General features: G+C 71.8%; 45 protein-coding genes (2 of these 45 only partly in view). 32 read left to right on the top strand and 13 right to left on the bottom strand.

Features of this window, described 5'->3' with window-relative positions; translation table 11 throughout:
• The 3 genes from ACIGXJ_RS28260 to ACIGXJ_RS28250 all read right to left on the bottom strand — a co-directional run.
• Nucleotides 1-649 carry the 5' portion of an amino acid ABC transporter permease gene (locus ACIGXJ_RS28260; RefSeq protein WP_399650920.1) on the bottom strand. The gene continues 29 nt to the left of window position 1, outside the view, so only the first 649 of its 678 coding nucleotides appear in the window; it begins with the start codon at nt 647-649; the stop codon falls past the left edge of the window.
• 72 nt (nt 650-721) lie between these two features.
• Nucleotides 722-1,564: a glutamate ABC transporter substrate-binding protein gene (locus ACIGXJ_RS28255; protein ID WP_399650918.1), complete on the bottom strand. Its 843-nt coding sequence runs from the start codon at nt 1,562-1,564 to the stop codon at nt 722-724.
• A gap of 73 nt (nt 1,565-1,637) precedes the next feature.
• Entirely contained in the window at nt 1,638-2,414 is a 777-nt protein-coding gene (locus ACIGXJ_RS28250) for an amino acid ABC transporter ATP-binding protein (RefSeq protein WP_399650915.1), read from the bottom strand.
• Between the two features lie 302 nt (nt 2,415-2,716).
• On the opposite strand from ACIGXJ_RS28250, the gene ACIGXJ_RS28245 reads away from it, so the two are divergent.
• Together ACIGXJ_RS28245 and ACIGXJ_RS28240 are read left to right on the top strand one after the other, a co-directional pair.
• Nucleotides 2,717-3,403 (top strand): response regulator transcription factor, encoded by a 687-nt coding sequence (locus ACIGXJ_RS28245; RefSeq protein ID WP_399650912.1) that lies wholly within the window; start codon nt 2,717-2,719, stop codon nt 3,401-3,403.
• A gap of 9 nt (nt 3,404-3,412) precedes the next feature.
• Nucleotides 3,413-4,813, top strand: coding sequence for an ATP-binding protein (locus ACIGXJ_RS28240; RefSeq protein WP_399650909.1), 1,401 nt, complete (start codon nt 3,413-3,415; stop codon nt 4,811-4,813).
• A 25-nt stretch (nt 4,814-4,838) separates the two neighbouring features.
• Here the strand turns inward: ACIGXJ_RS28240 and ACIGXJ_RS28235 are convergent, their stop codons facing one another.
• Nucleotides 4,839-5,837 (bottom strand): TAXI family TRAP transporter solute-binding subunit, encoded by a 999-nt coding sequence (locus ACIGXJ_RS28235; protein ID WP_399650906.1) that lies wholly within the window; start codon nt 5,835-5,837, stop codon nt 4,839-4,841.
• An 88-nt stretch (nt 5,838-5,925) separates the two neighbouring features.
• Here ACIGXJ_RS28235 and ACIGXJ_RS28230 point away from each other — a divergent pair, with 88 nt between their 5' ends.
• From ACIGXJ_RS28230 to ACIGXJ_RS28220, 3 genes are all read left to right on the top strand, one after another.
• Entirely contained in the window at nt 5,926-6,333 is a 408-nt protein-coding gene (locus tag ACIGXJ_RS28230; RefSeq protein ID WP_399650903.1) for a MazG nucleotide pyrophosphohydrolase domain-containing protein, read from the top strand.
• 58 nt (nt 6,334-6,391) lie between these two features.
• Nucleotides 6,392-7,921, top strand: coding sequence for a tRNA (N6-isopentenyl adenosine(37)-C2)-methylthiotransferase MiaB (miaB, locus tag ACIGXJ_RS28225; RefSeq protein WP_399650901.1), 1,530 nt, complete (start codon nt 6,392-6,394; stop codon nt 7,919-7,921).
• A 100-nt stretch (nt 7,922-8,021) separates the two neighbouring features.
• The gene (locus ACIGXJ_RS28220) at nt 8,022-8,738 is read left to right on the top strand and encodes a class III extradiol dioxygenase subunit B-like domain-containing protein (RefSeq protein ID WP_399650898.1); all 717 of its coding nucleotides are present in this window, start codon (nt 8,022-8,024) and stop codon (nt 8,736-8,738) included.
• Nucleotides 8,739-8,892: 154 nt separating this feature from the next.
• Here ACIGXJ_RS28220 and ACIGXJ_RS28215 read toward each other — a convergent pair whose 3' ends face one another.
• Together ACIGXJ_RS28215 and ACIGXJ_RS28210 are read right to left on the bottom strand one after the other, a co-directional pair.
• The gene (locus ACIGXJ_RS28215) at nt 8,893-9,171 is read right to left on the bottom strand and encodes an antitoxin (RefSeq protein ID WP_399650895.1); all 279 of its coding nucleotides are present in this window, start codon (nt 9,169-9,171) and stop codon (nt 8,893-8,895) included.
• A gap of 25 nt (nt 9,172-9,196) precedes the next feature.
• Entirely contained in the window at nt 9,197-9,517 is a 321-nt protein-coding gene (locus tag ACIGXJ_RS28210) for a hypothetical protein (RefSeq protein ID WP_399650892.1), read from the bottom strand.
• 184 nt (nt 9,518-9,701) lie between these two features.
• On the opposite strand from ACIGXJ_RS28210, the gene miaA reads away from it, so the two are divergent.
• From miaA to hflX, 6 genes are all read left to right on the top strand, one after another.
• Nucleotides 9,702-10,640, top strand: a complete 939-nt coding sequence (gene miaA, locus ACIGXJ_RS28205) for a tRNA (adenosine(37)-N6)-dimethylallyltransferase MiaA (RefSeq protein ID WP_399650889.1) — start codon at nt 9,702-9,704, stop codon at nt 10,638-10,640.
• A 108-nt stretch (nt 10,641-10,748) separates the two neighbouring features.
• Nucleotides 10,749-11,252: a hypothetical protein gene (locus ACIGXJ_RS28200; protein WP_399651015.1), complete on the top strand. Its 504-nt coding sequence runs from the start codon at nt 10,749-10,751 to the stop codon at nt 11,250-11,252.
• Between the two features lie 115 nt (nt 11,253-11,367).
• Nucleotides 11,368-12,237, top strand: coding sequence for a diaminopimelate epimerase (dapF, locus tag ACIGXJ_RS28195; RefSeq protein ID WP_399650886.1), 870 nt, complete (start codon nt 11,368-11,370; stop codon nt 12,235-12,237).
• 308 nt (nt 12,238-12,545) lie between these two features.
• Nucleotides 12,546-14,819 (top strand): RelA/SpoT family protein, encoded by a 2,274-nt coding sequence (locus tag ACIGXJ_RS28190; RefSeq protein WP_399650883.1) that lies wholly within the window; start codon nt 12,546-12,548, stop codon nt 14,817-14,819.
• A 102-nt stretch (nt 14,820-14,921) separates the two neighbouring features.
• On the top strand, nt 14,922-16,427 hold the full coding sequence (locus ACIGXJ_RS28185; RefSeq protein WP_399650880.1) for a M1 family metallopeptidase: 1,506 nt from the start codon (nt 14,922-14,924) through the stop codon (nt 16,425-16,427).
• Between the two features lie 267 nt (nt 16,428-16,694).
• The gene (hflX, locus tag ACIGXJ_RS28180; protein WP_399650877.1) at nt 16,695-18,188 is read left to right on the top strand and encodes a GTPase HflX; all 1,494 of its coding nucleotides are present in this window, start codon (nt 16,695-16,697) and stop codon (nt 18,186-18,188) included.
• A 76-nt stretch (nt 18,189-18,264) separates the two neighbouring features.
• Here hflX and ACIGXJ_RS28175 read toward each other — a convergent pair whose 3' ends face one another.
• Nucleotides 18,265-19,488 carry a trypsin-like serine peptidase gene (locus ACIGXJ_RS28175; RefSeq protein ID WP_399650874.1) on the bottom strand — a complete coding sequence of 408 codons (1,224 nt, stop codon included), beginning with the start codon at nt 19,486-19,488 and terminating at the stop codon, nt 18,265-18,267.
• 917 nt (nt 19,489-20,405) lie between these two features.
• On the opposite strand from ACIGXJ_RS28175, the gene ACIGXJ_RS28170 reads away from it, so the two are divergent.
• The 4 genes from ACIGXJ_RS28170 to ACIGXJ_RS28155 all read left to right on the top strand — a co-directional run bounded on the left by ACIGXJ_RS28170 (nt 20,406) and on the right by ACIGXJ_RS28155 (nt 26,992).
• Nucleotides 20,406-21,677 carry an aminotransferase class III-fold pyridoxal phosphate-dependent enzyme gene (locus ACIGXJ_RS28170; RefSeq protein ID WP_399650870.1) on the top strand — a complete coding sequence of 424 codons (1,272 nt, stop codon included), beginning with the start codon at nt 20,406-20,408 and terminating at the stop codon, nt 21,675-21,677.
• 71 nt (nt 21,678-21,748) lie between these two features.
• Nucleotides 21,749-23,950 (top strand): IucA/IucC family protein, encoded by a 2,202-nt coding sequence (locus ACIGXJ_RS28165; RefSeq protein ID WP_399650868.1) that lies wholly within the window; start codon nt 21,749-21,751, stop codon nt 23,948-23,950.
• 61 nt (nt 23,951-24,011) lie between these two features.
• The gene (locus ACIGXJ_RS28160) at nt 24,012-24,797 is read left to right on the top strand and encodes a GNAT family N-acetyltransferase (protein WP_399650866.1); all 786 of its coding nucleotides are present in this window, start codon (nt 24,012-24,014) and stop codon (nt 24,795-24,797) included.
• 218 nt (nt 24,798-25,015) lie between these two features.
• Nucleotides 25,016-26,992, top strand: coding sequence for an ATP-dependent DNA helicase (locus ACIGXJ_RS28155; RefSeq protein WP_399650863.1), 1,977 nt, complete (start codon nt 25,016-25,018; stop codon nt 26,990-26,992).
• Nucleotides 26,993-27,172: 180 nt separating this feature from the next.
• Here the strand turns inward: ACIGXJ_RS28155 and lexA are convergent, their stop codons facing one another.
• A complete protein-coding gene (gene lexA / locus ACIGXJ_RS28150) occupies nt 27,173-27,952 on the bottom strand; it encodes a transcriptional repressor LexA (RefSeq protein WP_399650860.1) in 780 nt (259 codons plus the stop codon).
• Between the two features lie 729 nt (nt 27,953-28,681).
• On the opposite strand from lexA, the gene nrdR reads away from it, so the two are divergent.
• The 3 genes from nrdR (at nt 28,682) to ACIGXJ_RS28135 (ending at nt 33,660) form a co-directional block, all read left to right on the top strand.
• Nucleotides 28,682-29,251: a transcriptional regulator NrdR gene (gene nrdR / locus ACIGXJ_RS28145; protein WP_399650857.1), complete on the top strand. Its 570-nt coding sequence runs from the start codon at nt 28,682-28,684 to the stop codon at nt 29,249-29,251.
• A 166-nt stretch (nt 29,252-29,417) separates the two neighbouring features.
• A complete protein-coding gene (locus ACIGXJ_RS28140) occupies nt 29,418-32,303 on the top strand; it encodes a vitamin B12-dependent ribonucleotide reductase (protein ID WP_399650854.1) in 2,886 nt (961 codons plus the stop codon).
• A gap of 568 nt (nt 32,304-32,871) precedes the next feature.
• Entirely contained in the window at nt 32,872-33,660 is a 789-nt protein-coding gene (locus tag ACIGXJ_RS28135) for a DUF2785 domain-containing protein (RefSeq protein ID WP_399650852.1), read from the top strand.
• A 3-nt stretch (nt 33,661-33,663) separates the two neighbouring features.
• Here the strand turns inward: ACIGXJ_RS28135 and ACIGXJ_RS28130 are convergent, their stop codons facing one another.
• Entirely contained in the window at nt 33,664-34,197 is a 534-nt protein-coding gene (locus ACIGXJ_RS28130) for a TerD family protein (protein ID WP_399650850.1), read from the bottom strand.
• Nucleotides 34,198-34,344: 147 nt separating this feature from the next.
• Here ACIGXJ_RS28130 and ACIGXJ_RS28125 point away from each other — a divergent pair, with 147 nt between their 5' ends.
• The 3 genes from ACIGXJ_RS28125 (at nt 34,345) to ACIGXJ_RS28115 (ending at nt 36,646) form a co-directional block, all read left to right on the top strand.
• Nucleotides 34,345-34,950, top strand: a complete 606-nt coding sequence (locus tag ACIGXJ_RS28125) for a YdbC family protein (RefSeq protein ID WP_399650847.1) — start codon at nt 34,345-34,347, stop codon at nt 34,948-34,950.
• Between the two features lie 117 nt (nt 34,951-35,067).
• Nucleotides 35,068-35,751, top strand: a complete 684-nt coding sequence (locus tag ACIGXJ_RS28120; RefSeq protein WP_399650844.1) for a histidine phosphatase family protein — start codon at nt 35,068-35,070, stop codon at nt 35,749-35,751.
• Nucleotides 35,741-36,646 (top strand): ADP-ribosylglycohydrolase family protein, encoded by a 906-nt coding sequence (locus tag ACIGXJ_RS28115; RefSeq protein WP_399650842.1) that lies wholly within the window; start codon nt 35,741-35,743, stop codon nt 36,644-36,646. The genes ACIGXJ_RS28120 and ACIGXJ_RS28115 overlap by 11 nt, the downstream gene beginning before the upstream one ends.
• Nucleotides 36,647-37,168: 522 nt before the next feature.
• On the opposite strand, the gene ACIGXJ_RS28110 is transcribed toward ACIGXJ_RS28115, so the two are convergent.
• On the bottom strand, nt 37,169-38,719 hold the full coding sequence (locus ACIGXJ_RS28110) for an MFS transporter (protein ID WP_399650839.1): 1,551 nt from the start codon (nt 38,717-38,719) through the stop codon (nt 37,169-37,171).
• Nucleotides 38,720-38,912: 193 nt separating this feature from the next.
• Between ACIGXJ_RS28110 and ACIGXJ_RS28105 the strand changes: the two genes are divergently transcribed.
• From ACIGXJ_RS28105 to ACIGXJ_RS28095, 3 genes are all read left to right on the top strand, one after another.
• Nucleotides 38,913-39,536, top strand: coding sequence for a TetR/AcrR family transcriptional regulator (locus tag ACIGXJ_RS28105; protein ID WP_399650836.1), 624 nt, complete (start codon nt 38,913-38,915; stop codon nt 39,534-39,536).
• A gap of 83 nt (nt 39,537-39,619) precedes the next feature.
• Nucleotides 39,620-40,321 carry a ribonuclease HII gene (locus ACIGXJ_RS28100; protein ID WP_399650833.1) on the top strand — a complete coding sequence of 234 codons (702 nt, stop codon included), beginning with the start codon at nt 39,620-39,622 and terminating at the stop codon, nt 40,319-40,321.
• A gap of 68 nt (nt 40,322-40,389) precedes the next feature.
• On the top strand, nt 40,390-41,031 hold the full coding sequence (locus ACIGXJ_RS28095) for a hypothetical protein (protein WP_399650831.1): 642 nt from the start codon (nt 40,390-40,392) through the stop codon (nt 41,029-41,031).
• Nucleotides 41,032-41,470: 439 nt separating this feature from the next.
• Here ACIGXJ_RS28095 and ACIGXJ_RS28090 read toward each other — a convergent pair whose 3' ends face one another.
• Together ACIGXJ_RS28090 and ACIGXJ_RS28085 are read right to left on the bottom strand one after the other, a co-directional pair.
• Nucleotides 41,471-42,097 carry a hypothetical protein gene (locus ACIGXJ_RS28090; protein ID WP_399650830.1) on the bottom strand — a complete coding sequence of 209 codons (627 nt, stop codon included), beginning with the start codon at nt 42,095-42,097 and terminating at the stop codon, nt 41,471-41,473.
• 284 nt (nt 42,098-42,381) lie between these two features.
• The gene (locus ACIGXJ_RS28085; protein ID WP_399650828.1) at nt 42,382-44,547 is read right to left on the bottom strand and encodes a RecQ family ATP-dependent DNA helicase; all 2,166 of its coding nucleotides are present in this window, start codon (nt 44,545-44,547) and stop codon (nt 42,382-42,384) included.
• Nucleotides 44,548-44,793: 246 nt separating this feature from the next.
• Here ACIGXJ_RS28085 and ACIGXJ_RS28080 point away from each other — a divergent pair, with 246 nt between their 5' ends.
• The 7 genes from ACIGXJ_RS28080 to ACIGXJ_RS28050 all read left to right on the top strand — a co-directional run bounded on the left by ACIGXJ_RS28080 (nt 44,794) and on the right by ACIGXJ_RS28050 (nt 56,745).
• Complete coding sequence (locus ACIGXJ_RS28080) at nt 44,794-46,776, top strand: DUF4192 family protein (protein WP_399650826.1); 1,983 nt, start codon at nt 44,794-44,796, stop codon at nt 46,774-46,776.
• A 962-nt stretch (nt 46,777-47,738) separates the two neighbouring features.
• Nucleotides 47,739-49,658 (top strand): glycogen debranching N-terminal domain-containing protein, encoded by a 1,920-nt coding sequence (locus tag ACIGXJ_RS28075; protein ID WP_399650823.1) that lies wholly within the window; start codon nt 47,739-47,741, stop codon nt 49,656-49,658.
• A 221-nt stretch (nt 49,659-49,879) separates the two neighbouring features.
• Nucleotides 49,880-50,638 carry an NUDIX domain-containing protein gene (locus ACIGXJ_RS28070; protein ID WP_399650819.1) on the top strand — a complete coding sequence of 253 codons (759 nt, stop codon included), beginning with the start codon at nt 49,880-49,882 and terminating at the stop codon, nt 50,636-50,638.
• Between the two features lie 121 nt (nt 50,639-50,759).
• Nucleotides 50,760-52,715, top strand: coding sequence for an ATP-binding cassette domain-containing protein (locus ACIGXJ_RS28065; protein WP_399650817.1), 1,956 nt, complete (start codon nt 50,760-50,762; stop codon nt 52,713-52,715).
• A 162-nt stretch (nt 52,716-52,877) separates the two neighbouring features.
• Complete coding sequence (locus ACIGXJ_RS28060) at nt 52,878-53,765, top strand: FadR/GntR family transcriptional regulator (RefSeq protein ID WP_399650815.1); 888 nt, start codon at nt 52,878-52,880, stop codon at nt 53,763-53,765.
• 428 nt (nt 53,766-54,193) lie between these two features.
• Nucleotides 54,194-55,738: an RNA polymerase sigma factor gene (locus ACIGXJ_RS28055; RefSeq protein WP_399650812.1), complete on the top strand. Its 1,545-nt coding sequence runs from the start codon at nt 54,194-54,196 to the stop codon at nt 55,736-55,738.
• Between the two features lie 131 nt (nt 55,739-55,869).
• Nucleotides 55,870-56,745, top strand: a complete 876-nt coding sequence (locus tag ACIGXJ_RS28050; RefSeq protein WP_399650809.1) for a S1 family peptidase — start codon at nt 55,870-55,872, stop codon at nt 56,743-56,745.
• Nucleotides 56,746-56,857: 112 nt separating this feature from the next.
• Here ACIGXJ_RS28050 and ACIGXJ_RS28045 read toward each other — a convergent pair whose 3' ends face one another.
• Nucleotides 56,858-57,088: a hypothetical protein gene (locus ACIGXJ_RS28045; protein ID WP_399650806.1), complete on the bottom strand. Its 231-nt coding sequence runs from the start codon at nt 57,086-57,088 to the stop codon at nt 56,858-56,860.
• Nucleotides 57,089-57,537: 449 nt separating this feature from the next.
• On the opposite strand from ACIGXJ_RS28045, the gene ACIGXJ_RS28040 reads away from it, so the two are divergent.
• A protein-coding gene (locus ACIGXJ_RS28040; protein WP_399650803.1) for a type IIA DNA topoisomerase subunit B crosses the window boundary here: on the top strand, nt 57,538-57,671 show its 5' portion. The gene runs 1,990 nt beyond the window's last position; the window shows 134 of its 2,124 coding nt (coding positions 1-134); the start codon lies at nt 57,538-57,540; its stop codon lies beyond the right edge, outside the window.

Raw genomic sequence — 57,671 nt, 5'->3', positions numbered from 1 at the left:
GCCAGCCCAGGATCAGGCCCGTGGGCAGAGTCAGTACCACGAAACCGAAGGCGAAGATGGCGCCGATCAGCAGCGTCTGTGCCTCGTTCTCGATCATGCCCTTCATCAGGTAGGCCGCCTCGGCGACACCGATCGTCGCCGCCACGGTGGTGTTCTTGGTCAGCGCGATCAGCACGTTGGCCAGCGGTCCGATGACCGCGCGGAACGCCTGGGGCAGCACGATCAGGCGCAGCACCTGGCTGAAGCTCAGCCCGATCGCGCGGGCGGCCTCCGCCTGGCCCACCGGCACCGTGTTGATGCCGGAGCGCAGCGCCTCGCAGACGAACGCGGCGGTGTAGACGACGAGACCGAGAACCGCCAGACGGAAGTCCCTGACCTCGAAGTTGTCCGGCGCCCCCATGCCCACCCGGAAGATGTCGGCCAGGCCGAGCGAGGCGAAGACGATGATGACCGTCAACGGGATGTTCCGGACGATGTTCACGTACACGGTGCCGAAGCCGCGCATCAGCGGGACAGGGCTGACCCGCATGGCGGCCAGCAGGGTGCCCCAGACCAGCGAGCCGAGACCGGAGAAGACGGTGAGCTGCACCGTCACCCAGAACGCGCCCAACAGGCTCGGGTCGTCGTAGTCAGAAAGAAAGTCGAACACTGTCTCCCGCGCTTCCGGGTGTAGGGGTGTACGGGTGCGGCGCCCCTGGAGGCGCCGCACCAGTCAGTGACCTCAGCTCTTGATGTCGCCGATCTTCGGGGCGGGCTCGTTCTTGTAGTCGGCCGGACCGAAGTTGTCCTGCACGGCCTTGTCCCAGGAACCGTCGCTGACCATCTTCTCGAGGGCCTTGTTGATCTTGTCGACGGTCGCCGTGTCACCCTTCTTCACGCCGATGCCGTAGTTCTCGTTGCTCAGCTTCAGGCCAGCGAGCTTGAACTGACCCTTGTACTGGTCCTGCGCGGCGAAGCCGGCCAGGATCGAGTCGTCGGTGGTCACCGCGTCGACGGCGCCGCTCTGCAGGCCCGCGATGCACTCCGAGTAGGTGCCGTACTCCTTGAGCTGGGCCTTCGGAGCGATGTCCTTCTTGACGTTCTGCGCCGAGGTGGAGCCGGTCACCGAGCACAGCTTCTTGCCGTTGAGGTCGGTGCCCTTGCTGATGTCCGAGTCCTTCTTCACCAGCAGGTCCTGGTGGGCCAGCAGGTACGGACCGGCGAAGTCGACCTTCTGCTTGCGCTCGTCGGTGATCGAGTAGGTCGCGGCGATGAACTTGACGTCACCGCGCGACAGCGCGTTCTCGCGGTCGGCGCTCTTGGTCTCGACGAACTCGATCTGGTCGGGCTTGTAGCCGAGCTCCTTGGCCACGTAGGTGGCCACGTCGACGTCGAAGCCGGAGAACTTGTCGCCCGGCTCCTTCAGACCCAGACCGGGCTGGTCGTACTTGATGCCGATCTTGATCGTGTCGCCGCCGCCGGAGCCCGAGCCGCTGTCCTTGTCGTCGTCGCCCCCACAGGCCGTCGCGGTCAGGGAGAGGACGAGCGCAGCCGCGGCCGCGGCGGAGACCTTGCGGAGCTTCATGGTGAACATCCTTCGTGTGATGAGGAGATGCCGTGGTGCTGGATGACGTGTACGCCGGACAAGCGGCGTGGCGTCAGTGGTGCAGGATCTTCGACAGGAAGTCCTTGGCGCGGTCGCTGCGCGGGTTGCTGAAGAACTGGTCGGGCGCAGCCTCTTCGACGATGCGGCCGTCCGCCATGAACACCACGCGGTTTGCGGCCGATCGTGCGAATCCCATCTCATGGGTGACGACGATCATGGTCATGCCGTCCCGGGCCAGCTGCTGCATGACCTCGAGGACCTCGTTGATCATCTCCGGGTCGAGTGCCGAGGTCGGCTCGTCGAAGAGCATGACCTTGGGGTCCATGGCGAGCGCACGGGCGATGGCCACGCGCTGCTGCTGGCCGCCGGAGAGCTGCGCCGGGTACTTGTCCGCCTGGGTGGCCACCCCGACCCGGTCCAGCAGCGCGCGGGCCTTCTCCTCGGCCTTCTTCTTGTCCACCTTGCGGACCTTGATCTGGCCGAGCATGACGTTCTCGAGCACGGTCTTGTGCGCGAAGAGGTTGAAGGACTGGAACACCATGCCGACGTCCGCCCGCAGCCGCGCGAGCGCCTTGCCCTCGGCGGGCAGCGGCTTGCCGTCGATCGTGATGTCGCCGGAGTCGATCGTCTCCAGCCGGTTGATGGTGCGGCACAGGGTGGACTTCCCGGACCCGGAGGGCCCGATGACCACGACGACCTCGCCGCGCGCGATCGTGAGATCGATGTCCTGGAGTACGTGCAACGCGCCGAAGTGCTTGTTGACGCTCTTCAGGACGACCAGTTCGCCACTCGCGGCCACATCTTCCTTGGCCACCGATACTTCGGTCATCGCTCTCTGGCTCCGTCCTCCTCGGTTTCGGAGGACAGTAATAACCCTACGCGACCAGCGTCATTACATCTGAGGGGAATCTGAGCATCACGATCCGATAGCAATCGGACACGTGTCGTAGCACTTGTGACCTGGCCGCGTATCGGCCGGGTAACGGAAGCCACAGGCAACCGGAACCCTCTTGACGCCGTCCTCATCCATCGGCGTGACTGCCTGGGTGCACGCACGCGCGTGCACGCACTTTTGTCCGACGACACCTTGCCGGACGACACCGTACGCGCGATGAACCGGAGGGAGCCGGGATGAGACTGCTTCTCGTCGAGGACGACAACCACGTCGCCGCCGCCCTGTCCGCGGTGCTCGCGCGGCACGGCTTCGACGTGACACACGCGCGCAGCGGCGAGGAGGCCCTGCAGGCGCTCGTCCCCGGCGGTCCGGGCTTCGGTGTGGTCCTGCTCGACCTCGGCCTGCCCGACCAGGACGGCTACGAGGTCTGCGGCAAGATCCGCAAACGCACCAGCACCCCCGTCATCATGGTCACCGCGCGCTCCGACGTCCGCTCCCGCATCCATGGCCTCAACCTGGGGGCCGACGACTACGTCGTCAAGCCGTACGACACCGGAGAACTGCTCGCGCGCATCCACGCGGTCAGCCGGCGCACGGTGCACGAGGACGCCGCTGGGGCCGGTGAGGCCGTACTGCGCCTGGGCACGGTGCACATCGAGCTGCCCACGCGCAGGGTCAGCGTGGACGGTTCGGCAGTCCAGCTGACCCGCAAGGAGTTCGATCTGCTCGCCCTTCTGGCCCAGCGGCCCGGGGTGGTCTTCCGCCGCGAGCAGATCATCAGCGAGGTGTGGCGCACCAGCTGGGAGGGGACCGGCCGCACCTTGGAGGTGCATGTGGCGTCCCTGCGCGCCAAGCTGCGGATGCCCGCGCTGATCGAGACCGTGCGCGGCGTGGGCTACCGGCTCGTCGCGCCCGCGGCCTAGCGGGCCGGGGTGCGCACCCGACTCCTGCCGCTGCTCATCGTCCTGATGGCGGCCGTCCTGCTGGCCCTGGGGGTGCCGCTCGCCGTCAGCGTGGCAGCGGCGCAGCAGCAGAAGGTCATCGTCGACCGGATCGACGACACCGCGCGGTTCGCCTCCCTCGCGCAGTACGTCACCCCGGCGACGGCCGGCCCCGGCACGACGTCCCCCGACGAACGCACCCTGAGCTGGGAGCTGACGAGCTACCACGAGGTCTACGGCATCCGTGCCGGTGTCTTCTACCGCAACGGCACCCCCATGGCGCAGGCGCCGGGCGACTGGCTGCTCCCCGAGAAGGGGGAGGTGCGCAGGGCGTTCGCCGAGGCGCTGCTCAGCCGGCGCAGCCAGGATCCGAAGCAGATCTGGCCCTGGCAGCGGCGCAGCCTGGTCGTCGCCTCGCCCGTCATCCGGGACGGCGACGTCGTCGCGGTCGTCGTCACCGACTCGCCCACCGGCGCGATGCGTTCGCGCATCCTGCACGGCTGGCTGGTGATCGCCGCGGGCGAGGTCGCCGCGATGCTCCTCGCGGTCGGCGCGGCCCTGCGGCTGACGGGGTGGGTGCTGAGGCCCGTACGCATCCTCGACGCCACCACGCACGCCATCGCCAGCGGGCGCATCAAGTCGCGGGTGGCGGTGGCGAGCGGACCGCCGGAACTCCAGCGGCTGGGCCGGTCGTTCAACGAGATGGCGGACAACGTCGAGGACGTGCTGGAGCAGCAGCGCGCCTTCGTCGCGGACGCCTCGCACCAGCTGCGCAACCCCCTCGCGGCACTGCTGCTGCGCATCGAGCTGCTCGCCCTGGAACTGCCCGAGGGCAACGAGGAGATCGCCTCCGTCCAGGCCGAGGGCCGCCGTCTGGCCCAGGTCCTCGACGACCTGCTCGACCTGGCCCTGGCCGAGCACGTCCAGGCCGACCTGACCCTGACCGACATCGGCGCGCTCACCGCCGAGCGCGTCGCCGCGTGGTCCCCGACGGCCGAGGCGAAGGGCGTACGGCTGGTGGGGGACTGCCCGCCCACCACCGCGTGGGCCGACCCGGTCGCGCTCTCCAGCGCCCTGGACGCGGTGATCGACAACGCCGTGAAGTTCACCCCGGCCGACGAATGCGTGCGCGTCCGCGTCACGTCCAACGGCGACACCTCGACCATCGTCGTCGCCGACCGGGGACCCGGGCTCACCGACGAGGAACTCACCCGCGTCGGCGATCGTTTCTGGCGTAGCGGCCGCCACCAGAACATCAAGGGCTCCGGACTGGGCCTGTCCATCTCCCACGCCCTGCTCGCGGCGGGCGGCGGCTCCATCTCGTACGACCATCACGAGCCGCACGGCCTGCGGGTGACGGTGACGGTGCCGCGGTCGGGGCCCGCGCGCTAGGAGCGGCCGCGAGGCCGGCAGCGCGTCAGGGCTTGACCGAGCGGTAGTAGCGGCGGGCGCCTTCGTGGAGCTGGACCGGGTCGGTGTAGATCGCCGTGCGCAGGTCGACGAGCTGGGCGGAATGGACGTCCGCGCCGATCCTGTCGCGGCTGCGGATGACGGTCCGGGTCAGCCACTCGGTGAGCCTCGCGTCGACGTCCGCGCGGGTGACGAGCAGGTTGGAGACCGCCATGGTGGGCACGGGCGTGCCGTGCTGGACCGCCGGGTAGGCGGACTCCGGCATGACGGTGGGCCGGTAGTAGCGGGTGGCGCCGCCGCGGCTCTGCAGCCTGGCGACGAACTCGGCGTCGATCGGGACGAACCTGAGGTCGAAGTCGTCCGCGAGGTCGGTCAGCCCGTCCGTGGGCAGGCCGCCCGACCAGAAGAACGCGTCGATCTCGCCCCGCTCCAGCCCCGCGGGACCGGTGTCGATGCCGTCGGGCAGCGGGGTGATGTCCCGGCCCGGGTCGATACCGGCCGTCTCCAGCACCTGGGTGGCGATCAGCCGCACCCCCGAGTCGGGCAGCCCTATGGCGACCCGCTTGCCCCTGAGGTCCTCCACGGACTCGATGTCCGACCCGCGCGGCACGACGATGTGCACATAGTCGTCGTACAGGCGCGCGACACCGCGCAGCTGGCCGGCGCCCGGGCCCGCGTCCTCGCGGTACGTCTCCACCGCGTCGGCCGCGGCGATGGTGAAGTCGGCCGTGCCGGTGGCCACACGCGCCACGTTCTTCTGCGAGCCGTTGCTGAGCTGCAGCCGCACGTCCAGCTCCGGCATGTCCCGCTTCAGCGCGTTGCGCAGGAGGCTGCCGTACTTCTGGTAGACCCCGTGCGGTGTCCCCGTGCTGAAGGTGATCGTCCCGCTCGGCGGCTCCTCGCCCAGCGGCAGCAGCCACCACAGCAGCAGCCCGAGCACCATGGACACGGCACCCGCGCCCAGCAGCGCACGGCGTCCGCCGAGGCGGGGGAAGAGCTTGGACATGGGCGTGATCCTGCCAGCAGGCACGCGCCGCCGGCCAGGGGCACCCGGTGCGGGCGGGACTGTCGGTGGTGGTCGTTAGAGTCGGGGCATGAGTTCTTCCCCCGCCGACCTCGTCCGTGAGTTCCACCTGGCCTTCGGGCTGGACGCCCGCACCACGCCCACCGAGGTCGCGCCGGACCTCGCGGCGCACCGCGGTGAGCTGCTCGCGGAGGAGGCGGCGGAGGTCGCCGAGGTGTCGGTGTCCGGCCCGCTGGACAGGCTCGCCCACGAGCTGGCGGACGTCGTGTACGTCGCCTACGGCACGGCGCTCGTGCACGGCATCGACCTGGACGCGGTGATCGCCGAGATCCACCGCTCCAACATGACCAAGCTCGGCCCCGACGGCCAGGTCGCCCGCCGGGCCGACGGCAAGGTCCTCAAGGGCGAGCACTACGAGGCCCCGGACGTCTCGGCGGTACTGCGCCGCCAGGGCTGGACACCCGCCGAGCGGGTCTGAGCCGCCCGGCACCGAGGGCCGGGACGAGGCCCTCCCGGGACCGCCTACCCTTGAACGCATGACCAGCAGCAGCGACCGGAGCCCGGCAGTGGACGTTCACGCACCCAAGACCTACGAAGTGCGCACCTACGGGTGCCAGATGAACGTCCACGACTCCGAGCGGTTGTCCGGACTGCTCGAGGACGCCGGGTACGTGCGCGCTCCGGAGGGCTCGGACGGCGACGCCGACGTCGTGGTCTTCAACACCTGTGCCGTGCGCGAGAACGCCGACAACAAGCTGTACGGCAACCTCGGCCACCTCGCCCCGAAGAAGGCGGCCCGCCCCGGCATGCAGATCGCCGTCGGCGGCTGTCTGGCACAGAAGGACCGCGACACCATCGTGAAGAGGGCGCCCTGGGTGGACGTCGTCTTCGGTACGCACAACATCGGCAAGCTGCCGGTCCTGCTGGAGCGCGCCCGCGTCCGGGAAGAGGCCCAGGTCGAGATCGCCGAGTCGCTGGAGGCGTTCCCGTCCACGCTGCCGACCCGCCGCGAGAGCGCGTACGCCGCGTGGGTCTCCATCTCCGTCGGCTGCAACAACACCTGCACCTTCTGTATCGTCCCGGCGCTGCGCGGCAAGGAGGAGGACCGCCGTCCCGGCGACATCCTCGCGGAGATCGAGACGCTGGTCGGCGAGGGCGTCTCCGAGATCACCCTGCTCGGCCAGAACGTCAACGCCTACGGCTCCGACCTCGGCGACCGCGAGGCGTTCAGCAAGCTGCTGCGCGCCTGCGGGGAGATCGAGGGCCTGGAGCGGGTCCGCTTCACCTCGCCGCACCCGCGCGACTTCACCGACGACGTCATCGCGGCCATGGCCGAGACGCCGAACGTGATGCCGCAGCTGCACATGCCGCTGCAGTCCGGTTCGGACCCGATCCTGAAGGCCATGCGCCGCTCCTACCGCCAGGAGCGGTTCCTCGGGATCATCGAGAAGGTCCGCGCCGCGATCCCGCACGCCGCGATCTCCACCGACATCATCGTGGGCTTCCCCGGCGAGACCGAGGAGGACTTCGAACAGACCCTGCACGTGGTCCGCGAGGCCCGGTTCGCCAACGCCTTCACCTTCCAGTACTCCAAGCGCCCCGGAACCCCGGCCGCCACCATGGAGAACCAGATCCCCAAGGAGGTCGTCCAGGCGCGCTACGAGCGCCTCGTCGCCCTCCAGGAGGAGATCTCCTGGGAGGAGAACAAGAAGCAGGTCGGCCGCACCCTGGAGCTGATGGTCGCCGAGGGCGAGGGCCGCAAGGACGGCGCCACCCACCGCCTGTCCGGCCGCGCCCCCGACAACCGCCTGGTCCACTTCACCAAGCCGGAGCAGGAGGTCCGCCCCGGTGACGTCGTCACCGTCGAGGTGACCTACGCCGCCCCGCACCACCTCCTCGCCGAGGGCCAGGTCCTCCAGGTGCGCCGCACGCGCGCGGGAGACGCCTGGGCCAAGCGCAACGCCCAGGAGCAGGTGAAGAAGGCCGGCGTCATGCTCGGCCTGCCGAAGATCGGCGCGCCGGCTCCGCTGCCGGTGGCCACGGGAAGCGGCTGCGGCTGCGACTGACCGCCTGGCGCCGTACGGCACGTAGACGGTCATCGACCCGACGGACGTGCTCATCGAGGAGTGACGGCCCCGGCGCCGCGGGGGCGTTACTCTGCCGATCATGCTTGTCGCCGCCGCAGTCTGCCCCTGCCCTCCTCTGCTGGTCCCCGAGGTCGCCGCGGGTGCCGCCCCCGAACTGGACGCCGCGCGCACGGCGTGCGCGGACTCGCTGGGCCTGCTCGCCGCCGCCCGGCCCGACCTGCTCGTCGTCGTCGGACCGGCCGCCGGGGCGGGACCGGCGCGGTACGCGCAGGGCACCCCCGGCTCCTTCCGCGGGTTCGGCGTCGACCGCGACGTGACGCTGGGGCAGCCGGCCGGGAGCGTGGCCGCCGAGGGGACGCTTCCGCCGTCGCTGGCCGTCGCCGGGTGGCTGCTGGAACGGGCCGGATGGGCGGACGCCCCGGTCGAGGGACTCGCGGTGGGGGAAGAGCTGGCGGCCGAGCGGTGCACCGGGACCGGCGGCGAGATCGCCGCCCGCGCCGAGCGCGTGGCACTGCTGGTGATGGGCGACGCCAGCGCGTGCCGCACGGTCAAGGCGCCCGGCTACCTCGACGAGCGGGCCGAGCCGTTCGACGCGCAGGTCGCGCGGGCGCTCGGGGCGGCGGACCTCGCGGCCCTCAAGGCCCTGGACACCCGCCTGGCCCACGAGCTGAAGGTGTCCGGCCGGGCCCCCTGGCAGGTCCTGGCGGGCGCGGCCGAGGGCGCCGGCCTGTCGGGCACCCTGCTGTACGAGGACGCGCCGTACGGGGTGGGCTACATGGTCGCGACCTGGTCGTAGCCGGCGTACGCGCTCGTGCACGGCGCAGACGGCCCGGTAGGCGCCGGCCGCCGGATCAGCCGTGGGAGGGCGCGGCGACGGCGGACGGCCGGGAGGCGCTGCTCCACGGCCGTCCGCACCGGTCTGTCGGTCACTCCGTCGGTCGGCGTGTGGGTCAGGACGCCGGCGGGGGCGGGGGCGGGGAGTCCGGCGGCGTTGCGGAGCGGTCGGCGGCTCCGGTGCCGTGCTTGTGCGCGAGTCGGTCCATGGCCTCCTTGGCCTTGCCCGTGCCCGACTGGATCCTGTCGCTGTACTTGCCCTTGGTCTTCTCGTCGACGACCCTCGCCGCCTTGTCCAGACCGTGCTGGATCTTGTCCCCGTGCTGCTGCGCGAGGCCCGAGACCTTGTCCTTCGCCGGGGAGAGCTTGCCCTTCAAGTTGTCCAGGAGACCCATGGTCCACCTTCCGTCGCGGGGCGGGTTACGTGTGGGCGCCCTCGCCGGCCTCGCTGTCGGCCGCCTCGTCGGCGGACTGCTGCTTGGGGATCCCGACACCGTCGGCGGCGGTGTCCGTGCCGGAAGCCGGCTCCGGCGCCTGAGTCACCACCTCGGCGTCGGCTGCGGCCTCGGCCGGTTCCGTCGCGGCCATCGTCACCGTCGCCGTCGTCGTCCTGGTCGCCCCGGCGGTTTCCTCCGCCTCATCCGCGTCCGCCCCGGTCGCCGGTGCGGCGGCCCGGGCCTCGGCGGCCGACGCCTCCGCCGTGGCCTTCGACCTGCGGAGAAGTCGCGCAAAAACGCCCATATCCACTCCATACGTTACTCGTGCGGGGGAAATCCCGCGTTGCCCGGAGCGTCCGTTTGCGTCGCCCGGGTCACCGCCTTCCGGAAAACGGGCGGCGAGAACCTCGCATCGGGCAACGACACCGCAAGGCCACCGTCACGTAACTCGTTCGGGGTCACCGCCGGAGGTTTGCGAGACTGGTGCGGTGAGCAGCGCAGCCCCCGCCCCCCGAGTCATCGCCGTCGTCGGACCCACCGCGGCGGGAAAATCAGATCTGGGCGTCTTCCTCGCCCAGCGGCTCGGCGGCGAGGTCGTCAACGCCGACTCCATGCAGCTGTACCGAGGGATGGACATCGGTACCGCCAAGCTGACGCCCGAGGAGCGCGGCGGCGTCCCGCACCACCTCCTCGACATCTGGGACGTCACCGTCACCGCGTCCGTCGCCGAGTACCAGCGGCTCGCGCGTGAGCGGATCGACGCGCTCCTCGCCGAGGGCCGCTGGCCGATCCTGGTCGGCGGCTCCGGGCTGTACGTCCGCGGAGCCGTGGACAACCTGGAGTTCCCCGGCACCGACCCCGAGGTCAGGGCCCGGCTGGAGGAGGAACTCGCGCTGCGCGGCTCCGGGGCGCTGCACGCCCGCCTCGCCGCCGCCGACCCGGAGGCCGCGCGGGCGATCCTGCCCAGCAACGGACGCCGGATCGTGCGCGCGCTGGAGGTGATCGAGATCACCGGCCGGCCGTTCACCGCCAACCTCCCCGGCCACGACGCGGTCTACGACACCGTCCAGATCGGCGTCGACGTGGCGCGCCCCGAGCTGGACGAGCGCATCGCGCGCCGCGTCGACCGGATGTGGGAGGCGGGGCTCGTGGAGGAGGTGCGCGCGCTGGAGGCGCAGGGGTTGCGCGAAGGGCGTACGGCCTCGCGCGCACTCGGCTACCAGCAGGTTCTCGCGGCACTCGCGGGGGAGTGCACGCTGGAGGAGGCGCGCGCCGAGACCGTCCGAGCCACCAAGCGCTTCGCGCGCCGCCAGGATTCATGGTTCAGGCGGGACCCGCGGGTGCACTGGCTCAGTGGGGCTGCGGCGGATCTCACAGAACTTCCGCATCTCGCACTGACGTTGGTCGAACGACCGGTTACAGCCTGATCACGTCATGGCATCGGGACGCCCCGGCCGTCATCGGGGCCTCCGGCGCCGTGCCATCATCGAGCTTCGATCGACCAAGTGGAGTCCGAGTTGGGAGGGCGCGTGGCGATGGAGGCCGGCCCTCGCGACACCGCACAAGACACCGAATCCGTCACCGCCGACGGCGCCGCGACGGAGCCCGAGGAGCAGCGTCTGAACTCCGACGGGCCCGACGAGACGCCCGACGGTGTGACCGACGACGGCCCCGAGCCCGAGGAGATGTTCGCGGGCGGCCCCGAGGTCGAGGTCGAGCTGCGGCCCCAGCGGCGGCTGCGGATCTGGCAGCTCGCGCCCATCGTGGCCCTCGCCGCGCTCGGCTCCCTGATGTTCGCCTTCCCGCTCGCCTTCGACTTCGGCGACAGCGGTGCCGTGATCGCCATGCTGGGCCTGCTGATCTCCTCCTGCGCCGCGGGCTGGGGCATGATGGCCGCCCGCCGCGTCGGCTACACCTGGCCCGGCCTGCCGCAGCGCGGCTCCGGCCGGCGGCCCGACTGGCGGGTCGTCCTCGCGTACGTCGTCGTGGTCCTGTCCGTCGTCGTTCTGGCGGTGTGGCGGGTCGCCCGGCTGCGCTGAGGCCCGGGCGGCGGCGCTCGCCGGTGGGTGCCCACGCCTGAGACGGCGCCCGGGGCGGCGGCCGGCTGGTGATACGGGCCGCCGGAGTGTCGGACCCACCCCGTACGATCGAGGAATGAGCACGCGGATCGCCTTCCTCAAGGGGCACGGAACCGAGAACGACTTCGTGATCGTCCCGGACCCCGAGAACGCCATCGACCTCACCCCCGCCGCCGTGGCCGCGCTGTGCGACCGCCGCGCGGGCATCGGCGGTGACGGGCTGCTGCACGTGGTGCGCTCCGCCGCGCATCCCGAGGCGCGGGAGATGGCCGGCGAGGCCGAGTGGTTCATGGACTACCGCAACGGCGACGGCTCGGTCGCCGAGATGTGCGGCAACGGCGTACGGGTGTTCGCGCGCTACCTCCAGCGGGCCGGGCACGTGACCGAGGGGGACCTCGCGGTCGCCACACGCGGCGGCGTGAAGACCGTGCACCTCGCCAAGGACGGTGACGTCACCGTCGGCATGGGCCGGGCACGCCTGCCCGAGGGCGAGGTCACGGTGAGCGTCGGCGAGCGCAGCTGGCCCGCGCGGAACGTGAACATGGGCAACCCGCACGCGGTCGCCTTCGTCGACGACCTCGCCCACGCGGGGACGCTGTACGAGGCGCCGCCGTTCACTCCGGTCTCCGCCTACCCGGACGGGGTCAACGTCGAGTTCGTCGTCGACCGTGGCCCCCGGCATGTGGCGATGCGCGTGCACGAGCGCGGTTCCGGCGAGACCCGCTCCTGCGGCACGGGCGCGTGCGCGGTCGCCGTCGCCACGGCCCGCCGTGACGGCACCGACCCGGCCGTCACCGGCACACCCGTGACCTACACCGTGGACGTCCCCGGGGGCCGTCTGGTCATCACCGAGCACCCCGACGGCTCCGTCGACATGACCGGCCCCGCCGTGATCGTCGCCGAGGGCGAGATCGACGCGGAGTGGCTGGCGGCCACCGCGGGCTGAGCACGCCGGGCGGAGCACGCCGAGCTGATCACCCAGGGCCGAGCGCCGGACTGAGTACACCGGACAGAGCAGGGCGGACGGAGCGTGCCCCTTTCGGGCGCCTCTGTCGTATGTGTGCGCCAAACCGTAAACCTCCTTCCCTTCGCTCGAATGGGTGATCCGTTTCACGCTCGGCGAGAGGCGGTCAGCCGGGCGTGGTGGGCTCGGTAGCATCAAGCACCGGCCCGGACGGGGACGGCCACCCTTTTCCCTGAGCCGTGTCCGCCACGAGGCACCCCGTCCACCGGTCCACGCAGCCGGAGGTGCCCATGAGTGCGGAGGCCACGAACCCTGCGACCCCAGGCCCGGTGACCGGAGCCCTGACAGGGCTGCCGACGACCCCGTCGGCGCCCCGCAAGAGGGCCCGCCCCCGGATCGACCTGCGTCGCCTGGGCCGCGCCGCGCTGCTCGGCCCCACCGGCCGTGACCGGCTGCCCGACGCGATCAGCCATGTCGTCGACGCGCACCGCGCCCACCACCCCGACGCCGACATCGAACCGCTGCGCCGCGCCTACGTCCTGGCCGAGTCCTCGCACCGCGGCCAGATGCGCAAGAGCGGCGAGCCGTACATCACGCACCCTCTCGCGGTCACCCTGATCCTGGCCGAACTGGGCGCCGAGACCACGACGTTGACCGCCTCGCTGCTGCACGACACCGTCGAGGACACGGATGTGACCCTCGATCAGGTCGGTACGGAGTTCGGCGAGGAGGTGCGCTATCTCGTCGACGGCGTCACCAAGTTGGAGAAGGTCGACTACGGCGCCGCCGCCGAGCCGGAGACCTTCCGCAAGATGCTCGTCGCCACCGGCAACGACGTCCGCGTGATGTCGATCAAACTCGCCGACCGGCTGCACAACATGCGCACCCTCGGCGTGATGCGCCCGGAGAAACAGGCGCGCATCGCCAAGGTCACCCGCGACGTGCTGATCCCGCTCGCCGAACGCCTCGGCGTGCAGGCCCTCAAGACCGAGCTGGAGGACCTGGTCTTCGCGATCCTGCACCCCGAGGAGTACGAGCACACACGCGAGTTGATCGTCGAGAACACCGCCCGCGCGGACGACCCCCTCGCCGAGATCGCCGAAGAGATGCGCACCGTGCTGCGCGAGGCCGACATCCCCGCCGAAGTCCTCATCAGACCCCGGCACTTCGTCTCCGTGCACCGCGTCGCCCGCAAACGGGGCCGGCTGCGCGGCGCGGACTTCGGGCGGCTGCTCGTCCTGGTGAACGAGGACGCCGACTGCTACGGCGTCCTGGGCGAGCTGCACACCTGTATGACGCCCGTGGTCGCGGAGTTCAAGGACTTCATCGCCGTACCGAAGTTCAACCTCTACCAGTCGCTGCACACGGCCGTGGCCCGCGCCGACGGCCAGGTCGCCGAAGTCCTCATCCGCACGCACCAGATGCACAAGGTCGCCGAGGCCGGAGTCGTCGCGCTGGGCAATCCGTACGCGCCCGCCTCCGACGACCCCGCCGAGGGCGAGCGCGCCGACCCCACCCGGCCCGGCTGGCTCTCCCGCCTCCTGGACTGGCAGGAGGCCGCGCCCGACCCCGACACCTTCTGGTCCACCCTGCGCGAGGACCTCGCCCAGGACCGGGAGATCACCGTCTTCCGCCCCGACGGCGGCACCCTCGGCCTGCCCGAGGGAGCGACCTGTGTGGACGCGGCCTACGCACAGTACGGCGAGGACGCGCACGCGTGCATCGGCGCCCGCGTCAACGGCCGCCTGGCGACGCTGAGCACCGTCCTGCGCGACGGCGACACCGTGCAGCTCCTCATGGGCCAGGACCCGGCGTCCGAGCCGTCAAGGGAGTGGCTGGACCACGCCCACACGCCCGCCGCGCGCATCGCCATCCAGCGCTGGATCGCCACCCATCCGACGACCGCCGAACCGGAGCCGCCCCTGGGCGGGACCGACGCGGCCGCCGCCGGGACCGTCGTGCGGGTGCCGGCGCCCGAGCGGTCGTACCGGCAGCCGGCCGAGCGCACAGGTGCCGGCCGGTCCCTCGCGGACGTGCCCGACGCCGCCGGAGCGGGTGCCCCCGACGCCCTCGCGGCCGCCCGGACCGGCGTACGGCCCTCCGGTGCCGGTGCCGGTGCCGCGGCCGTCGTGGTCGACAGACCCGGCGCGGCGGTGCGGCTGGCCCGGTGCTGTACGCCCGTACCGCCCGACGAGGTCACCGCGTTCGCCGTCCGCGGGGGAGTGGTGACCGTGCACCGCGTGGAGTGCCCGACGGTGGCGCGTATGACGGACGGGGGGCGCGCAGCGGTCGCCGTGCGCTGGGGGGGCAGCACCGAGTGCCGGGTCACGCTGTTCGCCGAATCGTTCGTCCGCCCGCACCTGCTCGCCGACCTCACCGAGGCCATGGCCCTCGAAGGCGCCGAGATCGTCTCCGCGACGGTCGAGCCGCCGAGCCAGCAGCGCGTCCGGCACACCTACACCGTCACGCTGCCCGACGCGGCCGGGCTTCCCGCGCTGATGCGGGCGATGCGCAACGTGCCCGGTGTGTACGACGTGAGCCGCGCGCAGGGTGAGAGCGCATGACACGGCCCGGACGCCCCCGTCGCACGCCCCGCTGAGGCCCTTTCGGGTGGACCCGGCGCGCGTCGGCACCGTACGGCACGTTCGCGCTGGTAGCGGTGGGGCATGCTGCTCACTCCCCGCGCCACGGCCCCGACGCCCTCACGGGCAGGTGCCACCCGCGCCCGGCGGCTGAAAGCCGCCCTGCTGGTCTCCGCCGTCTCCGTCTGCCTCGTCGCCGCGAGCGCCCCGCCGGCCCCGCTCGGCGTCGGCGACCGCCTCTTCCCGCACCTGGGGAACCCCGGTTACGACGTGGCGTCCTACGACCTGTCCTTCGCCTACTCCGGCTCCAACCGCGAGCCGCTGCGGGCCGTCACCACCATCGACGCCTGGGCCACACAGTCCCTCGACCGCCTGAACCTCGACTTCGCGCACGGCCGGGTGGACTCGGTCGAGGTCGACGGCGAGCCCGCCGACTTCGCGGCCGCGGGGGAGGATCTCGTGGTCACGCCCGAGGAGCCGCTGGACGAGGGCGACTGGGTGCGGATCACCGTCCGGCACACCAGCGACCCCGTCTACGGCCCGGAGCGCGAGGGCGGCTGGGTGCGCACCTCCGACGGCCTCGCGATGGCCAACCAGGCCGACGTCGCCCACCTGGTGTTCCCCTGCAACGACCACCCCTCCGACAAGGCCATCTTCACCATCCGCGTCTCCGCACCGGACGGCTACACGGCCGTGGCCAACGGTCTGCAGACCGGCGTGGACCGCGCGCGCGGGACGACGACCTGGACCTACCGCACCCGTCACCCCATGGCGACCGAGCTGGCGCAGGTCTCCATCGGCCGCTCCACCGTGCTGCACCGCACCGGCCCGCACGAGCTGCCCGTCCGCGACGTCGTGCCCACCGAGCACCGCGCGGCCCTAGAACCGTGGCTGGAGAAGACGCCGGGGCACATCGCGTGGCTGGAGGGGAAGGTCGGCCGCTACCCCTTCGAGACGTACGGCCTGCTCACGGCCGATGCGTCGACGGGGTTCGAGCTGGAGACGCAGACGCTCTCCCTCTTCGAGCGGCAGCTGTTCACCGAACCCGCCTACCCCAAGTGGTACGTCGAGTCGATCATGGTGCACGAGCTGGCGCACCAGTGGTTCGGCAACAGCGTCACCCCGCGCACCTGGTCCGACCTGTGGCTGAACGAGGGACACGCCACCTGGTACGAGGCGCTCTACGCGGAGGAGACGGCCGACCGGCCGCTCCAGGACCGGATGAAGGCCGCCTACACCGCCTCCGACCGCTGGCGTGCCTCCGGAGGACCGCCGGCCGCGCCCCTCGCGCCCCGGTCCGGCAGCAAGATCAGCATCTTCCGGCCGAACGTCTACGACGGCGCCGCGCTCGTGCTGTACGCGCTGCGCCAGGAGATCGGCCGCCCCGCCTTCGAGTACCTGGAACGGGCCTGGGTGACCGTCCACAGGGACGGCACGGCCGGCACGGACGACTTCGTGGAGCTGGCCTCCCGGATCGCCGGCCGAGACCTCGGCGTCTTCTTCAAGGACTGGCTGTACGCCGAGAAGACCCCGCCGATGCCCGGGCACCCGGACTGGAAGTCCGCGGCGCCCACCGGAACCCGGAAATAGCCGCGAATACCCGGACCCCCGAAAACAGCCGGGAATAACGCGGTGACGAGACGGGGCGTCCCGTGCGACCATCTTCAGGCGGACACGGCGCGGTCCCGTACATCCACGGGGTCCGCCCGCGGAACCTCCGCCGGACCTCCGAGGGCCGCGGAATCCCCGGGCTCCCCGGAATCCCGGAGCTCCCGGGAATCTCCGGGGCTCGCGGGAATCCCCCGGGGTACTCGTACGTTGTGTCCAGTGACGAACCCCTATCGACGTAAGGATCCAATGACCTCCTCTTCTTCCCCTTCCCAGGACAACAAGCGCCTCGCGCACAGCTACCCCGAAGGTCTTCGGGCCGATGCCCTGATGGAAGAGGACGTCGCCTGGAGCCACGAGATCGACGGAGAGCGGGACGGCGACCAGTTCGACCGCTCCGAGCGCGCGGCTCTGCGCCGCGTGGCGGGCCTCTCCACCGAGCTCGAGGACGTCACCGAGGTCGAGTACCGACAGCTCCGCCTGGAGCGGGTCGTCCTCGTCGGCGTCTGGACCTCGGGAACACTGCAGGACGCGGAGAACTCCCTCGCGGAGCTCGCCGCGCTGGCCGAGACGGCCGGTGCCCTCGTCCTCGACGGTGTCTACCAGCGCCGCGACAAGCCGGACCCGGCCACCTTCATCGGTTCCGGCAAGGCCCTGGAGCTGCGCGACATGGTCATCGAGTCCGGAGCGGACACCGTCATCTGCGACGGTGAGCTCAGCCCCGGCCAGCTCATCGCCCTCGAAGACGTCGTCAAGGTCAAGGTCATCGACCGTACGGCCCTGATCCTCGACATCTTCGCCCAGCACGCCAAGTCCCGAGAGGGCAAGGCGCAGGTCGCGCTCGCGCAGATGCAGTACATGCTGCCGAGGCTGCGCGGCTGGGGTCAGTCGCTGTCCCGCCAGATGGGCGGCGGCAAGGGCGGCGGCCTCGCCACCCGCGGTCCCGGTGAGACCAAGATCGAGACGGACCGGCGGCGGATCCGCGAGAAGATGGCGAAGATGCGCCGGGAGATCGCGGACATGAAGACCGGCCGCGAGATCAAGCGCCAGGAGCGCAAGCGCCACAAGGTGCCGTCCGTGGCCATCGCGGGCTACACCAACGCCGGCAAGTCCTCGCTGCTCAACCGCCTCACGGGCGCGGGCGTCCTGGTCGAGAACGCCCTGTTCGCGACCCTGGACCCGACCGTCCGCCGGGCCGAGACCCCGAGCGGCCGGCTCTACACGCTGGCCGACACCGTCGGTTTCGTCCGGCACCTGCCCCACCACCTGGTCGAGGCGTTCCGCTCCACGATGGAGGAGGTCGGCGAGTCCGACCTGATCCTGCACGTGGTGGACGGCTCGCACCCGACCCCGGAGGAGCAGCTGGCGGCCGTACGCGAGGTGATCAGGGACGTCGGCGCCACCGAGGTACCCGAGATCGTCGTGATCAACAAGGCCGACGCGGCCGACCCGCTGACGCTCCAGCGGCTGATGCGGAACGAGAAGCGCTCCATCGCCGTCTCGGCCCGCACCGGCCAGGGCATCGCCGAGCTGCTCGCGCTGATCGACGCCGAGCTGCCGCGCCCCGCGGTCGAGATCGAGGCACTGGTGCCGTACACCCACGGCAAGCTGGTCGCCCGGGCGCACGACGAGGGCGAGGTGATCTCCGAGGAGCACACCGCGGAGGGCACTTTGCTCAAGGTGCGGGTGCACGAGGAACTGGCGGCGGAACTCGCGCCGTACGTTCCGGCCGCGCTCGCCTGAGCCTGAGCCGAGCCCGGCAGCACGACGGAAGGCCCGCCCCCTCACCGGGGGGCGGGCCTTCCGCTTGCTCAGGAGGTCACTGCGCGGCGGCGTACTTCTCGCTCACCTCGTTGAACACGCCCTCGGCGACCTCACCGAGGCGCGGGCCGGCCAGCCAGCCGCCGGTGATCGGGCCGATGGAGGTGTTGGACACCAGCGCGGGCTTGCCGTCCGAGCCCTCGGCGACCCAGCCGCCACCGGAGGAACCGCCGGTCATGGTGCAGCCGATGCGGTACATCGTCGGGTCGGTGGCGTTCAGCGACAGCCGGCCGGGCTTGTCCGCGCACTGGTGCATCGACTGGCCGTCGAACGGCGGCGCCGCCGGGTAGCCGGTCGCGGTGATGCTGTCGACCTTCGGCACCGCCGGGGCGTTGAAGTCGACCGGCAGCGCCGAACCGACCGTCTCCTCCAGCGACTTGCCCGAGCTGCCCTCCTCCGGCGTCACATGGATCACGGCGAAGTCGTAGCTCGCTCCGTCACCGCCGGTCGCGCCGCCCTGCTCGATCCACTGGTCGGAGGTCTGCACCCAGTCGCCCCACCAGACGCCGAACGGAGCGACCTGCTCCTTCGTGGCGTTCTCCAGCTCGGCGGTCGACATGCCCGAGTCGTTGTACGACGGCACGAACGCGATGTTGCGGTACCAGCCGCCCTTCTTGCCGGCGTGCACACAGTGGCCGGCCGTCCACACCATGTTCGACTTGCCGGGGTGGGCCGGGTCCTGCACGACCGTCGCCGAGCAGACCATCGTGCCCTCGGGCGAGTCGAAGAAGACCTTGCCCGCCTGCGGGACGCTCTCGTGGTACGGCGTCGACACGGCTCGCGCGTCCACCGGCTCCGGCTCCGGGTCCGTCACGCCCTGGTCACCGGAGATGTCGTTCTCGTCGACACCCTTGTCCGGCTCCTCGGCGTCCCGCATCCGGTCCGGGTTCCACAGGTCCTCGATGATCGGGTTGACGAAGTCCTCGGCCTCGCGCAGCCAGTCGTCCTTGTTCCAGTCCTTCCAGGCACCGTTGCGCCACTTGTCGATGTCGATCCCGTGTTCCTTCAGACGCTGCTTGATGTCGTCCGGGATCTTGATCTTGTCGTCGCCGGCCACGGAGGAGGCCGACGCCTCACCGCCCGCCGCCTCGTCGCCCGTCTCACAGGCCGTGGCGGTCAGCGTGAGCGCCGACACGAGAGCGACGGCGGCCGCGGCACGGGAGGTGCCGCGGCGCGCGCTCCCCCCTCGGCGAGCGGTGAACGACGGCCGTATGGAACGCATGTGCTGACTCCCCCTGCTGTGGACGAACGTGGCGCTGCACGCCAGGCGCCCCGCACACGGCGGGGCGTCCTGGAACGGCACCCCACACTATGCGGTCGCTGTGGGGGACTTCCGACGGAACGGCAACGGTTCGGATACAAGCGGCCTGACCTGGGCGGGACTTCGAGGTGACGTCTTGCGGCCGGTCAGTTCGGCGTACGGGACGGCGCGGTCCGTCGGGATGTCCGGTGGGGTCGGGGCCCAGGTGAGCCGGGGCCCCGAGGGAGCGGTGTGTGCTGGGTGCGCGGCGCGCTGTCGGCCCGTTGTGGAGCTTCGACGCAGGGATCTTGGAGCAACCCGTAACCCGGTCGCCGGTGCGGTGTTGGTAGCGGTGGGCGGGCGATTCGAACGCCGTGGGGGGACGGACTGCGTGACCGGGACCTGTCGTCGGGTGCTGGGGCGTTGGGAGTTGGGCGTTGGGCTGGGCTGGGCTTCGGCGTCGGGCGTCTGGCGTCGGGCTTGGTGTGGGGCGGCCCGCGGCCTGGCGTCCCGGCGGCCCGGCGTCGGGTGTCTGGGCATCGGGCGTTCCGGCCTCCGGTGGCCGGTGCTTGGGCCTCCGGCGCTTGGACGTCCGGCGCTTGGACGTCCGGCGCTCGGACGTCCGGCGCTCGGACGTCCGGCGTCGGGCGTCGGGTGTCAGGCGTCGGGTTTTCCGGTGCCGGGCATCGGGACGGCGGTGCACGGGCCCCGGGACGGCGGCGTCCGGGTGCCGGGACGGCGGTGTCCGGGTGCCGGGAGCCGGCGAGCCGGTCCCGGGCCCGGCTGGTTCGTGGGGAAGCCCGGGCCGGGCGGAGCAGGCCCGGCCGGCCTTGTGGTGGGGCGGGGGAGCGCGAGCGACGACTCGGCTCCGGACAGCGGGAGGACGGAGAAGAGTGACCGTGACTGAGGAGACTGCGCGCAGCCGGACCGTGCGCGAACCGGCGGCGCGCACCTATGCGCACGCCCTGCCGATCGTGCCGGTCCGCGCCCGCGGACTGACCATCGAGGGCGCCGACGGCCGCCGCTACCTGGACTGCCTCTCCGGCGCCGGCACACTCGCCCTCGGCCACAACCACCCCGTCGTCCTCGAAGCCATCCGCGCCGTGCTCGACTCCGGTGCGCCCCTGCACGTCCCGGACCTCGACACCCCTGTCGAGGACGCGTTCGTCACCGAACTCCTCCGCACCCTGCCTCCGGCCCTGGCCGACCACGCGTGCGTACGGTTCTGCGGTCCCTCCCGTACGAGCGCGATGGACGAGGTCCGCCGACTGGTGCGGTCCGCGACGGGCGGCACCGAGGTACTGACCCTCAGCGCCGCGCCGAGGGAGGGAAACCCGTCCCCCTGTGCGGGGAGCGTCCTCGAACTGCACGACATCGGGAGGGCGTTGGTCCCCGCGGTCAGCGACGTCAGCCGCCGACTCGCCATGTGCCGGACCGAGTCCGTCCGGCCGGCCGGCGTGATCGTCGAGGCCGTACGGAGCGACGACCGGGCCGGCCCCACCCCCGACGGCTGGCTGAGAGAAGCCCGTCGGCTCACCGCCGCCCGGGCAGTCCCCCTGATCGCGGACGAGACCGAGACCGGCGTCGGCCGCACCGGCGCCTTCTGGGCCGTCGAGCACAGTGGTGTCACACCCGATGTGATGGTCCTGTCCAAGGCCATCGGCGGCAGCCTGCCGCTGTCCCTGATCGTCCACCACGCCGACCTCGCCCCCGGCGCCCCCGCCGGCACGGTCCGGGGCAACCAACTGGCCATGGCAGCCGGCACGGCCACCCTCAGGTACGTCCGCGAGAACCGACTCGCCGAACGGGCCGCCACCCTGGGTCACCGCGTACTGCTACAACTCAGGGAGGCCGCCCGAGAGTTCCCGTGCATCCGCGAAGTGCGAGGGAGAGGGCTCCTGACCGGCATCGAGTTCGCCCCGCCTGAGACGGACACGGCCCAGGCCCATGCCCCGACCGGACCGCCGTTGCGCACAGCCGCCGCCGAACTGGCCGCCCGGGTCCAGCGCGAGTGCCTTCGTCGAGGCCTGATCGTCGGCCTCGCAGGCAGCGACTCCGACGTCGTACGGCTGCTTCCGCCCCTGACCATCAGCGACGAACAGGCCGAGGCCGTGACCGACCGGCTCTGCGAAGCCGTGGCGGCAGCGGCCCGCGGCCACCTCTCCGGGTAGCCCACCCCGGCCCCCGCGGACGTGTCCTGCCCCCACCCACCCCGCCGAAGGCGTCACCCTGAGGACCCCTGTTGAACACCACGCCCCCTCCCGACCGCAGCTCACTTCCCTCGGCGCCGACGCCCGACAGCGTCGAGGCCCGCTCTTCCGCCACCTGTGAGCCCCCGGTATCAGGCACCGCCGAGCCCCGCCCCCGGGCCGGGGAGCGGCCCGCGGTCCCGCAGCAGTACGCCCCTGGCCCCGCCGAGCCGGGCGGTGCGGGCGCCGCGGCATCCGAGCCCCGCGAACCGGCCGGCCCCGCGGAGCCGGGCGGTGCGGGCGCCGCGGCATCCGAGCCCCGCGAACCGGCCGGCCCCGCGGAGCCCCTCGACCATCCCGACCCCCAGGTGGCGGCCCAGGCCGCCGCCACCGAGAACCTCCTGCGCTGCTGGGTCCGCGAGACACGGCTCGGCGCCCCGGCGGACGGCGTCCTGCGCATCCCTCTCCCCGCCACCGGCGTCACCCTGCTGGCACCGGTGCGCCATTGGTCGCCGACCGGATGGCACCGCTTCGGCCCGCCCTCCCTCCACGACGCCCCCACGCAAGCGCCCACCCTCGACGCGGTCACGCTCGCCGCGCTCCTCGCGCGGGAGGCGGGGAGCGGCCTCGGCTCGACCCGGTCCGCAGCTCAACCGTCCGCAGCCTCCTCTGCCACGTCCGCCACAGCCGTCACAGGTGAGGCAGCCGACCTGGTCGCTCGCGTTGCGGATTCCGTACGCCGTACCGCCGCCTTCCTCGGCGACCGGCGGAGCCGGCCGACCGACGGGCCGGACCTCTTCCTCGCCGCAGAGCAGGCACTCGTACTCGGTCACCCGCTGCACCCCACTCCCAAGAGCCGAGAGGGTCTCACCGAGTCCGAAGGGAGCCTCTACTCGCCCGAGTTGCGCGGTTCGTTCCCGCTGCACTGGATCGCGGTCTCTCCTGCGGTTCTGGCCACCGACTCGGCCTGGACCGAGCGCGGCCGCGTCGTCCCCGCCCCGCAGCTGACCGCACGACTCGCCGGTCCGGGGCTGCCCCTGCCCGACGGTCACGCCGCGCTGCCGCTGCACCCCTGGCAGATGCGGGAGATCCGCAACCGCCCCGAGACCGCCCCCCTGTTCGACGCCGGACTCCTCAAGGACCTCGGCGCACACGGTGCCCCCTGGTCTCCCACCTCCTCCGTACGCACCGTCCACCGCACCGCCGCTCCGGCCATGCTCAAGCTGTCGCTGGGCCTGCGGATCACCAACTCCCGCCGGGAGAACCTGCGCAAGGAACTCCACCGGGGCGTGGAGGTCCACCGTCTGCTGCGCAGCGGCCTCGCCCGCCGGTGGCAGGCCTCCCACCCCGGCTTCGACATCGTCCGGGACCCGGCCTGGCTCGCCGTCGACGGGCCGGACGGCCGGCCCGTGCCCGGGCTGGACGTGATGATCCGGCACAACCCGTTCACCGCGTCGGACGACGTGAGCTGCGTAGCCGGCCTGGTCGCTCCCCGGCCCTGGGCCGGTGCCTCCCGGGCGTGGTCAGACGACCCCAGGGGCTGGGCGGACAACCCCACGGGCTGGGCAGACGCTCCCCTCTCCTGGGCGGAGCCCGGCACGGGAGGCGGTAGCCGGGGATCGGGCCGTACGGTGGTGCGGTCGCGGCTCGCCGCGCTGGTCACACGGCTCGCCGGCCGGACCGGCCGCCCGCCGGGAGCGGTCGCCGCCGAGTGGTTCCTGCGCTACCTGGAGCACGTCGTCCGTCCGGTGCTGTGGCTGGACGCGGAGGCCGGCATCGCCCTGGAGGCGCACCAGCAGAACACGCTGCTCCTACTCGACCCCGACGGCTGGCCCGCGGGCGGGCGTCACCGCGACAACCAGGGCTACTACTTCAGGGCTTCTCGACGCGACGACCTGGAGGCGCAGCTTCCCGGTATCGGCAAGGACAGCGACACCTTCGTCTCCGACGAGGTCACGGACGAGCGCTTCGCCTACTACCTCGGCATCAACAACGTACTGGGCCTGGTGGGCGCGTTCGGTTCGCAGCGTCTCGCGGACGAACGGCTGCTGCTCGCCGCGTTCCGCCGCTTCCTCGAAGGCGTCGCCACCGGTCCCGCCCGGCTGCGCACGTCGCTGCCCGCCCGGCTGCTCGACTCACCCGACCTGCGCTGCAAGGCCAACCTGCTGACCCGCCTGCACGGTCTCGACGAACTCGTCGGCCCGGTGGACACGCAGTCGGTCTACGTCACCATCGCCAACCCGCTCCGCTCGTGAGCACCCCTTCAGCGCCCGCTTCTGAGGAACATGCCTCAGCCCATCTCCCGAGAGGAGCGTCGTGCCTCCCACCGAACCGAGTGCCGACCCCGGCCCCCTGTCCGTCACCGAGCTCACCGACAGGCCCGGGCAACTCCTGGGCGGGGACGTCGAGGACACCCTGGACCTACGGCTTCCGGACGACTTCCTCGCGAGCCTCTCCGAGGGCCCCGGGGCGGCCACCCTCTCCGAGGAGGCGGCGGTATGGGCCGGCACCGAGCCCGTCACGGGCCGGGCGGACCTGCTCGACGGGGTCGGTGCATGGGGCCCGACGGTCACCTCCGCGGGGGTCTTCCAGCTGGTCCCCGTACATCTCGGCCGCGACCTGCCGCTCGTCGTCCGCTGGATGAACGACCCCGCCGTCGCGGCCTTCTGGGAGCTGGCCGGCCCGCCCCGGGTGACCGAGCAGCACCTGCGGCAGCAGCTCGCCGGTGACGGGCGCAGCGTCCCCTGCCTCGGCCTGCTGGACGGCAGCCCCATGAGCTACTGGGAGATCTACCGGGCCGACCTCGACCCGCTGGCCCGCCACTACCCGGCCCGGCCTCACGACACAGGGGTCCACCTGCTCATCGGCGGCGTCGCCGACCGGGGGCGCGGGCTCGGCGGCACGCTCCTGAGAGCCGTCGCCGACCTCGCGCTCGACAACCGTCCCGCCTGCGCACGTGTCGTGGCCGAGCCCGATCTTCGCAACACCCCCTCCGTCTCGGCGTTCCTCACGGCGGGCTTCCGGTTCGCCGCCGAGGTGGACCTTCCCGGGAAGCGGGCCGCCCTGATGATCCGCGACCGGTGCCTGCGTCATCTGCTCTAGCCACAGAGCCGTCGTCTCTGCGGCCGGCCTCGCGCGCCCAAGGCCTGCCGCGCGCTGCCACGTCTCACCTCAGGGCCGCCGCCCGCCGTGGCGACCGGCCGCCCCCGCCCGCGTCCGCCAGGCCGCCTCACCCACAAGAGACCCTCAGCCTTGATCCCGCCCCTCCCGTCACCCGCGATCACCCGTTTGTCAGTGCCGAGCCGTAGGGTGGACGCGCTATGACGAAGCCCTCACTCCCCGAACTCCTGCATGCCGCTGTCTCCGCTGTCGGCGGCACGGAGCGCCCCGGCCAGGTGGCCATGGCCGAAGCCGTCGCGGAAGCGATCGACGACGGCTCGCATCTGCTGGTGCAGGCCGGCACCGGCACCGGTAAGTCGCTGGGCTACCTCGTGCCCGCGCTCGCGCACGGGGAGCGTGTCGTCGTCGCGACCGCGACGCTGGCCCTGCAGCGCCAGCTCGTGGAGCGGGACCTGCCGCGCACGGTCGACGCGCTGCACCCGCTGCTGCGCCGCCGCCCGGAGTTCGCGATGCTCAAGGGCCGGTCGAACTATCTGTGCCTGCACCGCCTCCACGAAGGCATGCCGCAGGACGAGGAAGAGGGCCTCTTCGACCAGTTCGAGGCCGCCGCGCCCACCAGCAAGCTGGGCCAGGACCTGCTGCGGCTGCGCGACTGGGCGGACGAGACGGAGTCCGGCGACCGGGACGATCTCACGCCGGGCGTGTCCGACCGCGCCTGGTCCCAGGTGTCGGTCTCCTCGCGCGAGTGCCTCGGCGCCACGAAATGCGCGTACGGCGCGGAGTGCTTCGCCGAGCTGGCGCGCGAGCGGGCCAAGCTGGCGGAGGTCGTCGTCACCAACCACGCCCTGCTGGCCATCGACGCCATCGAGGGCGCCCCGGTCCTGCCGCAGCACGAGGTGCTGATCGTGGACGAGGCCCATGAGCTGGTCTCCCGTGTCACCGGCGTCGCGACGGGCGAGCTGACCCCCGGCCAGGTCAACCGCGCGGTACGGCGAGCGGCGAAGCTGGTCAACGAGAAGGCCGCCGACCAGCTCCAGACGGCCGCGGAGGGCTTCGAGCGGCTGATGGAGCTGGCCCTGCCCGGCCGCCTGGAGGAGATCCCCGAGGACCTCGGCTACGCCCTGATGGCGCTGCGCGACGCCTGCCGTACGGTCATCTCCGCGATCGGCGCCACACGCGACAAGTCGGTCCAGGACGAGGACGCGGTCCGCAAGCAGGCCCTGGCCTCCGTGGGGGGTGTGCACGACGTCGCCGAGCGGATCACCAACGGCTCGGAGTGGGACGTCGTCTGGTACGAGCGGCACGACCGCTTCGGTGCCTCCCTGCGCGTGGCCCCCATGTCCGTCTCGGGCCTGCTGCGCGAGAAGCTGTTCGCCGACCGCTCGGTGATCCTCACGTCCGCCACGCTGAAGCTGGGCGGCGACTTCAACGGCGTGGGGGCGTCCCTGGGCCTCGCCCCGGAGGGCACGTCGGGCGACGACCTGCCGCACTGGAAGGGCGTCGACGTGGGCTCGCCGTTCGACTACCCCAGGCAGGGCATCCTCTACGTCGCCAAGCATCTGTCGCGCCCCGCGCGGGACGGCGAGCGCACCGACATGCTGGACGAGCTGACGGAGCTCATCCAGGCGGCCGGCGGACGCACACTGGGCCTCTTCTCCTCCATGCGGGCCGCCCAGCTCGCGGCCGAGGAGCTGCGCTCGCGCATCCCCGAGTTCCCGATCCTGCTGCAGGGCGAGGAGACCCTGGGCGAGCTGATCAAGAACTTCGCGGCCGACCCCAGGACGTGTCTGTTCGGCACGCTGTCCCTGTGGCAGGGCGTCGACGTCCCCGGCCCCAGCTGCCAGCTGGTGGTGATGGACAAGATCCCGTTCCCGCGCCCGGACGACCCGCTGATGAGCGCCCGCCAGAAGGCGGTGGAGGAGGCCGGGGGCAACGGCTTCATGGCGGTCGCCGCGACCCACGCGGCCCTGCTCATGGCCCAGGGGGCCGGTCGCCTCGTGCGGGCGACGGGCGACCGCGGCGTGGTCGCCGTACTGGATCAGCGGCTGGCCACGGCCCGCTACGGCAGCTATCTGAAGGCGTCGCTGCCCGACTTCTGGTACACGACGGACCGCAACCAGGTGCGGAAGTCCCTGGCGGCGATCGACGCCGCGGCGAAGCAGACGGAAGAGAAGTGACCGTGGGGGCTCGTCCCGCGCCGGGGCGGGCCCCCACCGATCCTCATGAGCCGCTCACCGGGCCGGGACTATGCGCGGGCCGCTCACCGGGCCGGGACAGCACAGGACCCCGGAACCGGCGCAGAGGTTCCGGGGCCCGGTCAGGGAGGCGGGTGGTCGGCGGGCCCGCCGGCAGGAGGGTCAGACGCGGCGGAGGACGGCCACGACCTTGCCGAGGATGGTCGCGTCGTCGCCGGGGATGGGCTCGTAGGCCGAGTTGTGCGGGAGCAGCCAGACATGGCCGTCCTCGCGCTTGAAGCGCTTGACGGTGGCCTCGCCGTCGAGCATGGCGGCGACGATGTCGCCGTTCTCGGCGACGGGCTGGCGGCGGACCGTGACCCAGTCGCCGTCGCAGATCGCGGCCTCGATCATGGAGTCGCCGACGACCTTCAGGACGAACAGCTCACCGTCACCGACGAGCTGCCGCGGCAGCGGGAAGACGTCCTCCACCGACTCCTCGGCGAGGATCGGGCCACCGGCGGCGATCCGGCCGACGAGGGGGACGTACGACGCGGCCGGCTTGCCCGCGGTGTCCGTCGGCTGCACGGTGGCGGCCTGGTCCGAGCCGCGGACCTCGTACGCGCGCGGGCGGTGCGGGTCGCGGCGCAGGAAGCCCTTGCGCTCGAGCGCCATCAGCTGGTGCGCGACCGACGAGGTGCTGGACAGGCCGACCGCCTGGCCGATCTCGCGCATCGACGGCGGGTAGCCGCGGCGCTGCACCGAGTCCCTGATGACCTCGATCACCCGGCGCTGCCGGTCGGTCAGGCCGGAGCTGTCCGCCCTGATACCTGGAGGTCGGCCCGGCAGGGAGCGCTTGTGCCCCTCGGGATTCACGGATTCGTTCATCGCATGCACCGGCTCGAGTCGGCCCGGGGAGCGGTCCTGGGCGGTGATGGTGGCGCTGTCTGTGGTGGTGGTCACGTCGGCCCCTCTCGATTGTCTCCCTGCCCGGACAACGGTAGTTGCTTTCGAAAGGTTGCGCCAAACACACGTTCGAGTGAAAAAACGCGATTCGCCTGACGTGATCATGTGTCCGGGTGTATGGCTGACGAGCTGTCTAGCGGGCAAAAGGGTGCATTGCTGTACTCTTCACCGCTGGGTCCGCCGCGTGGGTGCGCCCAGTCTGCCATCCATGGCCCGGAAGGCGGGGCACCGGCCCTCGCTTGCCCGGGAGTCCCACATCTCCTCCGTGCGGCGCCCACGCTATCCCTGCCGGATGTCCCTGCGGTGAGGCACGCCTCGTGACGCACGTCTCGGGCGTGGCGAGAAGGTCTCGGGGTACGTCTTCGGGGCGTGGCGAGAGGGCGCCTCGTGCGCCCCTCCAGGGTGCGGCGCGAGGGCTTCCCGGTCGGATGCGGGAGCGGCCGCGCAGGCCCCCTGCCCGGTCCCGGCCGGCCCGGGCGCGCCGCCGGCTCCCGGGCCCCGCCGTACGGCGCAGGCGTCCGGGCCCCGCGAGCGGCCGCGACACGCGGCTCGGCGTGCATGTATGAGCCAATCCCCACATCTAGTGGTTGGATGACGACAGCAGCCCACAAGTTGTGGTCCCCCCGGTCTCCAGGCCGTTCGGCATCGCCTATGCTTGTGGCTGCTTCGAGGGGCCCAAGGGGCTCCTGAGGCTATTGAGTCTGCTGTGAGGAGGGTTGGGAGTTCATGCACTGCCCCTTCTGCAGGCACCCCGACAGCCGGGTCGTCGACAGTCGTACGACCGACGACGGCACGTCGATCCGCAGGCGCCGCCAGTGCCCCGACTGCTCCCGTCGTTTCACGACCGTGGAGACGTGCTCGCTCATGGTGGTGAAGCGGTCCGGAGTCACCGAGCCCTTCAGCCGTACGAAGGTCATCAACGGCGTGCGCAAGGCGTGCCAGGGACGACCGGTCACCGAGGACGCGCTCGCCCAGCTCGGCCAGCGGGTCGAGGAGGCCGTGCGGGCCACCGGGAGCGCCGAACTGACCACCCACGACGTGGGGCTGGCCATACTCGGCCCGCTGCAGGAACTCGACCTCGTGGCCTATCTGCGGTTCGCCTCGGTCTACCGGGCGTTCGACTCGCTGGAGGACTTCGAGGCGGCCATCGCGGAGCTGCGGCAGACGACCTGCCCCGCCGCGGACGAAGCCGCGGACGAAGAGGACCGCGAGAACACCGGCGCGGGGAGCCAGAAAGACGAACGCGGAAACGGGGAAACCGTCCAGGTCCCCGAACCCGCGGGTGCCGCCGACTGACCGGCGGGCCGGCACGGACGCGGCAGTCCGGGCCGGCCGGGTCGAGGCGGCCTGATGAAGACCTGTTGCGGGCGGCACGCGGGTGCCCGCAACACCAGACAGAACACCGTGCCACGGGAACATTCGGGGCACTTCAGGGCGTTTACGCCCGTACCAGGGAGGCGGCATGACAGAGACGGCGAGCGGTCCGGCACGAGGTTCCCGAGCTAAGGGCGCCAAGGCCACCAAGGGACTGCGCATCGAGCGCATCCACACCACCCCCGGCGTACACCCGTACGACGAGGTGACGTGGGAGCGCCGTGACGTCGTCATGACCAACTGGCGCGACGGCTCGGTCAATTTCGAGCAGCGTGGCGTCGAGTTCCCCGACTTCTGGTCGGTGAACGCGGTCAACATCGTCACCAGCAAGTACTTCCGCGGTGCCGTCGGCACCCCGCAGCGCGAGACCGGCCTCAAGCAGCTGATCGACCGCATCGTGAAGACCTACCGGAAGGCCGGCGAGGACTACCACTACTTCTCTTCGCCCGCCGACGCGGAGATCTTCGAGCACGAGCTGGCCTACGCCCTCCTGCACCAGATCTTCAGCTTCAACAGCCCCGTCTGGTTCAACGTCGGCACGCCCCAGCCCCAGCAGGTCTCCGCCTGCTTCATCCTGTCCGTCGACGACTCCATGGAGTCGATCCTCGACTGGTACAAGGAAGAGGGCATGATCTTCAAGGGCGGCTCCGGCGCCGGCCTGAACCTCTCCCGCATCCGCTCCTCCAAGGAGCTGCTGTCCTCCGGCGGCAACGCCTCCGGCCCCGTCTCCTTCATGCGCGGCGCCGACGCCTCCGCAGGAACGATCAAGTCCGGTGGCGCCACCCGCCGCGCGGCCAAGATGGTCATCCTCGACGTCGACCACCCCGACATCGAGGACTTCATCGAGACCAAGGTCAAGGAAGAGGAGAAGATCCGCGCCCTGCGCGACGCGGGCTTCGACATGGACCTGGGCGGCGACGACATCACGTCCGTCCAGTACCAGAACGCCAACAACTCGGTCCGCGTGAACGACGAGTTCATGAAGGCGGTCGAGGAGGGCGGCAAGTTCGGCCTGCGCGCCCGTATGACCGGCGAGGTCATCGAGGAGGTCGACGCCAAGTCCCTCTTCCGCAAGATGGCCGAGGCCGCCTGGGCCTGCGCCGACCCGGGCATCCAGTACGACGACACGATCAACCACTGGCACACCTGCCCGGAGTCCGGCCGCATCAACGGTTCGAACCCCTGCAGCGAGTACATGCACCTGGACAACACGTCCTGCAACCTCGCCTCGCTGAACCTGATGAAGTTCCTGAAGGACGACGGCAAGGGCAACCAGTCCTTCGACGCCGACCGCTTCGCCAAGGTCGTCGAGCTCGTCATCACCGCGATGGACATCTCCATCTGCTTCGCGGACTTCCCGACCCAGAAGATCGGCGAGAACACGCGCGCGTTCCGCCAGCTCGGCATCGGCTACGCCAACCTCGGCGCCCTGCTGATGGCGACCGGCCACGCCTACGACTCCGACGGCGGCCGCGCCCTCGCCGGTGCCGTCACCTCCCTGATGACCGGTACCGCCTACCGCCGCTCCGCCGAGCTCGCCGCGGTCGTCGGCCCGTACGACGGCTACGCCCGCAACGCCGACGCCCACAAGCGCGTCATGAAGCAGCACGCCGACGCCAACGACAAGGCCGTCCGCATGGACGACCTGGACACCCCGATCTGGGCCGCCGCCACGGAGTCCTGGAACGACGTGCTGCGCCTCGGCGAGAAGAACGGTTTCCGTAACGCCCAGGCGTCCGTCATCGCCCCCACCGGCACCATCGGCCTGGCGATGTCCTGCGACACCACCGGTCTCGAGCCCGACCTCGCCCTGGTGAAGTTCAAGAAGCTCGTCGGCGGCGGCTCGATGCAGATCGTCAACGGCACCGTCCCGCAGGCCCTGCGCCGCCTGGGCTACCAGGAGGAGCAGATCGAGGCGATCGTCGCCCACATCGCCGAGCACGGCAATGTGATCGACGCCCCCGGCCTCAAGCCCGAGCACTACGAGGTGTTCGACTGCGCCATGGGCGAGCGCGCCATCTCCCCGATGGGCCACGTCCGCATGATGGCCGCGATCCAGCCGTGGATCTCCGGCGCCCTGTCCAAGACGGTCAACATGCCGGAGACGGCGACCGTCGAGGAGGTCGAGGAGATCTACTTCGAGGCATGGAAGATGGGCATCAAGGCCCTGGCCATCTACCGCGACAACTGCAAGGTCGGCCAGCCGCTCTCCGCGAAGACCAAGGAGAAGGAGAAGGTCGAGGAGAAGGCGGTCGAGCCGGCCAAGGTCGAGAAGGTCGTCGAGTACCGCCCGGTCCGCAAGCGCCTCCCGAAGGGTCGTCCCGGCATCACCACGTCCTTCACCGTCGGTGGCGCCGAGGGCTACATGACCGCCAACTCCTACCCGGACGACGGTCTCGGCGAGGTCTTCCTGAAGATGTCCAAGCAGGGCTCGACCCTCGCGGGCATGATGGACGCCTTCTCCATCGCGGTCTCCGTCGGCCTCCAGTACGGCGTGCCGCTGGAGACGTACGTCTCGAAGTTCACCAACATGCGCTTCGAGCCGGCCGGTATGACGGACGACCCGGACGTGCGGATGGCGCAGTCGATCGTCGACTACATCTTCCGCCGCCTGGCGCTCGACTTCCTGCCCTTCGAGACCCGCTCCGCCCTGGGCATCCACTCCGCCGAGGAGCGCCAGCGCCACCTCGAGACGGGCTCCTACGAGCCGCTGGACGACGAGGACGTCGACGTCGAGGGCCTCGCCCAGTCGGCGCCGCGCGCCCAGGAGCTCAAGGCCGTCGCCGCCCCCAAGGCCGAGGTCGAGGCGGCCAAGCCCGCTCCGAAGCAGGCCCACACCAGCGCCGAGCTGGTGGAGATGCAGCTGGGCATCCAGGCCGACGCCCCGCTGTGCTTCTCCTGCGGCACCAAGATGCAGCGGGCCGGCTCCTGCTACATCTGCGAGGGCTGCGGCTCGACCAGCGGTTGCAGCTGATCCGCTGACCTGTGAGTGAGAGAGGGGCGCCGGCTTCGTGCCGGTGCCCCTCTTCGCCGTACAGGAGAGCCACTTGGCACGGGCACGCGCGTGTGCCGTGTCGGGTTCCCGGGCTGTGGGTGCGGACAGGCGCGTGCGCCGTCGGTTCCGGCTCCACGTGTCCGCACATGCGCGCGTGCGCCGTCGGTTCTGGCTTCACGTGTCCGCACATGCGCGCGTGCGCCGTCGGTTCTGGCTTCACGTCTCCGCACATGCGCGCGTGCGCGGTCGGATTCTCGGGGCACCGCGTGGGTGCGGTGCGCAGGCCGTCGGCTCCTCGGGCTTCCCGTCCCGCGCAGGCGCCTACGCCGTCGGTCCTCGGCTCCCGTGTGCACACGCGTGTGCCCGTCGGCCGGAGCGCGGCCACGCGCGCGTACGCCGTGCCTTTCGTGCGGGCACACTCGTGTGCCCGTCGGCCGGAGCACGGGTACGGACGCCTACGCCGTGCCTTTCGTGCGGGCACACGCGTGTGGCTCACGCGCTCTCAGGGCGTGCCCCGCGCGCGCCGGTCTCGTCATAGGCTCCGCGCATGCCTGCCTCGCATCGCTACGACAGTGACATCCGCGCGCTCACCGGCGCACCCCGCGCTGCCGCGCTCGACGCGCTCGTCGGCGACCTGTGCTCGCCGGACCCGCGCGTCCGGGACGACGGAGCCTACGTGACGGCCGCGCGCTGGATACCCGCGCTGGAACCGGCAGAGCGGCATGAGCTCGGTGACCGCGCGGTCGCGTACCTCGCGCACCCGGCCGTCCAGGCGAGGGCCTTCGCGCCGCTGGTGCTGGCGCGGATCACGGAGGCCGGGGACTGGTGTGAGACGTGGTGGCGGCCCTTCGCCCAGTGGTACCCGGCCGAGCGGGACCTGCGCGGCTACGACGCCGCCCTGGGGTGGGTGCACGCGGTCGCGCACGGCGCCGATCTGCTGGCCGCCCTGGCCCGGCATCCCGGCCAGGACCCCGCCTCGCTCGCGGACCTCGCGGTCGCCCGGCTGCTGGCGCCGACCGAGCATGTCTTCGACGCTCAGGAGGACGACCGCCTCGCCTACGCCCTCGCCCGCATCCTCAGCCACCCGGACCTCGGCGCGGAGGCGTCCACCGCGTGGCTCGGTCCCGTCGAGAAGGCCTTCCGGACGGGCGAGCCGGGGCCGGTGCCGCCCTGGGCCTCCAACACCATGCGGACCCTGCGGATGCTGTACGTCCTGGCCGACCGGGGCCTGCGGACCCGGAACACCGACGAGCCGCTCCACACGGTCACCCACCGCGAGAGCGTCCTCGACGCCCTCGCGGCGACGCTCGCAGTCGTCGCGCCGTACTCGGGGTGAGCGTCAAGGTCGGCCGAGTGAGCCCATGATCTGCGCGAAGGCGGCGGGGTCGTCCTCGAAGCCGTGCACGCCGGGCTGGAAGTCCCAGTTGCCGGCCCCGTCACGGATGAACTCCGCGACGGTCACCGCCGTGGCTCCCCGGACGCCGCTGAAGTCGTCCTGGGCCAGGTCGGTGTACCCCTCGCGGATGCGCAGGCCCGGGTTGACGACGCCTGCGAAGGTCCGCCGCGCGGGGCGCTGCTGGAGGATGACACCGACCAGCACGCGCGCGTAGCGGGCGTCCAGCCGGTCGAGCTCCAGCGTCATGACCTCGTCCCAGCCGAAGCCCTTGCCGTCCTTGCTGTCCCGGTTGAGGTGGATCGTGCCGTCGGGGGAGCGGCTGTCGAAGTGCACGAGGTAGTCGGGATCGCCGTACGGGGCGCTCTTGAGGTAGGTGCCGGCGACTATGTCCAGGTCGGTGGGCGGCTGCCCGGCCGGGCTCGGATCCCACTTCAGGGCCACCTCGACCTTGTGGATGCCCTTGATGAGGTCGTTCACCAAATTCCCCTTCCCCCTGTGTCCGTGAACTCAACTTCCGCGTGGCGGAGGCCGGTTGCCATCCTGCCACGCGCGCGCGTACCGCTGCCCTGCGGCTGTGCGCGCGAGGGCGGCCCCCGCCACGGTCCGTGGCCTTACCATGGCGCGGTGCTGGTCAAGTGGATTCGCTGCACCGTGGTGGACCGCCGCGGTTTCGAGCGGGGGCAGCGGAAGTGGGCGGGGCTGCCCGGCGAACCGGGTTTTCGCGGACAGGGCGGAGGGTGGAGCCGGATACGTCCGTCGGTGGCCCATGTCTTCGCCTTCTGGGAGAGCCGTGCCTTCTACGACTCCTTCATGGCGCGCTCCCACGACCGGCTGGCGGCCGCCCAGGCCGGCACCTTCAAGGACGCCCAGGTCAGGCTGTTCGAGTACCGCTTCGACGTGAAAACCGGGTTCGAACCGCGCTTCACCGACGCGGACCTGATCCGGGTGGCGCTCTGCCGTGTCCACGAGGACCGCGTCGACAACTTCACCCTGATGCAGGAGAAGGTCTGGAACCCGGCGATGGCCGGCTCGCCCGGCATGATCCGCGGTCTGTTCGCCGAGGCGCCGGGCAACGAGTTCATGGTCATGTCGATGTGGCGGTCGGCCGCGGAGCACGGAAAGTACCGCACCGAGCGGGTGGAGCGGCTGGCTCTGCGGGCCCAGACGGAGGCCGACATCGCCGCTCTGACCGGGGACATCGTGGAGCTGGAGCCCTCCTGGACGGTGTGATCCGCCCCATGTGATCTCTGCCCGCCGAGTGTTCGTCGACGGGTGAACGGTGTGACCTACGCCGTATGGAGCCCGCACAGGTGCTCGGTCGGGGCTCGCTCGAACTAGGGTTTTGGCATGGCACGACCACGGCGCATCGTCCTTGTCCGGCACGGCGAGTCAACCGGCAATGTTGATGACACCGTGTACGAGCGCGAACCCGACCACGCGCTCGCGCTGACCGAGCGCGGCTGGCAGCAGGCCGAGGAGACCGGCAAGGACCTGCGGGAACTGTTCGGACGCGAACGTGTCAGCGTCTATGTGTCCCCCTATCGCCGTACGCACGAGACCCTGCGCGCCTTCCACCTCGACCCCGAGCTCATACGGGTACGCGAGGAGCCCCGGCTGCGCGAGCAGGACTGGGGAAACTGGCAGGACCGCGACGACGTACGCCTGCAGAAGGCGTACCGGGACGCCTACGGGCACTTCTTCTACCGCTTCGCCCAGGGCGAGAGCGGCGCCGACGTCTACGACCGGGTCGGCGGCTTCCTGGAGAGCCTGTTCCGCAGCTTCGAGGCGCCGGACCATCCGCCGAACGTCCTCATAGTGACCCATGGCCTCGCCATGCGCCTGTTCTGCATGCGCTGGTTCCACTGGACGGTGGCGGAGTTCGAGTCGCTGTCCAATCCCGGGAACGCGGAGATGCGGATGCTCGTTCTCGGGGACGACGGCAAGTACACACTGGACCGGCCATTCGATCGCTGGCGAGATCCGGAGTCGTACGGCGATCACTGGATAGAGTGGCAGGGCGATGACCGCTGATTCCTCTCCCTACGAGCGCCTGGGGCGCGCCCTGGCAAGCCTGCGCGGACTGGCGGTGGGAGACGCGCTGGGCTCGCAGTTCTTCGTGCCGGTGAACTATCCGCTGCTCAAGCGACGCGAACTGCCGGCCGGCCCGTGGCAGTGGACGGACGACACGGAGATGGCCTGCTCCGTGGTGGCCGTCCTCGCCGCCCACCACCGCATCGACCAGGACGCCCTCGCCCTGTCCTTCGCCGAACACCACGACTTCGACCGCGGCTACGGCCCTGCCGTCAACCGGCTGCTGAGGCTGATCCGAGAGGGCGGCGACTGGCGCGAGCTGTCCGCCGCGCTCTTCAAGGGGCAGGGCTCGTGGGGCAACGGCGCCGCGATGCGCATCGCGCCCCTGGGCGCCTGGTACGCCGACGATCCCGAGCAGGCCACCCACCAGGCGGAGATCTCCGCCTATCCCACGCACCAGCACCGTGAGGCCGTCGTCGGAGCGATGGCCGTGGCCGCCGCCGCCTCGCTGGCCGCCGCGCCCAGCGGGCCGCCCAGTCCCGAGGCCCTCCTCGACGGTGTCATCGACCTTGTGCCGAAGAGTGCCGTGGGAGCCGGCCTGCGCCGCGCACGGGACATGCTCGACTACGGCGACGCGGCCACGGTCGCGGCCGTGCTGGGCTGCGGGCGGCGTACCTCTGCGCATGACACCGTGCCCTTCGCCCTGTGGTCGGCCGCGCGCCGCCTCGGGGACTACGAGGAGGCGTTCTGGACGACGGCCCAGGTCGGTGGTGATGTGGACACCACCTGCGCGATCGTGGGCGGTGTCCTCTCCGCGGGGAAGGCCGGCACACCGCCTGCCGCGTGGGTGGAGCGCACGGAGGCCGTGCCGGACTGGGTCCCGGCCGCCGGCTAGAGCGGCTGGGAAGCGGAACCGGCTCCACGGCAGGTACCCCAGGGGCGCGGGGGACTGCGCGACCGGCCCAGGACGGCCCGCAGTCACCCGGCAACCCCCAGGTGGCACTCAGCTGACCTTCTTGGCCTTCTCCAGCGCCTCCGCAAGGTCCTGCCGCGTTCGGGAACTCTCCGTGTGCGCCGGGAACTCTGCGTGACCCCGAGGCGTTGTCGTGATGACTGCCCGCACAGGATGGTGCGGCGGTGCCGACGGCGGCGAAGGGGGTGGGCGGTGACGGAGGTCCTGCGTGAGCTGTCCGCGCCCTTCGCGGCGGTGCCGCTGCCTGCCTCGTGCTTCCTGGTGCTGGGGGCCGTGGTTCTGTGCGGCGTGGCGGTCGGGACGGCGGCCCGGACCGGGCGCGTGCCGATGCCCGTCGCGGGTGCCGGTGTACGGCTGCTCCCGGCCCGGCCCGGCAGCGCTGGGCGTACCCCCGTAACGCCCGTCGGGGTGCTGCCGGAACCGGACCGGTGCGCCTCCTCCCCGTCAGCCGGCCATCGGTCCGGCGGTGCCGGCGAGGGCTTCCAGGTCGCTCTTGCGGACACGGATCACCACCACGGCGGTGATCAGCGCGAGCCCGGCCATGGCGGCGGCCGGGATGAAGGCGGTGGCGATGCCGTGCGCCAGTACCTCGTGCCCCCAGGGCGCCGGCAGCTGCTGGGTCTGCGCGAGCTCCGCCTTCTGCGCGGGCGTTCCGTTGGCGAGGAAGTCCGGCATCTGCTTCTTCGCCTCGTCCGTGCTGGCCGTGCCGAAGACGGTCGTCAGGATGGAAAGGCCGAGCGAACCGCCCACCTGCTGAGTGGCGTTGAGCAGTCCGGACGCTGCGCCCGCCTCGTTCTGGGCTACGCCGGAGACCGCGGTCACGGTCACTGTGACGAAGTTGAGCCCCATGCCGAAGCCGAACACCAGCATCGGCCCGAGCACGCCGCCCGCGTAGGAGCTGTCCGGGGTGATGAGGGTCTGCCAGGCCAGGCCCAGCACCACGAGCGTGGAGCCCGTCACCATGAACGGCTTGGGGCCCAGCACCGGGAGGAACCGCTGCGACAGCCCCGCGCCGACCGCGATCGCGGCCGTGACGGGCAGGAACGCCAGGCCCGACTTGATCGGGCTGTAGCCGAGCACGTTCTGCACGAACAGCACGATGTAGAAGAACATGCCGAACATGGCGGCGGCCAGGCTCAGCATGATCACGTACGTGCCCGAGCGGTTGCGGTCGGCGAACATCTTCAGCGGGGTGATCGGTTCCTTGGCCCGCGTCTCGATGAACACGAAGGCGAGCAACAGCACCACCGCGGCCCCGAAGGAACCCAGCGCCAGACCGTCACGCCAGCCGTCCTCGGCGGCCCGGATGAAGCCGTAGACCAGCGAGGCCATGCCCACGGTCGAGGTGAGCGCGCCCGCGATGTCGAACCGGCCGGGGTGCCGCTCGGATTCGTTGATGTACAGCGGTGTCAGCACCGCGATCAGCACGCCGATGGGCACGTTCACGAACAATACCCAGCGCCAGTCGAGCCACTCGGTGAGCATGCCGCCGGCGAGCAGACCGATGGCGCCGCCGCCCGCGGACACCGCGGCGAAGACACCGAAGGCGCGGTTGCGTTCCGGTCCCTCGGGAAACGTGGTGGTGATCAGTGCCAGCGCGGTGGGCGAGGCGATGGCACCACCCACACCCTGCAGGGCACGCGCCGCCAGCAACTGCCATGGTTCCTGCGCGAGTCCACCGAGGAGCGAGGCGAAGGTGAAGAGCAGGATGCCGGTCATGAACACCCGGCGGCGGCCCAGGATGTCACCGGCACGGGCACCGAGGAGCAGCAGTCCGCCGAAGGTGAGCGTGTAGGCGCTGACCACCCAGGTGAGATCGGTGGTGCTGAAGTTGAGCGCGGCTTGAATGTGCGGGAGCGCGATGTTCACAATCGTCGCGTCGAGGACCACCATGAGCTGGCAGGCCGCGATGACCGTGAGCGCGATGCCGGGATGCCCCTCCCGGCGTGCCGCACCTGGTTTCTGCTTCTGAGTCAACTGAGAGGTCGTCACCATGGGTCCCCCACAAGTGCGTTAGTGAACGATGGCGTTCACTGTCACGCCCACGGTAGTGAGCTCCCCGTAGTGAACGCAAGCGTTCACTCGGGTTGTCTCGATGTGTCGTGTCCCCCGTCGCCGCCGCGCGACGCGTCCCCGTCGTCCCGGCCCGCCGCCGGGATCCCCGCTTCCGCACGTTGGAGAAGACTCGATGGTTACCCCGCGCTGGACGGCCGCCCCCGCTCGGTCGGCCTCGCTGCGTCGCCGTGGCGCGGTGCTGGAACGCGCGATCCTCGACGCCGCCCTGGACCAGCTCAGCACGGTCGGCTGGAACGGCCTCACCATGGAGGGCGTCGCGGCCGGCGCCCAGACCGGGAAGGCCGCCGTCTACCGCCGCTGGCCCTCCAAGGAGGACCTCGTCGCCGACGCACTCCAGGCGGGCCTGCCCCGCCTGGACGGGGCGCCCGATCTCGGGAGCGTCCGGGAGGATCTGCTGGCCCTGTGCCGCCAGGCCCGGGACGCGATGTTCTCCCGCCCCGGTCACGCGCTGCGAGCGGTCATTCACGAATGCGACCCGACACAGGCGGAGCGCTTCCACGGCGTGATCTTCGACGGAGTCGTGGAGCCGACGATCAGGATGCTCCGTGAGGTCATCACCCGTGGAATCGACCGTGGCGAGGTGCGCGGCGACGCCGCGAACGGCTATGTCTTCGACGCCATTCCGGCGATGATGATGTACCGGTCCAAGATGTGCGGCAGCGAATGGAGCGACCGGGATCTCGAGGAGCTGATCGACCAGCTCATGATGCCGCTGCTCCGGCAGGTCGGTGACTGAGCGGGCGCCTCGAACCGGTTCACGTCCGCTGGGGGAAACCGGGGTGTCGCGGCGGGTTCCGGGCGTCGTAGGCTAAGGGCGCCATGCCGTACGAACCGCCTACTCACACCGTCGAGCGCTCCCTTCGCGCAACGACCGGAGCGAAGATCATTGCCGGTGTCGACGAGGTGGGGCGCGGCGCTTGGGCCGGCCCCGTCACCGTCTGCGCGGCGATCACCGGCCTTCGCCGGCCCCCCGAGGGCCTCACCGACTCCAAGCTGCTGACCGTCAAGCGGCGGACCGTGCTCGCCGAGACACTCCAGAAGTGGGTGACCTCCTACGCCCTGGGGCACGCCTCTCACCAGGAGATCGACGACCTGGGGATGACAGCGGCCCTGCGGCTCGCCGCGGTACGCGCCCTGGACGCCCTCCCGGTCCGCCCCGACGCGGTCATCCTCGACGGCAAGCACGACTACCTCGGTAATCCCTGGAAGGTCCGCACGGTCATCAAGGGCGACCGCTCCTGCGTGGCCGTCGCCGCGGCCTCGGTGATAGCCAAGGTCCAGCGCGACAAAATGATGGCCGAACTGGGCATGGACCATGCACACTTCGGTTTTGCGGACAACGCCGGTTATCCGTCACCGGTGCACAAGGCCGCACTGGCGGAATGGGGACCCACCCCCTACCACCGGTTGTCGTGGGCGTATCTTGATGCGCTGCCCCAGTGGCGGCACCTCAAGAAGGCCCGCAGCTGGGCGGACGGAAGCGTTCCGGAAATCGAGGGTCAGCTCGGCTTCGATTTCTGACCGTTCTGCTCGCATGTACGTGCCACCCGCCGACGCGAGCCGCACCAACGTTTGATAAACATCAGCTCATGCCTCTCATCCCCGAGGAGCCTCAGATTCACGAGAGTGCCCAGGGTCCCCGCGCCACTCCGGCCAGCGGCCGCACCGCGCCGACCCCCCGCCCCGTACCCGGCCCCCGCCCCATGGCGCCGACGCGCCCCGGCCGCCCTGGACCGCTCCGGCCCACGCCGCCGGCCCAGCGCACCACGCGTGACGTGGCGGCGGCCAAGCCCGGTCCTTCGGACCCCGCAACCCCCGCAGCTTCCGGCCAGGCCCCGGCCACGCCGCAGATCCAGCTGATCCCCGCCTCCGCGGAGGGCGCGCTCGACGCCGCCGAGGAAGCCGTGGACCTGCTCCTGGACTCGGGCAGGGCCCCGGGTGACGTGCTGGTGATCACCACCGGCGCACAGCACCCGTGGGCCGCACACGAGCTGTCCTTCGGAGAGACCTCCTACTGGGCTCAGCACGACGCGGGCGACGACGTCTTCTACGCCGATGCCGCCGCCGCGGGCCGTGCCGCGACCCGGCCGGTGGTCGTCGTCGCGATCAACGGCGGCTCCGACGCCGTGGCCGCCGAGGCACTGCCGCTGGCCCGCAGCCGGGCCGGTGCCCTGCTGATCGTCTGCGGTGACCCGCAGCAGATCAACTCGGTTCTCGCCGCAGGCGTCTGAGCCTGTCCTGAGGCGTCCGGGGGGACGAGGCGGGCCCTGAGCCCGCCGCCTCGACGGTCACCGCACGGGGGCCGCTACGCGGATGACCGGAGGCGCGCAGTCCTGCGTGCCTCCGTCTGTGCGTCTGCGCGTGTCGGCAATGCGCGCGTGCGCCGTTGCTCGCTGGAGCCGCGCCAGCCGCAGCTCGTTCCGCAGCGCCTTCATCGCCCCGGCCGGCCGCGGCGCCGTAGAGCAGCTGTCCATGACGGCCGCAGCGCTTCGGGCGTGGAACGCGTACCGCCTCCGTGCCGCTCATCATGGCCAGGTGAAGCCGGGTGCCCGCCCGGGCGAGTCGGCGCAGTCTCCCTCAGCGGTCAGAGCACCCCGCAGATCGCCGCGGCGGCCGACGAGACGCTGGCTGCCGCCGCGGAACCCGCGAGTGACAAGGTCAGGCAGGGCCCTAGCGGGCCGCCACGCGGCGAAGGTCGCCGGATGCCGCGCCGCCGGTGCGCGGCAGGGGCGGCGTTACCTCAGGCGCACCGAAGGGCTCGGGTGCCGACTCCGCGCTCGGGCGCCGGCCGCCACGGCCCTCACCGAGCACCTGCCAGCCGTCACGGGTCAGCGTGATGTACGCCCCGCAGCGCAGCCCGTGCAGCGTGCAGGCATCCCGCAGCCCCCACATCCAGGCGCCGTCCTCCTCGGTCCAGCGCGCATCGCCGTCCCGGCAGTAGAGCAGGACGGCCGTGCGCACCGGCGTGCGGCGCCGCAGGTCGTGGGGGATGACCCGGCGCAGCTGGGAGAGCAGCGCGTTGCGGAACATCCATCCGTCGGCCGGTGCCGGGCGGCGGGTGAACGAGGCACTGGCGCGCAGCCGTTCGTCGGGATCCAGCACGGCCACGATCGCCGTCGCCGGTTCGGGACGGTGCCGGGCGTGCAGCCCGCTGACGACCTCCCGTGGGTTGCGCAGCAGGGGGATACCGGCCGCGGCCCACTCCGCCGGTTCGAGCACGCGAGTGGCGGAAGCGGTGGACAGGTCGGCGGACGTCGACGTCGATGCCGTGGGAGACGGAGCGAATCCGAAGGTCACGATCCTCCCTTCGGCTACGCGCCCACACTGCGGGCGGGGGTCGGATTCGGGGGAGCGCGCACCGCAATGAAGCCCTTCCGGATCACGGCCGAGCCGTGCGGGGAGCGGACCTCAATTCTTCCTGTCGAACTGGGATGCGGCAACGAGCAATTGGGGCCACCGCCCCTTATCTGACGATCCGTGTCTTATATCTCTACCCAGTGGGCCTCCGGGTGATGCCGGGACGGCAGTTACCCACCCGCCGCCCGCCTGCTCAGAGGCCCGATACCCGCCCCCGGCGCCCGTCAGCCCTGGACGGCGAGAACCAGCGGCAACACCCCGGCGGCACCCGCCTGCCGGAGCATGCGAGCCGCGACCGCGAGAGTCCAGCCGGTTTCCGTGAAGTCGTCCACCAGGAGCACGGGCCCCTGCGCCTCGGCGAGGGCGTCCCGCAGCCCCTGCGGCACGACCAGGGCGCCGTCGAGCGTCTTCAAGCGCTGGGCACTGTTGCTCCGGGGGATGCGCGACACATCGTGCGCGTACTCGACGGAACCCAGCAGAGGCAGCCGCCCGACCTGGGCGATGTGTGCTCCGAGGGAGGCGATCAGCTGCGGGCGGGTGTGCGAGGCGATGGTGACCACACCCACGGGCCGCGGCTGCGCGTCCGCAGCGCCACTCGCCCAGCCGCCCGGACCCCTGGCCCAGTCGGCCAGGACGTCCACGACCGCGCGTGCCACGTCGTCCGGCACCGGACCGTCCGCCGCCCGCGGCGCGAGCAGGGGCCGCAGCCGGTTGCCCCAGCCGATGTCCGACAGCCGCCCCAGCGCCCGGCCAGGTGCGGCCTGCTCACCTGCCGGAATACGCCCCTTGAGGTTCACCCCGATCACCGGGAGACCCGTCGGCCACATGCGGCGCGGCTCCACCTCGACGCCGGCCCGCCCGAGATCCACGCGCGCGGCGTCGACCGAGGCGGTGGAGGCGTCCGCGGTGAACCGTGCCCCCGCGCAGTTGTCGCAGCGGCCGCAGGGATGGGCTGCCTCGTCGTCCAGCTGGCGCTGCAGGAACTCCATCCGGCAGCCCGTCGTCGACGCGTACTCCCGCATGGCCTGCTGTTCGGCCGCTCGCTGCCGCGCGACCCACTCGTAGCGCTCGCCCTCGTACGTCCAGGGCTGACCGGTCGCGATCCAGCCACCTTTGACGCGCCGGACGGCCCCGTCCACGTCGAGGACCTTCAGCATGCTCTCCAGCCGTGAACGGCGCAGTTCCACCAGCGGTTCCAGGGCGGGCAGGGACATCGGCCCGTCCGCGCGGGCGAGCACGTCCAGAGTGCGACGCACCAACTCCTCCGAAGGGAAGGCCAGCGACGCGAAGTACTCCCAGATCGCCTCGTCCTCCTTGCCCGGCAGCAGCAGCACCTCGGCGTGCTCGACACCACGTCCGGCACGGCCGACCTGCTGGTAGTAGGCGATGGGCGAGGACGGCGACCCGAGGTGGACGACGAAGCCGAGGTCGGGCTTGTCGAAACCCATACCGAGGGCCGAAGTGGCGACCAGCGCCTTGACCTTGTTGTTCAGCAGGTCGTCCTCCGCCTGCTGACGGTCGGCGTTCTCCGTCTTGCCCGTGTACGAGGCGACGGTGTGGCCGCGCTGCCGAAGGAAGGCCGTGACCTCCTCGGCGGCGGCCACGGTGAGGGTGTAGATGATGCCCGACCCAGGCAACTCGTCGAGGTGGTCGGCGAGCCACGCCATGCGGTGCGCCGCGTCCGGAAGCCGCAGTACGGACAGACTCAGGCTCTCCCGGTCCAGCGGACCCCGCAGCACCAGTGCGTCCGACGTCCCACCCGTACCCAGTTGCTCGGCGACGTCGGCCGTCACCCGGGCGTTCGCCGTGGCGGTGGTCGCCAGGACCGGCACACCCGGCGGCAGATCGGACAGCATGGTCCGCAGCCGCCGGTAGTCCGGACGGAAGTCATGGCCCCAGTCGGAGATGCAGTGCGCCTCGTCGACCACGAGCAGGCCGGTGGCGGCCGCCAGCTTGGGCAGCACCTGGTCACGGAAGTCCGGGTTGTTCAGCCGCTCGGGGCTGACCAGCAGGACATCGACCGCGCCGGCCGCGATCTCGTCCTGGATCGTGTCCCAGTCCTCGGTGTTCGACGAGTTGATCGTGCGGGCATGGATGCCGGCCCGGGCGGCGGCCTCGACCTGGTTGCGCATGAGCGCGAGCAACGGCGACACGATCACGGTGGGGCCCGCGCCCCGCGACCGCAGCAGCGACGTGGCGACGAAGTACACCGCGGACTTGCCCCACCCCGTGCGCTGCACGACCAGGGCTCTGCGCTTGTCGGCGACCAGTGCCTCGATGGCCCGCCACTGGTCCTCACGCAGCCGGGCCACGCCGGTGGCGTCCCCGACGAGACGTGCGAGGACCGAGTCGGCCTCCGCCCGCAGATCCGCGTTGCTCGTGTGCTCCATGCCTCCATACAACAGGACGCCACTGACATCGCGAGCGCGCAGGCCGTGGAGGAGGGCCCGGCTCGGGCGCTGTGACGTGTCCCTGCCCGGAGTTATCCACAGGCTCGAGCGGGACATCGCGATCCGCGAGATCGTCTGCGCATGACGAATCACAGCGAAGCATCCGGTTCCTTCGAAAACGATGACATTGCCGAGCGAGAGGGGCAGATCCGACCGGCGCGGGGGAGGGTGGAGGGCGGCGAGCACATGCCGTCCGCTCAGGGCCAGCCGCCCGTCGGCGACGCGCTGCCTGCGCCCTCCAGGCCGTCCACCGACGGCAGACTGCCTGCGCCGGGCAGGCCGTCCACCGACGGCACACTGCCTGCGCCGGGCAGGCCGTCCACCGACGACACGATGTCCGCGCCGGGCAGGCCGCTCATCGATGGCGCGCAGTCAGGTGGGCACCCGCCGTCCCAGGAACGCAACCCGCACATCGACCGCAACCCGCCCACCGACCGCACCGCGCCCACCGACCGCACCGCGCCCATCGATCACACGCCGCTCACCGACGGCACGCCGCTCACCGACCGCAGGCCGCTCACCGACCGCGCGCCGTACATCGACCGCGCACCGTTCACCGACGGGACTCCGCTCGCCGACCCGGCCCGTCCCCTCACCGCGGGTGAGCCCGCGGCCCCGCACCAGATCACTCTGCGCACCCCGTCCGAGCTGGCCGACGCCCTGCCCTATCTGCTCGGGTACCGGCCCGAGGACAGCATCGTGATGGCCGCCCTGCACGACCGGGACGGCCGCAGCAGGTTCGGCGGCCGGGCCCGCCTGGGCATCCCCGCCAACGAGGAGGACTGGCCGGCAGCGGCCAGGCAGCTGACGCACGGGCTCGTGACGGGCGGTGAGCGGCGCGGTGCCCGACCCGAGCAGATCGTCGTCTTCCTCTGCCAGGAGCCCGAGAGGGGAGAGACGGGCCGGGAGGTCAAGGAGCGGCTGAGTCCGCTGGCCCACCAACTGCGAGTCGAGTGCGGTCGGCTGGACGTGCCGGTCGTCGAGGCCCTCTGCATCTCGGGCGGCCGCTTCTGGTCGTACTGCTGCGACCGGGAGGCCTGCTGCCCGCCCGAGGGCCGGCCGATGGGCCTGCCCGGGACGTCGGTGCTGGCCGCAGCGGCGACGTACGCCGGTCTCCAGGTACGCGGCACCCTGCGAGAGCTCCGAGCCCGGCTGCACCCCTGGGAGACCTCGGCAGCGCTGCAGCAGGAGATCGCTCTGGACGCCGCAGGCATGGCCGTGGTGCCCAGGATCCTCGACGAGGCGAGCCACGCGACCGTCGCAGAGGAGACGCTGCAGCTGGCCCGGCAGGTGATGCACCGCTTCGCGGAGGCACCTTCCGTGTCGGGCGCGTTCGCCGCGGACATGCGCGACGACGGACTGCTCGGCCACGACGAGGCCGCGGCCCTCATCCTCGGCCTCCAGGACCGCCGGACGCGAGACCGCGCCGCAGAGTGGATGGAAGGAGACGAGGCAGCTCCCGCCCTCCGACTGTGGCGTGCCCTGGCCAGGCGCTGCGTCGGGCCCTACGGTGAACACGCCGCGGCCCCGCTGACCCTCGCCGGCTGGGTCGCCTGGTCGACCGGCGACGAACTCGAAGCCCGCGAGGCCCTCGCCATGGCCTTGGGCGCCGACCCCGGCTACCTCTTCGCCCGCCTCCTCCACCAGGCCTGCAACGAGGGCCTCGACCCCGAGTCCCTCCGCCGCTGCCTGCGCGCGGAACGCGCCGATCGGGAACGTGCGCAGTCCGACCCGGCCGCCCAGGCCAACTCGCTCCCGCCTGCCGCTCCCACGCTGCAGCCCAGTCCGCCATCCACCTCGGCCCAGCCCTCCCACCCCCGACACCGAGCCCACCCCCGCCCGGCAGGCGCCGAAGTCCCGCCCGCGCGAGACGTGGCCCGAGAACCCCGCGACACCCGCGTTCCCGGTCCCCGCACATCGCGTGCGCGCAGCGCAGGCACCGCACCCGGCGGAGCCGCGCGCATGCGCGGGAAGCGCCCGACACCTCCGGCCGGTACGGGACCTGCCGCCGCCCGCCCGGGCACGACTTCCACGCGCGGAAGGGGCCCGGCTTCCGCACGGCCCGACGGCACCCGACCCCCGCGCACCTCGGCAAAGGACACGGCACGCAACCGAGGCGCCTGCTCTGCTCCCGGGCCCGCCGACGACGGATCGGAGGGCGCACCATGAGCCACGGCGTCAGCAGTCTCAGTCGCCTCAGGGGCTACGGCGGCTGCTGCGGAACCCTGGTCGGGCAGGTCAAGCGAGCGGCCCGCAGCGCTGGTGCGAGGCTGCGAGGCTACGGGGCCTGGCAGGGCGCCGCGGCCCGCAGCGCTGGTGTGCGTCTGCGCCGCCACTGGTCTTGGTCGGGTGCTCGGGGACGTGACTTGCCGAAGCGGGACCGCGCCGGTGCCCGGCCGAGCCGCCACGCGTCTTGGCCGTGCCCACCGGCACGTGATCTGCCGGAGCGGCCCCGTGTCAGCACGTGGCTGAGCCGCCCCACGTCCCGGTCGGCCGGTCAGGGACGTGACCAGCGGAAGCCGCACCACGCCGCTGCGTCGCTGCGCCGCCCCATGTCTCGGTCGGCCGGTCACGCACGTGACCAACGGAAGCAGGACCACGCCGATACGCGGTTGAGCCGCCACATCTCCCGGTCGGCCCCGCCAGGAGACGACCACTGGCAGCCTCACCACATCACCGCGCGGCTGAGCCGCCATTCGGCTGGGCCCTGCCCTCCACGGCGTGACCAGAGGAAGGCCGACCCCGTTCACCTGTGTGGCGGAACGCCCTGCCGGCCAGGCCGGACCGCCACCGCCCCTCCCACGCCCCTCCGGGACCCTCACCCGCCGCCGGACCCGCCCGAGGCGAACCCGGCGCAGAAGAGCCGACGCATGCATCAGCCGCCCCGACCCGCCGCAGACGATGCCCGTGCCACCACTCCCGGCCCTGTCACGGGAGAAGGACCAGCGCCGCGCGCAGGTGGCACGAGCCGGCGCCCGCTGGCACTCCCGCTCGGCCGAGACCGGCCGGGTCCGCAGGTGGCGGGACGCGACACGGCCCAAGCCGCCCGCACATCGTCCCGCTCGGCACCACCCGCCGGCGCCCTTCCACCGCCCCGTATCCCGGCCGAACTTCCGCCCGCGCACACAGTCATGATCTGCGTCGCCCTACCGAGCCTCGCCGTCTCCACCGAACAAGGGCAACTGACCGGCCAGGGACTGGAAGGGGTCTACCACGCGGGCAGGCGCGTGCTGTCCCGGTGCCAGGTGCGGGTGGCAGGACGCGAACCACTGCCGGTGCAGGCCCATTTGACGGCGGCCGACCGCATCCGCTTCGTGGGCACACTACGCACGTCGCCGCACGCCGGCCCCGACCCGGACGTGGTGGTCGAGCGCGACCGGCACGCCGACGGCAGAGAACGAATCACCCTGCACAGCGCGGCCCCTCGCGCCCTGCGGCTACCCGTCGAGGTCGCCCTCGGTGCGGACCTGGCCCCGCTGGGCGCGGTCGCCGCCGGCCACCCGGGGCCGGAACTGCCCGCCACTGTCCACGACGCCGGCCTGCGCTGGACCGGCGCCGGCGGCGGCTCGTCGGTCACCGCCGAGCCGCCGCCCGCCGACGCCCTGGCATCCGCCGGACTGCTGCGCTGGGAGTTGGAGATCCCGCCGGGCGGCAGCGCCGCGATCGAGCTGTGGGTCAGGCCGGACGGTGCGGGCGCCACCCGCCCGGTCGGGCGTACTGCGGTCAGCCCACTGGCCACGGCACAGGCGACCGGAGACGACCCGCGGGTCACGGCGCTGCTGCGCACCAGCATCGAGGACCTCAGGGCCCTCCTGCTCCGGGACCCGGCGCATCCCTCCGACACCTATCCCGCCGCGGGCGCCCCCTGGCGCTGCGGCCTCGCCCCGGCCGAGGCGCTGGCGGCCGCCCGGATGGCACTGCCCCTCGGCACCCGGCTGGCCGCGGGCACCCTGCGCACCCTTGCCCGCACCCAGCTCACCGGCCGAGGACCGCAGGCCGGCATGATCCCTGGACCGCGACGGGACGCCGGCGGCCACCTGCCGCCCAGCTGCACAGGCACGGAAGCGACGCTGCTGTTCCCCGTCCTCCTGGCCGAGGCCCGCCGGTGGGGACTGCCGGAGCAGGAGACGGAGGAACTGCTGCCCGCGGCCGAACGCTGCCTGGCCTGGCTGCGCAGAACCGTCGGCGAAGGCGTCTACCTGCCCGACCCCCGACCCGGTGGCCCGGCCCGCTGCGAGACCCAGGCCCACGCCCACCGGGCCGCTCTCCTGGGCGCCGACCTCCTCGACGCCTGCGGCAGACCGGGCGGCGCCGGACTACGGGACTGGGCGCAGACCCTGCGGACGGCGTTCCGGGACGACTTCTGGCTCGAGGACCGCAGCGGAGGCCGCCCCGCCGCCGCCCGCGCCCCGGACGGCCGCCCCGTCCCGCACCTGGGCGCCACCGCGGCACACCTCCTCGACACCGGCCTCCTCGGCGGAGGCCGGCTCGCCGACGGGCTGCTCGGCAGGGTGCAGACCGAGCAACTGGCACGACTGCTGGGCAGCCCGGCCTGGGACTCCGGCTGGGGCCTGCGCACCCTCGGCACGAAAGAGGACGGGTACAACCCCTTCGGCCACCGCACCGGAGCCGTCCGTGTCCACGAGACGGCGGTGGCGATCGCGGGCCTCGCCGCCGCGGGCTACGAAAAGGAGGCGACCTCGCTGCTGACAGGCCTGCTGGGCGCGGCCGAGGCCTTCGCCCACCGGCTGCCGGAGATGTACGCGGGGGAGCAGCGCACCGGTGCGGGCGCTCCGCTTCCCCATCCCGCGGCCTGCTGCCCCGCCGCCACGGCCGCCGCCTCCGGCGTCCTGGTGCTGACCGCGCTCGCGGGCATCCGCCCCGACGCCCCGGCCGGGACGGTCACGCTGCGCCCCCTGCGCGGCGCTCCCCTCGGTGAGCTGGGCCTGACCGGCCTGAGAATCGCCGCCGCCCCCTTCTCCGTACGGGTGAGCCGGCTCGGCCTCGCGATGGTCGAGGAGGCTGCCGACGGACTGCAACTGGGAGGGTGACCAGGCCGGCCCCGAGGATGTCGCCGCGCAGGACCCACTGGGCCGTGACCCCGCACGACGTCCGGGACCCGGCCGTACGCCGACCGTGACCACGCCCGCGTAGGACGGCGCCCGCACGCCACCCGTCCCCGGGAGCCGCACGCCGGTCCCGGTGAGGATCAACCATGGCCACGGCCGAGGAAGGGAGTGTTTATCGTCAGGAAGACGACTATGATCGCGGCATGCCCTACGACCCGTCAGCCTTTCCGCCCTTCGCTGTCACCGTGGACTTGGTCGTGCTGACCGTGCGCCGCCATGCCCTGTGCGCGCTGGCGGTACGCAGGGGAGAGCCGCCGTTCCAGGGACGCTGGGCGCTGCCCGGCGGCTTCGTACGGGACGACGAGGACCTGGCGCAGGCGGCGGCGCGCGAGCTGGAGGAGGAGACCGGGCTGCACGCCCACGACCCGTCCGCGCCCGTCCAGGACAACGGCGCCCACCTGGAACAGCTCGCGACGTACGGCGACCCCAAGCGCGACCCCCGGATGCGGGTGGTCAGCGTCGCGCACCTCGCACTCGCCCCCGACCTCCCCGCGCCGCGCGCCGGAGGGGACGCCAGCAACGCCCGCTGGGCACCTGTCGAGGAGCTGTTGGCGCAGGGCGGCTACGGCAGGGACGGCGAGCCCGTGGCGCCGCTCGCGTTCGACCACGCGCAGATCCTCGCCGACGGGGTCGAGCGGGCCCGGTCGAAGATCGAGTACTCGTCGCTCGCGACAGCTTTCTGCCCGCCGGAGTTCACCGTCGGTGAGCTGCGCCGCGTCTACGAGGCCGTGTGGGGTGTGGCCCTCGACCCGAGGAACTTCCACCGCAAGGTGACGGGGACACCGGGCTTCCTGGTTCCCACGGGTGGTACGACCACGCGCCAGGGCGGCCGTCCCGCCCAGCTCTTCCGGGCCGGCGGTGCCACGCTGCTCAACCCGCCCATGCTGCGCCCCGAGGTGTGAACCTGGCGCCGGCCGACCTGGGGGCCGAGCGGCGAACAGAAGGGCGAGCGTGTCGTCGCGTCCCCGCCAGCAAGCCGCTCGGTGCCCGAAAAAACGGATATAGCGCGCTATCTTGCTGCGGGTGATCCAGGCCTTCGGACTGACCAGCAACTCCCGCAAGGACCTTCCGCCCGCCGTCGACGATGTCTCCTTCGAAGCGCGCGCGGGCCGTCTCACCGCGCTGCTCGGAGCGCCGGGCGCGGGCAAGACGACCGCGCTCCGGCTGATGCTCGAACTCCAACAGGGCCGCGGAATCACCTACTTCAGAGGTAGACCCCTGCACCGCATCGCCCACCCCTCGCGCGAAGTAGGCGTGCTCCTCGGCGATGTTCCCGGCCACCCGGCCCGCAGCGTCCGCGGACATCTGCGGATGCTGTGCGCCGCGGCGGGCGTACCGGTGCGACGAGCCGATGAAGTACTCGAAGTGGTGGGACTCGTCAGCCTGCGCGACGAACGGCTCGGCACGCTCTCCCGCGCCATGGACCGCCGGCTGGGCCTCGGCTGCGCCCTGCTGACCGATCCGCACACCCTGGTCCTCGACGAACCCGCCGACGGGCTCTCCGCACGTGAAGGCCGCTGGCTGTACGGCGTACTGCGCGCACACGCCGAGCAGGGCGGCACTGTCCTGTTCACCGTCGCCGACCCCAAGGAAGCGGCCCGCACGGCCGACCGCGTCATCACCCTTGAAGAGGGCCGAGTCGTCGCGGACCAGGAAGCCGAGGACTTCGCGCGTACCCGGCTGCGCCCACGCGTCGCCGTCCGCACCCCCCATGCGGCCCGCCTGGCGGTCCTGCTGGCCAAGGAGGCCCGCACCGCCCGGCGCTCCGTCGAGGTCGTACGAGAGGACGGCAACCGCCTCTTCGTGTACGGCAGCAGCTGCGCCGACGTGGGGGAGACGGCCTTCCGGCACGACATCCTCCTTCACCAACTCGCTGATGAGGTAGGTGACATGGGGGCCCGGGCCGCCCAGTCGTTCGCCGGGGTCCGGCCCGACCCGGGCTTCGCGGACGACACCGACCCGGCAGCGGAGCCGGTGCCGGTCGCACCCGTGCCGCCTCAGTCGACCCGCGACGACGACAGAGCTCCGGATCCAGCTGTGGACGCACCTGCGGCAGAGGGCGAGGCCGTCGAGCCGTCGGACCAGGCGTCGGCCCAGGGGCAGCCGGGCCCTACCCCTGACGCCGCGCCCAACGCCTCGCCCACCCCTTCCCCGGGTCCCCACCCCCACCCCCTCCCCTCCCTCCCACCCCCCATCTCCGTCCGCTCCGCCCCCAGCCCCCTGCGCCCCCTCCGCTACGAGCTGCGTCGGGCGGCCGGGGTCGGGACCGGGTTCGTCACCGGTGCCGCGGTGCTGGTGGTCTCCGCGCTGACCGCCGTGTTCGCGGCGCGGGTGGGGCACACTCCGCAGTCGCGGCTGCTCGCCGCCTGGCCGCGGGAGCTGCCGTTGCCGCCTGCCGCGCTCGGGGCGGGGCTGCTCGGCGCGCTCGCGTTCGGGGACGAGTTCCGCCACCCCGCGCTGGCGGCGGATCGCGGCACGGTGCCCCGCCGGCTGGGGCTGCTGGCCGCGAAGCTGCTCGTCGCCGCGGTCACCGCTGTGGTGCTGGCCCTTCTGACGGTGGGCTGCGACGCCGAGGTGCTGTACCTGGTATACGGGCGGGAGCTCGCGAGAGTTCCCGCGGACTGGCTTTCCCTGGGTGCGAGTTGGATCGGGCTCGTGGTCGGCTGTGCCTGGGCGGGGGTGCTGGCGGCCGGGATCTTCCGGTCGACGACGGCGGGGATCGCGGCCGTCGTCGCCGTGCCGGTCGTGGTCGTACCGGTCGTACAGAAGGTCTTGGAAGGACCGTCCGTGCGAACCGCGGCCGGTTTCCCGCTGCGGTTGCGGGAGCTGCTGCTGTCGCAGTGGCCCTTCGGCGGGGAGCGCTATCTGGTGGGAGCGACGCGGATGATCGTCCAACCCGTCGGCGGGGCGCTGGCGTTGTCGCTCACGGCGCTGTTCTGCGCGTATCTGTTCACGACCCTGCGGAGCCGGGTGCGGTGAGGGCCGGTGAGGCCGTTCCGGACACGGGCTGCGCACAACTCCTCGGAGAACGCCCATTTCCTTCCGATAAGGCGTCAATTGCGACGAGGTGAGCGATCACCCTTTCGTGTGCTTTTCACCAAAGCCCTCAAGGGAGTTGAGGCCAGCGCCGACAAAGGATGCGTGAGTACCCTTGCGCACACCATGATGACCCCCGCCCGCACCGCAGACGCCGGCCTCGCCGGTCCGGGCGAACTCGACCGCTACCCCTATGCGGAGGCTCCCGCCGCCGACCGCGTCGGGCCGCCCGCCTGGGAGGGCGCGGATCCCGAGCTGGGCCGCGTGGGCCGGCGGGCCGCGGGCAGCCGCGGACGCGGCCTGCACGGCCAACTCGTCCAGCAGCTGGGTCAGATGATCGTCTCCGGCGACCTGGGCGCCGACCGCCCACTGGTGCCCGAGGAGATCGGCCAGCGTTTCGAGGTGTCCCGCACCGTCGTCCGCGAGTCGCTGCGCGTCCTGGAGGCCAAGGGCCTGGTCAGCGCCCGCCCGAACGTGGGCACGCGCGTGCGTCCCGTCAGCGACTGGAACCTCCTCGACCCGGACATCATCGAGTGGCGGGCCTTCGGGCCGCAGCGCGACGACCAGCGCCGTGAGCTGAGCGAGCTGCGCTGGACGATCGAGCCGCTCGCCGCGCGCCTGGCCGCCGGACACGGCCGGGAGGAGATCCAGCAGCGGCTGGTCGACATGGTCGAGATCATGGGGCACGCCATGGCGCAGGGTGACGCGCTGACCTTCTCGCGCGCGGACGCCGAGTTCCATTCGCTGCTCATCCAGGTCGCCGGCAACCGCATGCTCGAGCACCTGTCGGGCATCGTCTCGGCCGCCCTCCAGGTCTCCGGCAGCCCGGTCACGGGCTGTGACCGGCCGACCGAGGCGTCCCTGGCGCACCACGGCCGGATCGTCGACGCCCTCGCCGCCGGCGACGGCACGGCGGCCGAGACCGCCATGCGTCAGCTGCTCACCGTTCACCCGGAGGTGGAGCGCGTCGTGCCCGCCCCGCGCGAGCACTGATCGCGTCCCACGGGCGGTCCCGCCCGGGGGTGCCTCCCCCCTCCTGTGGCATCGCCGGACGGCGAACCGCTCCCCGTCGGACCCCGCAGGACCCTCTTTCCTGCGGGGTCCGACGGCGCGACGGTGCGGCTTGCTCGCTGATCGGGACCGGATCACGCACCCTTGGCTGGCATGGTTTGCCCATATCCGACCGTTTTTGAGCGCTTACGGGGTGTGACTCGGGCCACGCAGATTGGGCGTAACGCTCAAGGAAACTGCGCGATGACCTAAGAGGTGACAGCCGCGGAGGGAATACGGACGCCATAGAAGGCGCTGTGCATCTTCCCGGCCCCCGCCCGCGCCGTCGGCCCATCCCCAAGCCGGCGGTCGGCTCCTGTCCACAGTGGACGGGGCCGGAAGCCGTTTTCCAACGTTCCGAGAGGTTGTTCGTGTCGGCCAGCACATCCCGTACGCTCCCGCCGGAGATCGCCGAGTCCGTCTCTGTCATGGCGCTCATTGAGCGGGGAAAGGCTGAGGGGCAGATCGCCGGCGATGACGTGCGTCGGGCCTTCGAAGCTGACCAGATTCCGGCCACTCAGTGGAAGAACGTACTGCGCAGCCTCAACCAGATCCTCGAGGAAGAGGGTGTGACGCTGATGGTCAGTGCCGCAGAGCCCAAGCGCACCCGAAAGAGCGTCGCAGCGAAGAGTCCGGCCAAGCGCACCGCCACCAAGACGGTCGCGGCGAAGACGGTGACCACGAGGAAGGCCACCGCCACGACGGCCGCTGCCCCGGCCGCGCCTGCCGCCGACCCCGCCGTCGACCCCGCCGAGGAAGAAGCGCCCGCCAAGAAGGCGGCCGCGAAGAAGACGACCGCCAAGAAGGCGGCCGCGAAGAAGACAGTCGCCAAGAAGACCGCGGCGAAGAAGACCACGGCCAAGAAGGACGACGCCGAGCTGCTCGAGGAAGAAGTCCTCGAGGAGACCAAGGTCGGCGACGAGCCCGAGGGCGCCGAGAGCGCCGGCTTCGTGCTCTCCGACGAGGACGAGGACGACGCGCCCGCGCAGCAGGTCGCCGCCGCCGGTGCCACCGCCGACCCGGTCAAGGACTACCTCAAGCAGATCGGCAAGGTTCCCCTGCTCAATGCCGAGCAGGAGGTCGAGCTCGCCAAGCGCATCGAGGCGGGTCTGTTCGCCGAGGACAAGCTGTCCAACGCCGACAAGCTCGCCCCCAAGCTCAAGCGCGAGCTGGAGATCATCGCCGAGGACGGCCGCCGCGCCAAGAACCACCTCCTGGAGGCCAACCTCCGTCTGGTGGTCTCCCTGGCCAAGCGCTACACCGGCCGCGGCATGCTCTTCCTGGACCTCATCCAGGAGGGCAACCTCGGTCTGATCCGCGCGGTCGAGAAGTTCGACTACACCAAGGGCTACAAGTTCTCCACGTACGCCACCTGGTGGATCCGTCAGGCGATCACCCGCGCGATGGCCGACCAGGCCCGCACCATCCGTATCCCGGTGCACATGGTCGAGGTCATCAACAAGCTCGCGCGCGTGCAGCGCCAGATGCTCCAGGACCTGGGCCGCGAGCCCACCCCGGAGGAGCTGGCCAAGGAACTCGACATGACCCCGGAGAAGGTCATCGAGGTCCAGAAGTACGGCCGCGAGCCCATCTCGCTGCACACCCCGCTGGGCGAGGACGGCGACAGCGAGTTCGGTGACCTCATCGAGGACTCCGAGGCCGTCGTCCCGGCCGACGCGGTGAGCTTCACGCTTCTGCAGGAGCAGCTGCACTCCGTGCTCGACACCCTGTCCGAGCGCGAGGCCGGCGTCGTGTCCATGCGCTTCGGTCTCACCGACGGTCAGCCGAAGACCCTCGACGAGATCGGCAAGGTCTACGGCGTCACGCGTGAGCGCATCCGCCAGATCGAGTCCAAGACGATGTCGAAGCTGCGCCACCCGTCCCGCTCGCAGGTGCTGCGCGACTACCTCGACTAAGCCGCCCTACGACCACGAGGGCCCGGCTCCTCCCGTCAGGGGGAGCCGGGCCCTCGTGGTGCGCGGGCGCAGTGTGCTCGGTGCTGGAACACTCTGGGTGTCTGTTGACCACCACAGAGTGAGGAGCGCGCATGCGTCGTCCTTTTGCCCGGGCATTGACCCGGCCGCTGGTCCTGGCGGCCGCGGTGGCCGCGATACCGCTGGCATCCGCCGCCCCGACAGCCGCCGACAGCGTGGTTGTGGGCGGCTTTCCGGTCGATGTCTCAGACGGTCCCTGGACGGTCGCGCTGTCCAGCCGTGACCGGTTCGGGGGTAACCGCGCGGGACAGTTCTGCGGAGGTGTGGTGGTCGGGCGCTCCACGGTCCTCACCGCGGCCCACTGCATGGGGGAGGACGTGCTCGGAGCCCCGCCGAATCGGGTGCGCGACCTCAAGGTGATCGCCGGCCGCACCGATCTGCGCACCCGCGAGGGCCAGGAGATCCCGGTGCGGGACGTCTGGGTGAACCCGGACTACGACAGCGCCAGCAACGCCGGGGACTTCGCGGTGCTCACCCTCGCCGAGCCCGTGTCGAAGGCCGAGGCGGCCCCGATGGCAGGCGAGGGCGACCCGGCGTACACGCCGGGGACGGCGGCCATGGTCTTCGGGTGGGGTGATGTCACGGGAGTCGGCGACTACGCGCACCGGCTGCGCGCGGCGCGCGTGCATGTGCTGGCCGACGAGATGTGCGCCGATGCCTACCCGGGCGGCGCCGAGGGCACCTACCGGGCGGACCGGATGGTGTGCGCCGGGGAGGCGGAAGGCGGCCCGGACGCCTGCCAGGGGGACAGCGGGGGTCCGCTGATCGCCCAGGGGCGTCTGATCGGGCTGGTGTCGTGGGGGAGCGGCTGCGGCCAGGCCGGCAGCCCAGGGGTCTACACGCGGGTGTCGGACGTCGTCCGCACCCTGGGGTGGAGCGCAGTCGCAAGCACCGCCGAGAGCGCTGGAGGGGCCCAGCAGGGCTCCTGAGCGGGCCTCGCGGCCTCATACGGTCCACGAGCACGGGCGGCGGCCCCTGAGAGCAGGGGCCGCCGCCCGTCCACCGGCCTGGCCGGTGCTGGCTCGTCGTGGACGCGAATCGTCAGTGCTCTTCTTCCGAGGCGGATGCAGGAGCGGCCGTGAGCCGCTCAGTCTCGTCCTGTATCTCAGCGGCGATCTTCTTGAGTTCCGGCTCGAACTTGCGACCGTGGTGGGCGCAGAAGAGCAGTTCTCCGCCGCTCAGCAGGACGACGCGCAGGTATGCCTGGGCGCCGCAGCGGTCGCAGCGATCAGCGGCCGTCAGCGGGCTCGCGGGGGTCAGAACAGTAGTCACGTCGCCTCTTCTCTAGCTCGACGAGCTGTCGTACCAGGGTCAACATCCAACCAGCCCGAATTCGTTCCCGCTCGGGGCTTTCTCTCGAAAAAATCTTCCGAGTGGCTGTCTGCTGCCGGTTGGCGGCGAATGTGCCGTATTGCGTGTCTGTGTGTCTTACGGGTTCGCGCTGTCTGGCTGTCAGTCGGTGTAGCGGTCCTCCCGGCCGGGTTGCCGGTTGTTCATGAGGACGTGCCCGGAGCCTAAATGGTTCATGCCTGGAAGGGAACGTGATGTGCACTTCACCCCATCGAGGGATCGAACACGTATACGACGGTGGACTAGGGTGTCTTCCATGTGAGGGTGGCGTTACAACGGCTCTACCAGGCCTCGGTACCCTCTGAGCGGCGACCGAAGCCGTGCCCTTACCCAGAAGGGCCCCATCTGAAATTCAGCGAGGAGCGAACCGCGTGACCGCCGAGACGTCCGTGCCGTCCACAGCGCTGCTGGCAGGAGCAGACCGGGACGGTTCCAACTACACCGCGCGGCACCTGCTCGTCCTCGAGGGGCTCGAGGCCGTACGCAAGCGCCCGGGCATGTACAT

Origin of the sequence: Streptomyces sp. NPDC053367 (assembly GCF_044545925.1) — a bacterium.
GTDB lineage: Bacteria > Actinomycetota > Actinomycetes > Streptomycetales > Streptomycetaceae > Streptomyces.
The sequence above is the reverse complement of the archived record's forward strand: the minus strand, read 5'-3'. Positions and strand labels throughout refer to the sequence as shown.

What these genes read in the sequence shown, in the direction of transcription:
- ACIGXJ_RS28085 (WP_399650828.1), bottom strand. Translation starts at nt 44,547, where the DNA reads ATGGAGCACACGAGCAACGCGGATCTGCGGGCGGAGGCCGACTCGGTC.
- ACIGXJ_RS28190 (WP_399650883.1), top strand. Translation starts at nt 12,546, where the DNA reads ATGAGTGCGGAGGCCACGAACCCTGCGACCCCAGGCCCGGTGACCGGA.
- miaB (WP_399650901.1), top strand. Translation starts at nt 6,392, where the DNA reads ATGACCAGCAGCAGCGACCGGAGCCCGGCAGTGGACGTTCACGCACCC.
- ACIGXJ_RS28220 (WP_399650898.1), top strand. Translation starts at nt 8,022, where the DNA reads ATGCTTGTCGCCGCCGCAGTCTGCCCCTGCCCTCCTCTGCTGGTCCCC.
- ACIGXJ_RS28200 (WP_399651015.1), top strand. Translation starts at nt 10,749, where the DNA reads ATGGAGGCCGGCCCTCGCGACACCGCACAAGACACCGAATCCGTCACC.
- ACIGXJ_RS28245 (WP_399650912.1), top strand. Translation starts at nt 2,717, where the DNA reads ATGAGACTGCTTCTCGTCGAGGACGACAACCACGTCGCCGCCGCCCTG.
- ACIGXJ_RS28255 (WP_399650918.1), bottom strand. Translation starts at nt 1,564, where the DNA reads ATGAAGCTCCGCAAGGTCTCCGCCGCGGCCGCGGCTGCGCTCGTCCTC.
- ACIGXJ_RS28105 (WP_399650836.1), top strand. Translation starts at nt 38,913, where the DNA reads ATGGTTACCCCGCGCTGGACGGCCGCCCCCGCTCGGTCGGCCTCGCTG.
- ACIGXJ_RS28215 (WP_399650895.1), bottom strand. Translation starts at nt 9,171, where the DNA reads ATGGGTCTCCTGGACAACTTGAAGGGCAAGCTCTCCCCGGCGAAGGAC.
- ACIGXJ_RS28100 (WP_399650833.1), top strand. Translation starts at nt 39,620, where the DNA reads ATGCCGTACGAACCGCCTACTCACACCGTCGAGCGCTCCCTTCGCGCA.
- ACIGXJ_RS28140 (WP_399650854.1), top strand. Translation starts at nt 29,418, where the DNA reads ATGACAGAGACGGCGAGCGGTCCGGCACGAGGTTCCCGAGCTAAGGGC.
- hflX (WP_399650877.1), top strand. Translation starts at nt 16,695, where the DNA reads ATGACCTCCTCTTCTTCCCCTTCCCAGGACAACAAGCGCCTCGCGCAC.
- ACIGXJ_RS28110 (WP_399650839.1), bottom strand. Translation starts at nt 38,719, where the DNA reads ATGGTGACGACCTCTCAGTTGACTCAGAAGCAGAAACCAGGTGCGGCA.
- ACIGXJ_RS28080 (WP_399650826.1), top strand. Translation starts at nt 44,794, where the DNA reads ATGCCGTCCGCTCAGGGCCAGCCGCCCGTCGGCGACGCGCTGCCTGCG.
- ACIGXJ_RS28250 (WP_399650915.1), bottom strand. Translation starts at nt 2,414, where the DNA reads ATGACCGAAGTATCGGTGGCCAAGGAAGATGTGGCCGCGAGTGGCGAA.
- ACIGXJ_RS28095 (WP_399650831.1), top strand. Translation starts at nt 40,390, where the DNA reads ATGCCTCTCATCCCCGAGGAGCCTCAGATTCACGAGAGTGCCCAGGGT.
- ACIGXJ_RS28185 (WP_399650880.1), top strand. Translation starts at nt 14,922, where the DNA reads ATGCTGCTCACTCCCCGCGCCACGGCCCCGACGCCCTCACGGGCAGGT.
- ACIGXJ_RS28235 (WP_399650906.1), bottom strand. Translation starts at nt 5,837, where the DNA reads ATGTCCAAGCTCTTCCCCCGCCTCGGCGGACGCCGTGCGCTGCTGGGC.
- ACIGXJ_RS28075 (WP_399650823.1), top strand. Translation starts at nt 47,739, where the DNA reads ATGATCTGCGTCGCCCTACCGAGCCTCGCCGTCTCCACCGAACAAGGG.
- ACIGXJ_RS28230 (WP_399650903.1), top strand. Translation starts at nt 5,926, where the DNA reads ATGAGTTCTTCCCCCGCCGACCTCGTCCGTGAGTTCCACCTGGCCTTC.
- ACIGXJ_RS28155 (WP_399650863.1), top strand. Translation starts at nt 25,016, where the DNA reads ATGACGAAGCCCTCACTCCCCGAACTCCTGCATGCCGCTGTCTCCGCT.
- ACIGXJ_RS28115 (WP_399650842.1), top strand. Translation starts at nt 35,741, where the DNA reads ATGACCGCTGATTCCTCTCCCTACGAGCGCCTGGGGCGCGCCCTGGCA.
- nrdR (WP_399650857.1), top strand. Translation starts at nt 28,682, where the DNA reads ATGCACTGCCCCTTCTGCAGGCACCCCGACAGCCGGGTCGTCGACAGT.
- ACIGXJ_RS28210 (WP_399650892.1), bottom strand. Translation starts at nt 9,517, where the DNA reads ATGGGCGTTTTTGCGCGACTTCTCCGCAGGTCGAAGGCCACGGCGGAG.
- dapF (WP_399650886.1), top strand. Translation starts at nt 11,368, where the DNA reads ATGAGCACGCGGATCGCCTTCCTCAAGGGGCACGGAACCGAGAACGAC.
- ACIGXJ_RS28050 (WP_399650809.1), top strand. Translation starts at nt 55,870, where the DNA reads ATGCGTCGTCCTTTTGCCCGGGCATTGACCCGGCCGCTGGTCCTGGCG.
- ACIGXJ_RS28175 (WP_399650874.1), bottom strand. Translation starts at nt 19,488, where the DNA reads ATGCGTTCCATACGGCCGTCGTTCACCGCTCGCCGAGGGGGGAGCGCG.
- ACIGXJ_RS28135 (WP_399650852.1), top strand. Translation starts at nt 32,872, where the DNA reads ATGCCTGCCTCGCATCGCTACGACAGTGACATCCGCGCGCTCACCGGC.
- ACIGXJ_RS28120 (WP_399650844.1), top strand. Translation starts at nt 35,068, where the DNA reads ATGGCACGACCACGGCGCATCGTCCTTGTCCGGCACGGCGAGTCAACC.
- ACIGXJ_RS28070 (WP_399650819.1), top strand. Translation starts at nt 49,880, where the DNA reads ATGCCCTACGACCCGTCAGCCTTTCCGCCCTTCGCTGTCACCGTGGAC.